This window comes from Luteococcus sediminum (assembly GCF_054783495.1).
Window position 1 is genome coordinate 502,211 of the sequence record NZ_BAAGQL010000013.1, and the last position, 40,687, is coordinate 542,897.

Sequence of the window (40,687 nt, forward strand, 5' to 3'; positions counted from 1 at the left end):
GTCCGGGGCCGGTCACCAGGGCCTTGAGCGCCAGGCCCAGGCCGGAGGCCGAGCCCTTGGCGGTGGCCACCAGCGGGCTGCGGGAGTGCAGCAGCTGGCGCTTGCCGCCGCGCATCAGGATCTCCCAGCTCTCGGCCGGGGTGCGCACGATCCAGCGCGCCAGGTCGGCGCGGCCCAGGTGGCGGCTGGCGAACAGCAGCCGGTTGCGGGCATTCCAGTAGTAGTAGGTGTCGGACAGCGCACGGCTGTCGGTGCGCTCCTGGGTGCCGCCCTCGTCGTGCACGGCCACCAGGTCCTGGCGCAGCACCAGGTGCAGGCCCGCCTCGGCGGCCCGACGGGTGAGGTCGACGTCCTCCCAGTACAGGAAGTAGCCCTCGCTGAAGCCGCCGATGCGCTCCCAGGCACTCAGATGGATGGCCAGGCAGGCAGCAGTGAGCCACGGCTTCCAGCGGCCCTCGGCGTCCTCGGTGCCGTCGTCGGCCCAGCCGCCCTTGAGGTGTCCGGTGGTGTAGTCCAGGCGGGAGCCGCGGAAGTAGTGGCGGCCGTCGGAGCGGTTCATCCGCGGGCAGACCAGGGCGGCGGGGTCGGCCTCGACGCTGCGGTGCAGCTCCTGCAGCACCGGGATGGTGACCACGGCGTCGGGGTTGAGCAGCACGACGCTGGTGCAGCCCAGCTCGCGGGCCCGTGCGACGCCCAGGTTCACGCCGTCGCCGAAGCCGACATTGGTGGGGCTGGCCACCAGCTCCCAGCCGCGGTCGGCGGCCAGCTCGCGCACGGCCTGCTGCTCGGCGTCGCTGGAGAAGTTGTCGACCATGACCACGCTGATGCCGTGCTCGCCGAGCGAGGGGTCGAGGTTGCGCTCCAGCAGGGCATGCGAGGCGTAGTTGACCAGCACGACGGCCAGGTGGCCGGTGCTGGGCTTCGTGTGGGTGTGCATGTCAACGGCTCCAGCGGCTCGGGTGGCGGCGGCCACTGGGTCGCTTCTTCGGGTAGTTGCGCTCGGCGAGGTCGCGGCACAGCGTCTCGTAGTCGCGCGCAACCTGGTCCCAGTCATAGCGGTGCATCGAGGCCTGCAGCTCCAGGCCACGCTGACGGGTGCGCTCCGGCTCGGCCTCCACCCGCTCCAGGATCGTGGCCAGCTGTGCGGGGGTGGAGAAGTACTCGCCGGTGCCGAGCACCACCTCGCGGTTGAAGTCGACGTCCCAGGCGATGGTGAAGGCACCCGCACCGCCGGCGCGCAGCAGCGACGGGTTGGTGCCGCCCACCGAGTGGCCGTGCAGGTAGGTCAGGGAGTGGGCGTAGAGCTGGTCCAGCTGGTCCTGGTCCCACAGGCCGCCGAGCAGCTTGACCCGCTCGTCGGCGGCAGCGGTGATCCGTGCGGTGTACTCGTCGGAGTAGGGGGCCGAGCCGACCACCACCAGCGGGTGCTTCGCCTTGCTGGCCACATAGCCCTGGACGATCTCGAGGATGTGGTTCTCGGGCTCGAAGCGGGCCACGGCCAAATGGAACTGCTGCGGTTCCAGGCCCAGCGGCTCGAGCTTGGCGGTGGGCAGGTCGTGCAGGATCGGCGCACCGTAGGCGATCAGGCGCGTGGGCGCGTGGAATTCCTCGGTGTAGTAGTCGGCGATGCCCTGGGCGTCGGCGATCAGGGCATCGCTCCAGCGCACCGCCAGCTGCTCGCTGAAGCGGTAGTACTGCTGGCCGGTGCCCGACCACTTGCCGCGGCGCCACTCCAGGCCGTCGACGTGCGTGGCGACGGGGATGCGACGCGCCCGGATGACGGGCAGGAAGGGGGCATTGGCGGCATTGAAGACGATCGCCGCGTCGACGCCCTTGAGGTGGGAGTCGACCACGCTCAACGCGGTGTGCGACAGGGTCTCCAGGGAGCGCTTCTGCAGCGCGGGCAGGTGCACCAGGTGCATGCCCTTGTGCGTCTCGAGCTGCTCGACGCCCTCGGGGGTGCGGCAGAAGACGGTGATGTGGTGCCCGGCATCGGCCAGTCGGGCACCGATCTCCTCGATGGCGGTCTCGAAACCCCCGTAGCGGGCGGGGACGCCGCGGGTTCCGACGAGTGCGATGCGCATTTCTTGGGGCCTTTCGTGGGTCAGCGATCGGCGATGATCGCGCGCAGGGCGGTGCTGGAGGTGTGTGCGGTGTAGGGGAAGTAGTGGACGCGCACGCCCACACTGGCCATGTCCTTCTCGAGCTTGTCGCCCTTCGGGGTGCCCAGCCAGTCGTCACCCTTGAACAGGACGTCGAAGGGGTGCCGGTGCCAGACCTCGACCTTGCTGCCCTCGTCGATGACGACCTCGTCGACGATGCCAATGGCCTGGAGGATCTCGATGCGTTCGCTGAGCGTGACGATCGGGCGCTTGCCCTTGGTGCGCTCCAGCGCCTCGTCGGAGACGCAGCCGACGATCAGGTGGTCACAGTGCGGCCGGGAGCGGCGCAGGATGTTGAGATGACCGATGTGGAACATGTCCCAGGCGCCGGGTACGTAGCCGATGACGCCCTTGGTGGGGTCCACCAGGTGCTGCGGCGCGACGGCGTCGGGGATGCGTCCCACCTCGGGGACGATGGGGTTGACCGGCTTGCTCATCGCAGGCCCGCTTGGCGGTCGGCGCGGGTGCGCGCGTCGAGGGCGTTGATCCGCTGGCCCCAGCGCACCAGCACCATCACGGTGTAGAGCGTGGTGCACACGAACATGAAGGTGTAGAGCACCTTGAAGCCCAGCGGCCAGGCGATCAGGAAGAAGCTCAGCGCCAGCAGGCCGAAGTCGGTGGGCACCTTGGCCAGCGACATGACGGTGGAGCCCTTGCCCTTGGGGGGCAGCTTCTCGCCGCGGCCGGCGTGGTGCACGCGGGTCAGCAGGTCGGTGAGCAGCATGCCGAAGAAGTGGATGGTGTAGACCGCGCCGAAGGCCAACGGCACCAGCAGCCACTCGTGCGAGTGGTAGTGGCGGAAGGCCATCACGAGCACGGCCAGGTGCAGGGTGGCGATCTTGAAGGAGTCGATGGTGTGGTCCAGCCACTCCCCCAGCAGGCTGCCGCCGCCGCGCAGGCGGGCGAGCTGGCCGTCGGCGGCGTCCAGGCCGTAGCCGACCACCAGGCACAGGCCCACGGCGATGGCGACGGGCCAGGTGGGGGCACAGAAGAAGAGCAGGCCGACCCCGGTGAAGGTGAACAGGGCGCTGACGGCCGTCACCTGGTTGGGGTCCATGTTGAGCTGGTGGGCCAGGGCGGCGAAGACACGGCCCATCGGCCGGTTCACCAGCACCGAGTAGAGCGGGGCGCCGGTATTGCTCTTCTGGGCCTGCTTGAGCTGGCGTAGGGAATTGCCGAAACTCTTGTCACTCATGCAGAGAGGTCCTCGTCGTTGGAGCGGCTGGTGGTGTGGGCCTGGTGGTTCAGGGCCTGGTGGTTCAGGGCCTGGTGGTTCAGGGCCTGGTGGTTCAGGGCCTGATGGTTCAGGGCATTGCGCAGCTGGCTGCTGGCGGAGCGTCGGGTGGGAGTGAGCACCACATCGACCTTCCCGACCAGGGCCTGCTCGTCACTGTAGAGGGTGGCGTCCGGTCCACCACGGCGGGGCAGCTGGTCCTCCTGCTGGCACAGGACCACCTCGTCGGTGGAGCGCAGTGCCGACACCAGCCCGTGCCGCTCGTCCTCGGGGATCACTGGAGCGCGGCCGTGCAGTCGCTGGGCGTAGTCGTCGCCGAGCACCACGACGGTCACCTCGTCGCAGGCCTGCTGGACCTGGTCGAGCAGGTCCAGGTCGGCGACATTGACCATGTCGAAGGTGGAGATCACATATCCCTTGCGCACTGCTGAATTCCCCCGTTGTCGTGAAGCACCTGCCGGCTCCCACTGTGAGCCAGCCCATCGACGATAGCCCCCCTCAAGGGTGCGCGTCGCCCCGGCTTCAGCTGGGTCCAAGGATGGCGATTCCTTCAATGCAAGCAATCGCCAGCAGATCACCAAAAATCGCGAGTTCCTGAGGTATCCTTGGGAAAGACTCAGCAAATTCACAACCTGATGAGATCGCGGGCCCTTCCACCCCACACGAAAGTGACCATCCATGACGGCTGTACGCCTGACCCGGGGCGCCCTCGGCGCTGCCCTCGCCACCACGGTGGCACTACCCACCATGTACTGCCTCCCCCAGACCGCACACGCGACGGGCACCACCCTGGCCAGCGACTCCTTCGACCGCACCACCAGCGGCCTGGGCTCCGGCAGCACCGGGGCATGGAATGTCGTGAAGGGTCCGGAGACGGTGCGCGTGGCCGACGGCCAGGCCACCTTCGCCGGCCAGCCCGGCCAGGTGCTCGACGCCAGCCTGCCTGCCCCCGGCTCCGCGGACGTCGTGGTGGAGCAGACCATCACCGTGCCGCAGCTGGACAAGGACGCCAGCACCATGGTGGCGCTGACCGCCCGTGAGGAGGTCGGCACCAACCGCAGCTACCGGATGTGGTTCCGCATCCACGGCAATGGCCGCATCGGACTCAGCGCCGACCGCACCGGCGGCGGCGACACTGCCATCGCCGGCAGCGCCGTGGTCAATGACCTGGCCCGCCCCGGCGCCACCCTGCGCCTGCACATGGTGGTCAGCGGCAGCAACCCGGTGCGCATCCAGGGCACCGTCTGGGCCGACGGCACCGAGCAGCCCGGCTCGCAGGTGACCTCCGTGGACAGCTCGGAGCGTCGCATCACCACCGCAGGCCAGGCCGGCATGGCCGTCGTTGCCGCCGCCGGCACCGTTCCCGTACAGGTGAAGCAGTTCACCGCCACCTCGCTGGAGCGCATCGACGTGCCCGACCGCACCGGCGTGCCCGCCCCGGCACCCACCGCCACCACCAGCCCCAAGCCCACGCCCACCGCCACCGCGACGGCCACGAAGAGTCCCGCCCCGGCACCGGCACCCGCCCCGACCGTCGCGGCCAATGGCTCGCGGGGCTCGGTGCCGGTCGGCCAGGCCAGCTACCCCAACCCGGCCGGCGCCATCTTCGTCGCCACCAACGGCAGCGACTCCAACCCCGGCACCCAGGCGGCCCCGAAGCGCACCGTCTCGGCCGCCGTCGTCGCGGCCCCGGCCGGCGGCACCGTCGTGATCCGCGGCGGCGTCTACAACCAGCCCGAGGTGGAGATCTACAAGAAGGTCACCATCCAGAACCAGGCCGGCGAGGCCGTCTGGCTGGACGGTTCGGTGCCGGTCACCGGCTGGAGCCAGTCCGGCACCACCTGGCGCGCCCCGTGGACCACCTTCTGGGACCACTCCGCCTCGCACACCAAGGGCCACAACGACGCCTCCTTCATCGACCCCGCCAACCCGCTGGCCGCCTGGCCCGACCAGGTCTTCCTGGACGGCAAGCAGCTCAAGCAGGTCTCGCTGGGCTCGGGCGTCAAGGAGGGCCAGTTCGCCGTCGACCCCGGCAACAAGCAGCTGGTGATCGGCTCCAACCCCTCGGGCCACGAGCTGCGCGCCAGCAACCGCGACCGCCAGTTCACCATCGGCTCGCCCGACGTCACCCTGCGTGGCTTCGGCATCCGTCGCCACGCCAACGCCATCTGGCGCCTGGGCGTGGTCTTCAACGCCCGTGAGCGCGTCAAGGTGGAGAACGTCACCATCGAGGACGTCGCCGGCGTCGGCATCACGATGACCTCGGACGGCAAGAACGGCTCGGGCCACATCGACCACGTGACCATCCGTCGCACCGGCCTGGCCGGCATCGGCGGCAACATGTTCGACAACGGCAAGGTGACCAACTCGGTCATCACCCAGAACAACACCCAGGGCTTCAACGCCTTGCCGGCCTCGGCCGGCATCAAGGTGGTCTCCTCGCGCAATGTGCTGTTCGACAACAACGACATCTCCGAGAACTACCGCAGCACCGGCATCTGGACCGACGAGTCCTGCGTGGGCATCACCGTCACCCGCAACCGGATCGTCAACTCCGACCAGTCCGGCTGGGCCGGCGTGCTGCTCGAGCTGAGCAGCTCGGCCGTCGTGGCCGACAACGTCGTCTCCGGCACCCGCCGCGGCATCGCCCTGTTCGACGCGGAGAAGGTGCGCGTGGTGAACAACACCATCTGGAACTCCGAGATCGGTGACGTCACGGTCGGACAGGACGCACGCCGCCAGCACATCGACCAGGGGCTGGGCCAGCAGGACCCGCGCTACCCGCTGGGCGATCCGACCAACACGTGGGTGGCCAAGGAGAACGTGATCAACAACAACGTCCTCGGCCGCGACTCCAAGTTCTCGAACTTCCAGCTCTACTCGCTGGACAAGAACAAGGTCTTCACGGCGGGCCAGATGATCAGGCAGGCCACCGGCAATGCCTTCGAGGCGCAGGGCAGCGACGTCCCGGTGGCCGTCGGCTGGGGCCGCGCCGATGGCCAGGCCACGCAGTACAAGGACATCGACGAGTGGAGCCGCGCAGTGGGCCGCGGCTGGGTGAACAAGTACTACCCGTCCCATGCCACTCCCGCCGAGGCCAACAAGGCCGCCGCGGGCATGACGCACGGCGCACCGCTGGATGCCGACATCGCCAGCAAGATCGGCCAGGGCGCCGGCAGCAAGCACATCGGCAGCTTCCAGCAGCCGTGATCCGCTGAGGCGGGCGGCCGTCACCACGGCCGCCCGCAGGATGGAGCCGCTCAGGCCCCCATCACGGTTCAGGCCCCCATCACGGTCCAGGCCCCCATCACGGTTCAGGCCCGATCACATGCGCTCGGGCGCGTCGATCCCCAGCAGGTAGAGGCCCTTGGCGAGCACGCCGCGGGTGGCCTGGCACAGCGCCAGGCGCGAGCCGCGCACCTCGCCCTCGCTCTTCATCACCGGGCACTGCTCGTAGAAGGTGGAGTAGGCACCGGCCAGCTCGTACAGGTAGGTGCACAGCTTGTGCGGCTGCAGGCTCTCGGCCACCTCGGCCACCACCTCGCCGAAGCGGCTCAGCAGCAAGGCCAGCTGCTGCTCGGCCGGCTCGTCGAGCACGGTGACGGCCGACGGCACCTCCACCTGCTCCGCCTCGGCCTTGCGCATGATCTGGCAGATGCGGGCGTGGGCGTACTGCAGGTAGGGCCCGGTGTCGCCGGTGGTGGCCGTCATCCGCTCCGCGTCGAAGGTGTAGTCCTTCTGCAGGCTGTTGGACAGGTCGGCGTACTTGATCGCGGCCAGCGCGATGTTCGGGGCCGCGTGCTGGTTGGCCTCGTCGAGCAGGTCGTCCAGGTGGACGGCGGTGCCCTCACGGGTGGAGAACTTCTTGCCGTCGGTGCCCAGCACCATGCCGTAGCCGACGTGCTGGGCGCGCACGTCCTCGGGCAGGTAGCCGGCCTTGCGGCAGACGCCGAAGATCAGGTTGAAGTGGTGGGTCTGCTCGCTGCCCACCACGTAGACCAGGCGGTCGGCCTCGAGCTCGCCGACGCGATAGCGCAGCGCCGCCACGTCGGTCACGTCGTAGCCGTAGCCACCCTGCGAGTTGCGCATGATCGCCGGGGCCTCGTAGCCGTCGACGAAGACCACCAGCGCACCCTGGTCCAGCTTGGCGATGCCGCGGGCCTCCAGGTCCTCGCAGACCTTGGGCAGCATGTTGTTGTACATGCTCTCGCCCGCGTAGTCCTTGGGTTCCAGCAGCACACCGAGGCGACGATAGGTGCTCTCGAAGCCGGCCTTGGAGATGGCGATCAGCTTCTCCCACATCGCCAGGGTCTCGGGGTCGCCGGCCTGCAGCTTGACCACCCGATCACGCGAGCGGGTGGCGAAGGCCTCGTCGCTCTTGAGGTGGGCATTGGCGCGCTTGTAGAGCGCCTCGGCGCCGGCCAGGTCGAGGCTGTCCAGGTCGAGGCCCTCCTCGAGGGTCTGCTCGACGAGCATGCCGAACTGGCGGCCCCAGTCACCGATGTGGTTCTGCGGGATCACGGTGTTGCCCTGGGCAGTGAGCACCCGGTTGAAGCAGTCGCCGATGATCGTGGAGCGCAGGTGGCCCACGTGCATCTGCTTGGCCGCATTCGGTGCCGAGTAGTCGATCACCACACGCTGCGGCTCGTCGGCCTGCACGATGCCGGCGTGCTCGTCGGCCATCAGGTCGGTGGCTGTGGCCGCCAGCACCTGGGACTTGATGCGGAAGTTGATGAATCCCGGCCCGGCGATCTCCAGTGGCTCGCACAGGTCGTCGAGCTGCAGCTTCTCGACGATCGAGGCGGCGACCTCTCGCGGCGGCCGGCCCTCGCTCTTGGCCAGGCGCAGTGCCACATTGGACTGGAAGTGGCCGAACTGTGGCTTGGTGGCGGGACGCATCTCGGGGTCGATCCCCGTGACGGACTGGACCCGCTCGGTGAGCTGTGAGGGCAGTGAAGACATGGCAGTCATTCTTCCACGCGCCGCGCCCACGCCGCTGCGGACGCACGGACCGCTTCCAGCACACGAGATTCCACCCCTTGAGGGGGAATTATGACCACCCAGTCAGGGTTGGATGGAAGAAGGCCTACCGCACGCCAGGCACCAGCCCGCCGTCGGTCGACGGCAGCGAAGGGAGCAGGATGGGTATCGAGTTCGAGCACGTCACCAAGCAGTACGGCGAGGCCCCGCCCGCCGTCGGCGACTTCAGCCTCGTCGTCCCCACCGGCCAGACCACCGTGCTGGTGGGCTCCTCCGGCTCGGGCAAGACCACCCTGCTGCGCATGGTCAACCGCATGGTCGCCCCCAGCAGCGGCCGGGTGCTGATCGACGACGAGGACATCGCCGGCCAGGACCCGGTGAAGCTGCGCCGACGAATCGGCTACGTGATGCAGAACTCGGGCCTGCTGCCCCACCGTCGCGTCATCGACAACATCGCCACCGTGCCCCGCCTCAACGGCGTCGCCAAGAAACAGGCCCACGAGCGGGCCGTGGAGCTGATGGACCTGGTGGGTCTCGACGAGAACCTCGCCCGGCGCTGGCCCGCCCAGCTCTCGGGCGGCCAACAGCAGCGCGTCGGCGTGGCGCGCGCCCTGGCCAGCAATCCCAACATCCTGCTGATGGACGAGCCCTTCGGTGCCGTCGACCCGCTGGTGCGCTCCGAGCTGCAGCACTGGATGGGCAGGATCCAGGCCGAGCTGCACAAGACCATCCTGTTCGTCACCCACGACATTGCCGAGGCCATCGCGCTGGGCGACCAGATCGTGCTGCTCAAGAACGGCGGCGCCATCGCCCAGGTGGGCACTCCCGCCGACCTCGTCGCCAATCCCGCCGACGACTTCGTCTCGTCCTTCCTGGGCCTGGACCGCGGCGAGCTCGACCTGCACCTGCAGCAGACCGCGCACGGCACCCTGGTGCTCGACTCCCGGGGGCGGCCGGCAGGACGGCTGGCCGCAGGGCAGGAGCTGCCGTGAGCTGGCTCGCCGCCAACCTCGACCTGGTCTGGGGCCTGGCCTGGTCACACCTGCTGATGACGCTGCCCGCGGTGGCGATCAGCCTGCTGCTGGCGCTCCCGGTGGCCTGGCTGGCCAACCGCTGGCGGCCGGGCCGCGCGGCGCTGGTGGCGCTGAGCGGGCTGGTCTACGCCATCCCCTCGCTGCCGCTGTTCATCGTGCTGCCGATGGTGATCGGCACCACGGTGCGCGACCGGTGGAATGTGGTGGCAGCCCTGTCGCTCTACGGCTTCGCGCTGATGGTGCGCTCGGCCACCGACGGGCTCGATGCTGTCGGTGAGGGGCCGCGGCTGTCGGCCACCGCCCTGGGCTATGGCGGCCTGCGACGATTCCTCACCGTCGAGCTGCCCCTGGCCGGGCCGGCCCTGCTGGCCGGCCTGCGGGTGGTGGCGGTGAGCACCGTGAGCCTGGTGACGGTCAGCGCGCTGCTGGGCGTCGGCAGCCTGGGATCGCTGTTCACCGACGGCTTCCAGCGCGGAATCCTGGCCGAGGTGATCACCGGCATCCTGGCCACCGCCCTGCTGGCACTGCTGCTGGACGCGGCGCTGATGGCGATCGGGGCGCTGCTGATGCCCTGGACCCGTGCCGCCGGCAAGGCCCGGACGGGAGGGCGGCGATGAACTTCGTCCGCGAGGCCCTCGCCTGGATCGGCGATCCTGCCCACCTGCACGGCCCGCAGGGATGGCCCTCCCACCTGGCCGAGCACCTCTGGTACACCGTCCTGGCCGTCCTGCTGGCCAGCCTGGTGGCGATCCCGCTGGGCTGGCTCGTGGGCCACACCGGCCGGGGCCGCAACCTGGCGGTGCAGCTGTCCGGCATTGCCCGGGCCCTGCCCAGCCTGGGCCTGGTCACCCTCTTCGGCCTGTGGCTGGGGGTGGGCCTGCAGGCGCCGATGATCGCGCTGGTACTGCTGGCCATCCCCTCGGTGCTGGCCGGGGCCTATGCCGGCATCGAGTCGGTCGACCCCCGCGCCGTCGACGCGGCCCGCGCCCAGGGCATGACCGAGTGGCAGGTGCTGGGCCTGGTCGAGATCCCCCTGGGCCTGCCGCTGCTGGTCGGAGGCATCCGCTCGGCCACCCTGCAGGTGGTCTCGACGGCCACCCTGGCGGCCTATGTCGGCGCCGGAGGCCTGGGCCGCGACCTCTTCCTGGGCCTCAAGACCCAGGACTACCCGCAGATGCTGGCGGCCTCGCTGCTCGTGCTGGGCCTGGCCGTCGCGCTGGAGCTCCTCTTCGAGCTGGCCGAACGCCTGCTGCGCCGAAGCGTCCCCACCCTCCAGACCCGGGAGTCATCGTGAACCGCAATCCCCTGCGCCTGCTCGCCGTCCTCGTCTGCCTGCTGCTGGCGGCCGGCTGCGCCAGCTCCGACCCGCTGGGCACACAGAAGTCCAGTCAGACCGCAGGTGCCTCGAAGACGCTCGTGGTGGGTTCGCAGCAGTACTATTCCAACGAGATCATCGCCGAGCTCTTCGCCCAGGCGCTGGAGTCGCGCGGCTGGAAGATCACCCGGAACTACCAGATCGGGCAGCGCGAGATCTACCTTCCCGAGATGCAGGCCGGCCGCATCGACCTGATGCCCGAGTACGGCGGTGCGATGCTGCAGTACTACGACAAGGAGTCCACCGCCTCGGCCACCGGCCAGATCCTCACCGACCTGCGCAGCGCCCTGCCCGACGGCCTGATGGCGCTGGAACCGGCCGAGGCCACCGACCAGGACTCCTTCAATGTCACCCGCGGGACCGCGCAGAAGTACGGCCTGCAGACGATCGCGGACCTCAGGAAGCTGCCGGAGGTGACACTGGCCGCCAACTCCGAGATCGCCAAGCGCCCCTACGGACCCGCGGGCCTCAAGCGGGTCTATGGGGTGGACGCCACGGTGCTGCCGGTGGAGGACTCCGGTGGCCCGCTGACGGTCAAGGCGCTCACCGACGGCAAGGTGCAGGTGGCCGACATCTACTCAGCCAGCCCGTCCATCAAGGCCCGCGACCTGGTCACCCTCACGGACCCCAAGAACCTGGTGCTGCCGCAGAACGTGGTCCCGGTCGCCAGCTCCAAGGTGGGGGCCGACGCCGCCTCCGTCGTGGCGCTCGTCACGGCGCAGCTGACCACCGACGAACTCACCGAGCTCAATGCCCGCAGCGTGGAGAAGCAGGAAAGCTCGGCGACGATCGCGAAGGCCTGGCTCACCCGCAAGGGGATCATCGCCCAAGGCTGAACCGGCCCGCCACGGCTGGCTCGGCGTGGTACGGCGCGGCACAGTGGAGAGACCCATCCCCTAGGTACAAGGAGAAGCATGAACACCATTCCCGAGGTCACCCTCAGCGACGGCAAGAAGATCCCCCAGCTCGGCTTCGGCGTCTGGCAGGTGGAGGACGAGCAGGCCACCCCCGCCGTCGCCAAGGCGCTGGAGACCGGCTACCGCCACATCGACACCGCTGTCATCTATGGCAACGAGGCCGGCGTCGGCCGTGCGCTGAAGAGCTCCGGAATCGCCCGCGACGAGCTCTTCGTCACCACCAAGCTGTGGAATGACATGCACCGCAAGGCCGATGCCCGCAAGGCGATCGAGACCAGCCTGGAGAAGCTTGGCCTCGACCACGTCGACCTCTACCTGATCCACTGGCCCTCGACCGTCAAGCACGGCGATGCCTACATCGAGGCCTGGAATGCCATGCAGGAGTTCAAGGCCGAGGGCTTGGTGACCAGCATCGGCGTCAGCAACTTCCATGAGATGCACCTGGACAGGCTCGAGGGCGAGAGCCCCGTGATCGACCAGGTGGAGCTGCACCCCACCTTCCAGCAGACCGAGCTGCGCCGCGTCCTGGACGACCGCGACATCCGCACCGAGGCGTGGAGCCCGCTGGGCCAGAGCAAGGACCTGGGCAATGACACGATCGCGAAGATCGCCGAGAAGCACGTCCGCACCCCTGCCCAGGTGATCATTCGCTGGCACCTGCAGCTGGGCAATGTGGTGATCCCCAAGTCGGTCACGCCGGAGCGCATCGAGCAGAACTTCGACGTGCTGGGCTTCGAGCTGGACCAGGCCGACATGGAGGCCATCGCGAAGCTTGACGAGGGCAACCGCCTGGGCGCCAACCCGGAGGATGCCGACTTCTGAGTCGATCGCGCTTCCGAGTCCGTCGCGCGGTCCGGAACGCCACACCGACTCTGAGCAGTGACGGCCATGAGCAGCAGGGCCCCGACCTCGGTCGGGGCCCTGCTGCCGTCGCGGATCTTCATCTGCCCTTCATCTTGGGTGACTAGGCTCATCCCATGCGTCTGTCCACGATTGGTTGCGGATACCTGGGTGCCGTGCACGCTGCGTGCATGGCCGAACTCGGCCACGAGATGGTCGGCCTCGACGTCGACCAGGCCAGGGTCGACAAACTCTCCCGAGGCGAGAGCCCCTTCCACGAGCCGGGCTTCCCGGAACTGCTGCGGCGCAATGTGGAGTCCGGCCGCCTGCGCTTCACCACCGACCCGGCCGAGATCACCGATGCAGAGATCCACTTCATCGGCGTCGGAACGCCCCAGATGAAGGGGCGCTATGCCGCCGACCTGAGCCAGGTTGATGCCGCGGTGTCCACGGTGCTGGAGCACTCCCGCCCGCGGGGCGAGCGCCCGGTGCTGATCGCCGGCAAGTCGACGGTCCCGGTGGGCACCGCCGAGGGGATCGCCGAGCGCGCCGCGGCCAGCGGCAAGGACATCGCGGTGGTCTGGAATCCGGAATTCCTGCGCGAGGGCTTCGCGGTGAAGGACACCCTGCACCCGGACCGGATCGTCTACGGCCTGCCTGAGGATCGCGTCCGAGGCACCGTGATCCGCGAGATCCTTGACGAGTGCTATGCCCAGCTGCTCGAGGAGCAGATCCCGCGCCTGCTCACCAACTACCCCACCAGCGAGCTGGTGAAGGTGGCCGCGAACTCCTTCCTGGCCACGAAGATCAGCTTCATCAACGCGATGGCCGAGCTGTGCGAGGCCACGGGCGGCGATGTCACCAAGCTGGCCGAGGCGATCGGACACGATGACCGGATCGGCAAGAAGTTCCTGCGGGCCGGCATCGGCTTCGGCGGTGGCTGCCTGCCCAAGGACATCCGCGCCTTCATGGCCCGCGCCGGCGAGCTGGGCGTCGACCAGACCCTCACCTTCCTGCGGGAGGTGGATGCCATCAACCTGCGTCGCCGCGAGGGCACCGTGGAGCTGGCGGCGGGACTCTTCGGGGGCCGCCTGGTTGGCCGCAAGGTGGCCGTGCTGGGTGCCGCCTTCAAGCCAGATTCCGACGACCTGCGAGACTCCCCCGCCCTGGACATCGCGACACGGCTGTGGGCACGGGGGGCCGATGTGGTGATCACCGATCCTGCCGCCGGCGACGGCCTGCGACGTGCGCGTCCCGACCTGTACGTGGTCGACACCGTCGAGCAGGCGGTCAAGAATGCCGACCTGGTGATGGTGCTCACTGAGTGGAAGCAGTTCACGGAGCTGGATCCCGCGGAGCTGCTGCCCAGGGTGCGCGGGCCGCGCATCATCGACGGCCGCAATGTGCTCGATCCACACCGTTGGCACGAGGCCGGCTGGGACTACCACGGCATCGGCCGGGGGGTGTCCACCTGGTGACCGTTTCGTGTCCACGAAAGGATTCCGCTGGCCATGATCCGGACAGAACCGTCCGGGACCCAGACACGACCCCCGTTCAGGGAGACAGGGGCACCGATTCTGACGGAATGCTGAGTCGACGTGAAGAAGGTTGGTGCAGAATTCTTCAGCATGACACCTGACATATGAGATTCTGGCTAGGTCGTCGACCCCTACATGGCCGCGTGAAGCACTCCTGGAAGCCCGCCGGAGCCCCTGCAGACAGAGGTTCGTCCCGATAGACTCCGAACCGTAGTTCGGGGGAGCACACACACGTCGATCGTGGCAATCCCGCACACCGCCCAGGGACTCTGGGCGGAACGCGAATTTGAACTCGGGGGAGTCAGTGTCATCCCGGCCAGCGCGTCGGGCCGGATCTGGCCGCCCGCCTCCAGGGGTGGAGCAATGCTTTTGAAGAACAACGTGAGCCCAAGCCGGCTGAGGATTCCACGGCGCGTCACGCACCGCTCACGCAGCGTCGCACCATGGCTGCTCGCCGCGAGCGACGCACTGACCGTGCTGCTCGCGACCCTGGTGGCCCTCGCCTTCCGCAATGTCATGCCCGGCTTCCAGGACCCCATCCAGGTCAACTACAGCGTCTCGCTGCTGTGGCCGCTGGCCGTGGTCATCTGGATCGCGTGCCTGTTCAGCGCCGGCGCCTATTCCGACAAGAACCTCGGGGCCGGCACCGACGAGTACGCCCGGGTGATGCACTCCAGCCTGATGGCGGCCGCCTTCATCGGCATCTGCTGCTACCTGACGCGCTTCGACCTCTCGCGCGGCTTCTACATCCTGCTCTTCGCCTTCGGCACGCCCCTGCTGGTGCTCACCCGCTGGATGGTGCGCCGCGGCATCCACATCCTGCGCCGCCGCAACTGGCTGACCCGTCGCGTGGTGCTGGCCGGCAACCCGCAGAACATCCAGGAGATCCTGACGGTCGCGCGTCGCGAGACCTGGCTGGGCTACTACATCGTCGGCGCGATCCTGCCCGAGGGCACCCAGCGCGGCGAACTCGACCTGCCGGTGCTCGGCACCATCGGCGAGACCATCGACATCGTCGGCCAGCGCGACATCGACATCGTGATCTTCGCCGACGGCTCCTTCCCGTCCTCACGCGGCTTCCGCCGGATGGCCTGGGCCCTGGAGTCACACCGCGCCCAGATGGTCGTCGCCCCCGCCCTGACCGACATCGCCAGCCAGCGCATCCAGGTGCGTCCCGTCGCCGGCATCCCGCTGGTGCTCGTCGAGCCGCCCACCACGCAGCAGGCAGGCCGCTGGGCCAAGCGCACCTTCGACATCGTGGTCGCCTCCCTGATCCTGCTGGCCATCAGTCCGATCATGATCGGCACCGCCGTGGCCATCTGGCTGGACGACCACGGACCCGTGATCTTCAAGCAGGTGCGCGTGGGCAAGAACGGTGAGCACTTCGAGTGTCTCAAGTTCCGCTCCATGGTGACCAATGCCGAGGAGATCCTGAAGTCGCTGCAGAACCAGGGCCCCAATGCGGTCATGTTCAAGATGGAGAACGACCCCCGCATCACCAAGGTGGGCCACTTCATCCGTCGCTTCTCGATCGACGAGCTCCCCCAGCTGTGGAATGTGGTGCGCGGCGACATGTCGCTGGTCGGCCCCCGCCCCGCACTGCCCAAGGAGGTCGCGCAGTATGCCCCGCACGTGAACCGTCGCCTCGAGGTGCGCCCCGGCCTGACCGGTCTCTGGCAGGTCTCCGGCCGCTCCAACCTGAGCTGGGACGACACCGTGCGCCTCGACCTCTACTACGTCGACAACTGGTCCATGACGCAGGACCTCACCATCCTGGCGATGACCCTCAAGGCCGTGCTGGCCTCCGACGGCGCCTACTGATCCCCCACTCAGAACCAGCTCCACCCGCCTGGACGCGCACAGTGGACTGTGCACGCCCACCCGACAACGGCACCCGCTGCAGCACGTGCCCCGGTGATCAGCAAATGCCGTGTCGGCTCTGCACGTCGATGCCGCGGCGCTCATCAGGCCGCCGGACGACGGGATCCAGCCAACGCCTGCTGGATCCGTCCACACAACACCTTGGGTCTTGCAAGGTCTGGGTCCATCCACCGGACCTGCCGCCATCCACGGTCTGCCAAGGCATTGTCCCGGTGCTTCTCCGCCATCAGCACCTGTCGCGCCGTCTGTCCCGGCGCCAGCAACTCGTCGTACTTCACGGCTCCGTCGCACTCCCCGTAGACCTTCTCCTCCAACCAGGCGAAGTCCAGGCGGGCAATCACGTGCCCGTGATCATCGACGACCACGTGCTGCAGCACCGGCCTCGGAAGGCCATGCCGCCACATGATGATCCGGCTGCGGCTCTCCAGGGGACTGCCAGAGCGCCCGTCGGCAAAGGCCAGCGCATCACGGGCCATCTTGACCCCGGGCACTCGCCGACTGCGCGCGATCTCACCCTCGAGTTCTGCCCTGAACATCGCAGATTCCTCTCCAGGATGGTCGGGGCTGCGCAGGGCGGCATCCAACAGGACCACGGCATCGTCGAAGCTCATCCCCCGAGCCACATCGACCAGTGTCCTCGCCCGTGCGGTCACCCTGAAGCCCTCCGCCGTGACGATGTCATCCGCGGCCAGCCAACCACCATGCGTGTGGACCACCTGGTTCCGCTGACCACCACCCGGTGTTCGTCTGGTGCGCGTGACCTGGACGAGTTCCCCGGGCCCGTGCGGAAGGTGGAGACCGTGCAGCACCGCGGCCGACTCATGACTGAGGACAACATCACCCAGGCATGGGGCAGTCGCCTCAATCAGCAGCCGGTGTCGCTCCACCGGCGTGTCCGGTTCCTCGTCGCTATAGACGCCACGTCGGATGCGGACCAGGTGGCCATTGCCAACGGCTCGTCGCAGGTCCCGGTCCGTCCGCCCCTCAGCCAGCAGGTCCTTCGTGGTGCGAAGTGTCATGCTCCCATTCCACGGCCCCTGCTCGGAGTGCACCATGGCTGGGAGCGGACGGACAACATTGGGACAACACCTCGCTGCTGTCGGGCCGACGTGCGCAATGGACTGCGCACGCCCACCCGACAACGGCCCCCGCTGCAGCGCGTGCCCCCGGCGGTCAGCACGGGCGGGGTCAACTCCGCACGCGAAAGCAACAACCGGGTCAGCGACCCAGGGCGTCGTGCACCCCGGGCTCAGGGTCGCCCATCGTGGGCCTTCGACGAGAACCCACGTCCCACAGCATCTTGAGGTTGGCGGGCAGCTCCCGCACCGCGAAACGGGCCCAGCCCAGACGCCACAGCACCGGGACGTCGTGCAACGAACCCAGGCCCTGCACGCTCCAGTCCCCCACGCCGACCGCGTCGACGCCGACCAGCCGGCAGGTGGTGACCGCCCGGGGCAGGTGGTAGCCCTGGCTGACCACCACCAGCTCCTCGACCCCGAAGATGCGGCGGGCCCGCACGCACGAGTCATAGGTGTCGAAACCGGCGAAGTCCACCACCACGTCCTCGGGTGGGATACCGGCCTCGACGAGGTAGCGCTTCATCGCGGTGGGTTCGTCGTAGTGGTCGATGCCGTTGTCACCACTGACCAGCAGCACATCCACCAGGCCGGCCCGGTGCAGCTCGACCGCCCGGTCCAGCCGCCCGCGCAGGAAGCGCGAGGGGCGGCCGTCGGGATGGACCTGGGCGCCCAGGACGAGGGCCACGCGGGGCCCCTGGACGGTGGCCGTCGCGGTGCGATGCTCCTCCACGGTGCGCACCCGCCCCGTGGAGCTGGCGACGGTCAACAGCCAGGGCAGCCCCAGGACCAGGGTCCCGCAGGCCGCCGCTGTGCCCACCACCCGCCGCCAGCGCATCCTCAGACCTCCTGGCCGTCAGCGGTGATCGTGAAGCTCCTGCTGGCCAGGTCGGCCTTCAGCACGGCCTCGTGCCCGTCCTTGGACCAGCTCACCTGCAACTCGTGGGCGGGGGTCTCGGCGACGATGCACTCGGCATCCCAGCCGAAGGCCGCGAAGCTGTTGCGGAAGCGCAGCAGCTCCAGCTGGCGCTGGGCCAGCGGGGTCCCCAGGGCCTCGCGCACCTGCTCACGGGTCAGGTTGGTGCGGTTGATCTCCTTGTGACCGCCCGCTCCGGCACGCTCCACCGCGGCATGGTCATTGCGTCCACCGAACAGGTCGAGGTACCAGACCTGGGGCTTGCCCGGCATGAAGAGCTGGATCGCGCGGGCCAGCAGCATCGCCTCGTCGCTCTCGCCCAGTGCCGAGTAGTAGGTGGCATTGACCTGGTAGTACATCTTCTTCTGGCCGTGCAGGTCCTTGACGTGGCCGCCCCGGTCCACGACGGTGGCGATCAGCTGGTCGATCTCGTCGTCGGTGAGCAGGCCCTTGAGATCGAGCAGCGGGATGCCGTCGTGGCAGCCCAGCATGTTGACGGTGTGGATCTTCTTGTCGACCAGCTCACCGATCCAGCGCTCGAGGTGGCGGGCATCGGCCTTGGCCAGGGCGTCGATCACCAGGCCGGGCAGGAAGAAGTCGTAGGTGAGGTAGCCCTTGGAGCTGAGCAGCTCGTGAATGCCCTCCTCGTAGCGGGAGTGGATCTCGGGCAGCAGCTTGAGGCCCCGGTCACGCGCCAGGGTGTTGACGCGGTCCAGCAGCTGCCAGGTGCCGGGATCGTTGAGGAAGTTCTTCTCCCCCGGCTCCTTGGGGGCGTAGGCAAAGGCGTCCAGCCGCACGATCTCAGCCCCGTAGCCCGACAGCTTGTCCAGCACGTCGGCGTAGAAGTCCCAGACCTTGGAGCTCTTGATGTTGAGGTCCATCTGGCCCAGGTAGCTGCGGGTGGAGTCCAGCAGCTCGACGACCTGGTCGCGGGCCTGCTCCATCTCGCCCAGCTCGAGCTCGGCCGGGGTGCGCCCGGCCTCCAGCTGCTCGGCGATCGAGGGCGCCAGCGCCACTGCCTGCTGGTACTGCAGGCCGGTGGCACGCATCAGCTGCTGCGCGTCGGGAGCGGAGTAGCGCACCTCCTGGTAGAAGGTGTTCCAGTAGGGCTTCTCGGTGCCGTCGGGCATGCGGACCATGAGGATCGGCAGGCCGGGCTTGCGGAAGAACATGTCCTTGATCAGCTCCGGATCGGGCTGCACATAGCCCTCGGGCGTCATGGTGCCGTGGCCGGCCCAGAACTTGTTCCAGTCGATGAAGAAGTCCGCGAACTCGCTGCGCGCGCCCCTGGCCAGCAGGTCCTGGAACTGCGGCGAGAGCACCGAGGCGTGGTTCAGGATGAAATCGAACTTCAGCCGGATGCCGGCAGCCTGCAGCGCCGGAAGGTCCTGCGGCTGGGTGTAGAGCTTGCTCAGCTCGTAGTCGATCACCGAGAAGCCGCGGTCCAGGTCGGTGTTGAAGACGCTCGGCAGCAGGTAGGCCGAGGTGAAGGCCCCCGCCACCGCCGGGTCGGTGAGGAAGTCGACCTCGTCGCCCACCGTGCCGCCCAGGCTGTCGGGGTAGACGTTGAGCATGGCGCCGTGCTCGGGCAGGTGGCGGCCCATGGAGCGCAGATAGGTGTCGTACGAGATCACCTCACCGGCCTTGGTCACGATGATCCGCGCCCGGTGGGCCTGGTCGTGCAGGTGCTCCTGCTCGATCGCCAGCACCAGCGAGGTGAAGGGGCTGTCGGTGGCGCCATCGCGGGCCCGGGAGCGGCGATGCGCCAGGGTCTCGGCCGGGGTGGAGTTCAGCAGGACCGGGATGTCGACGCCCTCGACGTGCTGGGAGTTGCCGTGGGTCCACTCGACCACGAGCACCTGAACCTCACGCAGGTCCATCCGGTCGTACCAGAGCTCACCGGGTTCGCGCCCCATCCGCTTGAGCAGCAGGCTCTCCGCACCGCCCTTGAAGGCGGTGATGATGGCGTTGACCTCGTCGAAGTCGATCTCGTCCTGGCTGCCCAGGTAGTCGTCGAGGGCGCGGGCACCGGCGGCACGGTAGGTGGTCAGCCACGGGTCCTCGTGGGCCTGGTCGACGGCCGCGTCTCGGTCGGCGACCTGCAGCTGGGCCAGGCGGGCGCGCACCTGGTCGTCGTAGAGTCCGGCGGCCACCAGGCCCTTCACGCCGGCGGCGCGGAAGGTGCGCAGCCGCTCGGCGTCGTTCTCGCGGGGGATGCGGTGCGGGTAGTTGTCGCCGCTCATCACATGGGCGCCGATGCCGTTGTGGCGCATCACGTGGGCCAGCACCGAGCCGATCTCCGACTTGCCGACGCCCGAGCCGCCGTGGACGGCAATCACTGCCCGGTGTGCCGGGCTCTGCTCCAGTGCCTGCTGCAGCATGGGCCACAGCTCGGTCAGGATCGCCTCGGCCCGCTGCAGGTGGTCCTGGCCGATCTCCACCTTGTCACCGGGCATGTCCCCGGTGGGGATCTGTGCGGTGTCGTCGATGGTGGGCAGCCGATAGGCGTCGCTCATGGTGTGGTCCCCGTGGTTCGTGGTGGTGCAGCGCGACTGCGCTCCACCCAGCCTACCGAGGGCGCCGGTGCCCGGCGGTGGATGGTCATCCACGATCTCGTGGGCATTTCCGGTGGGTACTCCAACAGGAGATGCCCACGGCATGGGCCCCGACACGCGACGAGCCCCGCCCCCGTTACCTTTTTGGTGACCCCGTAAGGGAGGGAGGGCGGGGCTCGTGGTGCTCAGCGGATCACTCCGGGCGTCGAACCGGAGGTTCGCTCACTTCTCGCGCTTGGCCAGGTAGTAGTCGATCAGCGCCTGGGTGGAGGAGTCCTGCTCCAGCTTGGCGGCCTCGTCGCCCTGGACGGCGGGGGCGATCTTCATGGCGAGCTGCTTGCCCAGCTCCACACCCCACTGGTCGAAGGAGTCGATGCCCCACACGATCCCCTCGACGAAGGTGATGTGCTCGTAGAGGGCGATCAGCTGGCCGACCACCGAGGGGGTCAGGGCAGGCGCCATGATCGAGGTGGTGGGACGGTTGCCCTCGAAGACGCGGGCCGGGACGACCTCCTCCCTGGTGCCCTCGGCGCGCACCTCGCCGGCGGTCTTGCCGAAGGCCAGCGCCGCGGTCTGGGCGAAGAAGTTGGACAGGAAGAGCTCGTGGACGTCGGTCTCGCCGTCCTTGAGCGGGTTGGCCGGGGTGGCCACGGCAATGAAGTCGGCCGGGATCAGGCGGGTGCCCTGGTGGATCAGCTGGTAGAAGGCGTGCTGGCCGTTGGTGCCGGGCTCGCCCCAGAAGATCTCGCCGGTGTCGGTGGTCACCGGGGTGCCGTCCCAGCGCACGGACTTGCCATTGGACTCCATGGTGAGCTGCTGCAGGTAGGCCGGGAAGCGGTGCAGGTACTGCGCATAGGGCAGCACGGCATGGCTGGCGGCCTTGAAGAAGTTGACGTACCAGACATTGAGCAGGCCCATCAGCAGCGGCACGTTCTTCTCCGGCGCGGCGGTGCGGAAGTGCTCGTCGATGGCGTGGAAGCCGGCGAGGAAGTCACGGAAGTTCTTCGGTCCGATGGCGATGGCCAGCACGGTGCCGACGGCGGAGTCGACCGAATAGCGCCCGCCGACCCAGTTCCAGAAGCCGAAGGCATTGGCGGGGTCGATGCCGAAGGCCTCCACCTTGTCCAGGGCGGTGGAGACCGCGACGAAGTGCTTGGCGACGGCCTCCTTCTGGCCCGCCTCCTCATCGATGGCACCGGCCTCGGCCAGGCGCTCCAGCAGCCAGGCTCGGGCCAGGCGTGCATTGGTGAGCGTCTCCAGGGTGGTGAAGGTCTTGGAGGCGACGATGAACAACGTGGTCTCGGGGTCCAGGTCGCGGGTCTTCTCGGCGATGTCGGTGGGGTCGATGTTGGAGACGAAACGGCACTCCAGGTCCTGCTGCACATAGGGCTTGAGGGCCTCGTAGACCATGACGGGGCCCAGGTCGGAGCCGCCGATGCCGATGTTGACGACGGTCTCGATGCGCTTGCCGGTCACGCCGGTCCAGGCGCCGGAGCGGACCTTCTCGGCGAAGGCGTCGATGCGGTCGAGGACCTCGTGGACGTCCTTGGCGACGTCCTGGCCGTCGACGATGAGCCCGGCGGAGGGATCGGGCAGGCGCAGTGCGGTGTGCAGCACGGCGCGGTCCTCGGTGACATTGATGTGCTCGCCGCGGTACATGGCCTCGCGGCGCTCGGCGATGCCCACCTCGTCGGCCAGCTGCAGCAGCGCGGGCAGGATCTCGTCGTCGAGGAAGTTCTTGGACAGGTCGACGTGCAGGTCGGCGGCGTCGAAGGTGTAGCGACGGGCCCGCTCGGGATCGTCGGCGAAGGCCGCCTTCAGGTCGGGCGTGTAGCCCTCGTGGAGGGTGGTCAGTTCGGCCCAGGTGGCCGTGGACGTGGGATCAACCGGAGTCTGCATGGCACCCAGCCTATGACCACGGCCGTGCCACCGGCAGGGCTTGAACGACACCCGGCCGCCGTTGCCGGGGGCCGGGTGTCGTCGTGCCAGTGGGTCAGCGCACGGTGACGTGCACGTGGTCGTAGTGGTTGGCGGTGGCCGAGCCACGGTCGGACATGGAGCGCCAGCCCTCGCTGGAGCGCTGCGTGGTCCAGATCTGCTGGGAGTAGATCACCTCGGTGATGCCCAGGCGGGAGGCATTGGCACGGGCCCAGCGCGCCACCTCCCAGCCCGTCTGGCCGCTCACCATGATGTCGATGGCGTGGCCGCTGCCGTGTGCGTCGGCCGAGCCCCGCACTCCGCCGAAGCTCGTGATGGAGGGGAAGTTGGCGCAGACGCCGCGGTGCACGGCCACGGCATTGGCCACCAGGCCGCGCTCGACGGCATAGGAGCTGCAGGTGCCGCCTGCGGCGCTGCGGGCCTTGGTGGCGCTGGGCCTGGTGCTGATCCGGGTGCCGGTGCTCGGCTTCGGGGCGGCGCTCGGCTTCGGGGCGGCGCTGGCGCGGCTCGTCGACGTGGCGCCGCTCGTCGCCACGGAACGGGGAGCCGGCTTGTCGTCGGTCAGGTAGGCCGAACGGACCCAGCCGGGCTTCCCGTCGAGGGAGACCTGGCGCCAGCCGTCCTGGCGCAGGCTGGTGACCTTGACCGACTCGCCCTGGTCGAGACTGCCGATCTTGCGGGCCTCGGTGCTGGGCAGCGAGCGCACGTTCACGACGGTCGTGCTCCAGCGGGTGCCGATGACCTCGGCGAGCGGGGCGGGCCGCGCCGCGACCTTCGACGAGGGAGCCTTCGTGGCCGTCCGCTTGGTGGCCTTCGGTGTGCTGGCCCGGGTGGCCTTGGCACTGGACCGGGCAGTCCTCGGGGTGGCCTTGGCGCTCGGGGTGGCCTTGGCGCTCGGGGTGGCCTTGGCGCTCGGGGTGGCCTTGGCGCTCGGGGTGGCCTTCGCGCTCGGGGTGGCCTTCGCGCTCGGGGTGGCCTTCGCGCTCGGGCTCACGCTGGCGCTGGCACTGGGCGTGGCACTGGCGCTGGGCGTGATGACCGGGCGCTGCTGGGAACGGCTCACCGCGGCCTGCTCCTGGCGTCCCAGGGCGGGCGAGGTGGCCTCGGCAGCCTCGTCGTTGACCGATCCCGGCAGCAGCCAGGCGCCGGTGCCGACGGTGGCCAACCCGACCACCAGGGCCAGCGGAGCCAGCCCACGGCGGCGGGGGCGGGGGTCGTCCTCGATCTGTTCGGCGGCATCCGTCGCGGGTCCGACGACCACGCTGTCCACGACACCGGCTTCGTCGATGGGTGCGGTGTGCTCGCCGGTGGTCTGCGGCAGGCCGGAGGGTTCGTTGCTGGTGGTCACCGTGGGAGGTCCTGTTCGTGGCTGTGGGGCTGGCACCCGGTTCGCTCTCAGCGTGATCGGGCCTCCCGAGCCTAACCCAAGCCTGAGAAAAACCCCAAGATCCCCTCAGTTTCACCCCAGGAGGGCAAGCCAGACATCCATTGCCCGGCGGGAGGCCTCTTCGTCACGGTGCACCAGGTAGTCCTGCAGCAGGCCGTCGGCCATCACCACCAGGGCGGCGGTGAACTGCCCCAGGTGCTGCCCCTGGAGCCCCTCGACGCCCTCGGCTGCCATTGCGACCTTGTGCCCCAGGCAGTCCAGACGGGCCTGGCGCCAGCGCGGCGCCAGTTCCTGCATGCCCTCGGTGCGCATGGCGTGGTCGAGCAGCTCCAGACGGCTCCAGTGCTGGTTGGTGCGCGCGACGATGTCGTCCAGCATCGAGCCCGTCAGGGAGCGGGCGATCTCCTGCCGAGAGTCGCCGGCCACCTCCAGGGACTTGCAGGCTGCGAGCTCCAGCGACTGAAGGCGCTCGATGGCCGCGCCCATCAGGGCCTGGTGGGAATCGAAGGCATAGTGGAAGCTCGCCAGGGGCATCCCTGCCTGCGCGGCGATGGCGCGCGTGGTGGCCGAGGCCACGCCGTTGCGGGCCACCACCTCCAGCGCGGCATCCAGCAGCTTCTCGCGCCTGTCGGCCAAGCTCATCCTCGTCATTGACATCACTCCCCCCCGTTTCGCCTGGTTCCCAACCGTCACAGGCATTTTCTCGATGACCCCGACGCCCCCGCGCCGCGAACCACATCTTGACAAGTGTGGCATCCCGGCGTGTGCCGCAACGACTTCCCGGGGCGATCCGTAGGGTGACCGGCGATGACCTGCCCACTTCCCGGCCCTGTTGGCCGCACTCCCAGCCCCCCGGCCACCCGCCCCATGACCATCTTCGCCCTCGGCCTGGCACTGGCCCTCGGCCCCGCTGCCGGCCTCGCCTGGGCCGACGAACCCGACGCCGTGCGCACCGTGCAGGCAGAGGTGCTGCCCCGCGCGCTGCGCTGGGCGATGGCCCTGCTCGCCGCCCTGGGCGTGGTCGTCGGTTTCGGGGCGGCCAGCCTCAGCCTGCGCGAGCCCGAGCGCCACCACGGACGCCTCATCGACTGAGTTCGCCCGCCGCGCGCCGGGCGTGCCGCCGTGCACGGGCCATTTAGGCTGGGGGCATGCCCAGCTCCTCCCCCCAGCAGCAGCAGCCCGACGCCTACCTGCCGCCCGACGGCGACGCCACCACTCCCGGCGGCCCCGACGAGGCCCCCGGGGGAACCGGTGGGTTGCGCCCGGGTCAGGGGTGGGCACCGGGCAGTGACCGCACCGACCGGTCTCGTACCCGCTCGGCCGCCCGTCTGCCGTGGGTGATCGTCGCCATGCTGGCAACGCTCAGCCTGGTGCTCGGCAGCCTGCTGGTGGCTCAGAACGGTGAGCTGCAGGACCTGCGCCGCATGGCCGAACAGGCCCCCGCCCCAGCCGCGACGGCCGCACAGCAGGCGCCCCAGCAGACCCAGGCCACGCCGGCACCGGAGGCGGTCGCCGCGATGAAGAAGCTGCCGCGCCGCGTCAAGGACGACCCCACCGCACTCGGCAAGGTCGACGCGCCGGTCACGATGATCGTCTGGTCCGACTACCGCTGCCCCTTCTGCTCGGTCTGGGCGCGCGACACCTTCCCCCAGCTCAAGCCCTATGTGGATTCGGGAAGCCTGCGCATCGAGCACCGCGACCTGGTGCTCTTCGGTGAGCAGTCCATGGCCACCGCCATCGCCGCGCGCGCCGCCGGCCAGCAGGGCAAGTACTGGGAGTTCTCGCACGCCGTGCACGCCGCAGCCCCCACCAGCGGCCACCCGGAGATCACCGCCGCCGACCTCAAGGTCTTCGCCCAGCAGGCCGGAGTGCCCGACCTGGTGAAGTTCAGCGCCGACTCCACCAGTGCCGGCCTGAAGGCCTCGGTGGAGAAGGACGTCACCGAGGCACGCCAACTGGGACTGACCGGCACGCCCTTCTTCGTCATCAACACCACTCCCCTGTCGGGGGCCCAGCCGCTGCGGGTCTTCACCCAGACCCTCGAGGCCAACGGGGCCCACAAGTAGGCCGGCCGGCAAGCGCCCGGGCCCGGGCCTCAGCCCTCGTCGACGGCGGTGCGGAAGGTCTGGCAGCGCTCGCGCAGGCTGCCCAGGGATCCGCCGCCGAAGGCATCGCCCAGCAGCGCATCGTCGAGCCAGACCGCCGTCGCGCCCGCTTCGGCCCAGCGACGGGCCGAGTAGGCGCCCAGGCCGCCGCGGGCACACAGGTCGACGCCCGGCGCGAGCTCCACCAGCGCCTCGGGATAGCCCGAGCCCATCACCTCGGCGGGCACGACGAGCACGGCCGAGACCCCGCTGCGCCATGCTGCCTGCACCTCGGTGGGGGTCAGCGCCGAGACCAGGAAGGGAACCCCGGCCTCGCGGATGCGCGCGGCCAGGGATTCGTCGGGACCCGCCAGGGCCAGGAAGTTGACGCCCGCCTCCAGCGCCTCGTCCAGCTGCTGCCCGCTCGAGATGTCGTGGACTCCAAGGGTGGCCCGGGGCCCGAAGACCGCACGCAGCCGCGCGGCCTGCTCCACCTTGCCCGCCGGCAGACTGACCACGCCGATGCCCTCCTGCACCATCACCTCGACGGCGGCCACCAGCGAGGGCATCGCCCGGTCGGGCAGGGTGCCCACCAGGCGCTGCTGCAGGAGCCGTTCGGGTAGCTGGACGGGGCTGGCGTCGTTCCCGGGAGTGCTCATGTCAGTCATTGTCCCGCACCCGGTCGCGCTCGCCCAGCCAGATCCAGGTGAGCACCCCCACCAGGGCGATGACCAGCACCAGCACGGGCCAGTCCCCCAGCGCCTGGCCGATGCCGTGCAGGCGGTTCTCCAGCCGGTACTGGCCCTGGGCGTCCAGCACCGAACCCGCCTGGCCGCCGCTGACGAGCAGGAATACCCCCAGTGCGACGAAGACCAGCCCAGTGACGAGCTGACCCACAGTGGTGCGCGCCCGGCCGAGCTGCACCGGCCGCGGACGCAGCCAGCCGCGCGCCGACGGCCCGACCTGCTGCCACAGCAGGCTCAGCACCATCAGCGGCAGCGTCATCCCCAGGCTGTAGGTGGCCATCAACAGGGCGGCCAGCACCGGGCTGGCCCCCATCGCCGCCAGGGTCAGCACCGATCCCAGGATGGGGCCGGTGCAGCCGCTGGCCAGCCCGTAGCTGGCGCCCAGGGCCAGGATCGCCAGCGGGTGGGCGGGGTCCTTGGCCTGACCCCGCAGACCCGGCAGGGACAGGCTGGCGCCCGAGGCCGTCACCAGTCCCAGGAGCACCAGGACCACGGCCCCGACCTTCAGCAGGCGGGCCGGGTCGACGGGCAGGGCGCTGCCCAGTGCACCGGCAGCCATGCCGAGCGGCACCATGGTGGCCAGCAGCCCGGCCAGGAAGAGCAGCAGGCGGCCGACCATGGTCAGGGTGCGGGAGAAGGCGAAGGCGAAGAAGCTGGGCAGCAGCAGTGCCGCGCACGGGCTGAACAGCGCGGCCAGGCCGCCCAGGAAGGTCACGGCGAAGGAGGTCTGCATGGTGGTGCTCCGGTCCGGGCTCAGTCGCGCAGGGGACGGCCCTGGCGGTCGAGCGGGCGGCCAGTGAGCATCAGGATGCCGTCGATGAAGGGCCACAGCGCCCCGATGCCGAAGGTCACCAGGGTGACGACCACCTGCGCGATGCCGATGCCTACGTCGCCCTTGTAGAAGCGGCCCACTCCCAGCCCGCCGACCAGCAGCTGCAGCACGCCGGCCACCACCTTGCTCTTGTCCGAATAGGGCAGGCCGGTGGTCGGCTCGTAGCCATAGGGCGCGGCCGGGTTGGGGCCGGGCCAGGGAGTCATCTGCCATCCCTGCGCCTGCTGGCCGAACTGGGCCTGGCCCGGCTGGACCTGGCCGAACTGGATCTGCCCAGGTGCCGGCTGGGGAGGCGGCGCGAAGCCGGCTTCCTGGGGCTGTCGGGGCGCGGCCGGCTGCGGGGCCGGCTGCCCGACCTGCGACCAGGCCGGCTCGGCACAGGGATCGAAGTCGGGCAGCGAGCCCTGCGAGGACCACGGGGACGGCCCACTCGGCCACGAGGAGTGGTCCTGTGAGGACGAAGGGTTCTGGGACGAAGTGCCCCGGGTGCCCTCGGGCATCGGGATGGTCGGCTCGCTCGTGCGCCCCAGACTAGGACCCCCGCGGTCCCGAGCCCCGGCGCCGGCACGGCCACGGCAGCGGATCGTCAGAGGACCAGGGCTCGCCTCGTGGGACGATGGAGGCACCATGCGCCTCATCGACCAGCTCCCTGCCCTGGGCACCAACCCCGGCCCCGACGCCATCCACGACGCCTTCACGGCGTGGACCACCAGCAATGGCGTGACCCTGTACCCGCACCAGGAGGAGGCGATCCTCGAGATCCTCAGCGGGAACAATGCCGTGGTCATGACGCCCACCGGCTCCGGCAAGAGCCTGATCGCCATCGCCGCCCACTTCGCCGCGCTGGCCACCGACGGCGTCAGCTTCTACACCGCCCCGATCAAGGCGCTGGTGAGCGAGAAGTTCTTCGCCCTGTGCGAGGTCTTCGGCGCCACCAATGTGGGCATGGTCACCGGCGACGCCTCGGTCAACGCCGACGCCCCCATCATCTGCTGCACCGCCGAGATCCTGGCCAACATCGCCCTGCGCGAGGGGCGCGAGGCCGACGTCACCCAGGTGGTGATGGACGAGTACCACTTCGTCGCCGAGCCCGAGCGCGGATGGGCCTGGCAGGTGGGCATCACCGAGCTGCCGCAGGCCCAGCAGGTGCTGATGAGCGCCACCCTGGGCGACGTCAGCCAGCTCACCAAGGACCTCACCCGCCGCACCGGCCGCGAGACCGCCGTCATCGACGACGCGGTGCGCCCGGTGCCGCTGACCTACCGCTGGTCACTCACGCCGGTGCACGAGACGGTCGAGGAGATCGTCGCCACCGGCCAGGCGCCGGTCTACATCGTCCACTCCACCCAGGCCGCCGCACTGGAGCGGGCGCAGGCGCTGCTGAGCATCAAGCTGGTCAGCACCGAGGAACGCCACCAGATCGTCGAGGCGATGGGCCACTTCCGCTTCGCCGGCGGTTTCGGCCAGACCCTGTCCAAACTGGTGCGCGCCGGCATCGGCGTCCACCACGCCGGCATGCTGCCCCGCTACCGGCGCCTGGTGGAGACACTGGCCCAGCAGGGGCTGCTCAAGGTGATCTGCGGCACCGACACCCTGGGCGTCGGCATCAACGTGCCCATCCGCACCGTGCTGTTCACCTCGCTGAGCAAGTTCGACGGCCGACGCTCCCGGATCCTGCGCAGCCGCGAGTTCCACCAGATCGCCGGCCGTGCCGGGCGCGCCGGTTTCGACACCATCGGCTACGTCGTGGCCCAGGCACCCGACCACGTCATCGAGAACGAGAAGGCACTGGCCAAGGCCGGTGACGACCCGAAGAAGCGCCGCAAGGTGCAGCGCAAGAAGGCCCCCGAGGGCTTCGTGAACTACTCCGAGGAGACCTTCCAGAAGCTGGTCGACTCCACCCCGGAGACCCTGCACGCCCGCATGAAGATCACCCATGCGATGCTGCTGAACATCCTGGAGCGCGAGACCGACACCGCGGCTGCGGTGGTGGCGCTGATCGACGAGTCGGTGCCGGACGAGGCGACCCGTCGCAAGCTGAAGCGACGCGCCGTCGCCCTGGCCCGCTCGCTGCTGCAGGCCGGCGTGATCACCCGCCTGGACCGGCCCGAACAGTCGGGGCGCCGCTACGAGCTGGCGGTGGACCTGCAGGACAACTTCGCCCTCAACCAGCCGCTGAGTGCCTTCGCGATGGCGGCGATGGACCTGCTGGACCCCGATGCCGATGGCTTCGAGCTGGATCTGGTGAGCATCATCGAGGCCACCCTCGAGGACCCGATGTTCATCCTGGTTCAGCAGCAGTACAAGGCCCGGGGCGAGGCCGTCGCGGAGATGAAGGCCGACGGCTACGACTACGAGGAGCGGATGGAGGCGCTGGAGGACGTCGAGTGGCCCAAGCCGCTGGCCGAGCTGCTGGAGCAGGCCTACGAGGCCTACCGGCTGACCCATCCGTGGATCGCCGAGAACCAGCTCTCGCCCAAGTCGATCGTGCGCGACATGTACGAGCGCGCCATGGGCTTCGGTGAGTACGTCGCCCACTACAAGGTGCAGCGCAGCGAGGGCCTGCTGCTGCGCTACCTGTCCGATGCCTACCGGGCGCTGCGCCAGAGCGTCCCGGAACGCTATGTCACCGAGGACTTCACCGACCTGGTGGAGTGGCTCGGCGAGGTGATCCGCCAGACCGACTCCTCGCTGCTGGACGAGTGGGAGGCGCTCACCGATCCCGACGCCGACCCCGAGGACCGCCTCAAGGCGCTCACCCACCCGGCCGAGAAGCGCCACCCGGTCACCGGCAATGAGCGCGCCTTCATGGTGATGGTACGCAACCTGATGTGGCGCCACGTGGAGCTGATGGCCTACGACAAGGTGGACGAGCTGGCCGAGCTCGATGCCCGCGACCCCGCCGCGGTGATGGATGCCGATGCCTGGGACGAGGCCTTGGGTGCCTACTGGGACGAGCACGACGACATGGGCCTGGACGGCGATGCGCGTGGGCCCAGGATGCTGCGCATCGAGAAGTTCGGCGGCAAGGGTGGCGAGCCGCGCACCTGGCGGGTCGCGCAGGTGGTCGACGACCCCGAGCATGACCACGACTGGCAGCTGCAGGCCTCCATCGACCTGGACGCCTGTGACGAGGCCGGGGAGCTGGTGCTGCACGTGCTGGGCTTCAGCAGGATCGACTGATCGGTGCCGAGGCCCTGCCCCTTCAGGCATCGGAGCACTAGGCTCGAGGCATCCACGCGGTGCACTGCAGGCGCAGTGCCATCCCCGAGCGGAGGGCCCACTCGGCCCCCTGGACGAAGGAGCAGCCATGGAACTGACCAGCACGTCGATCACCGAGGGCGCCGAGATCGCCCGGAAGTACGCCACCGAGGACGCCGGCGGGCAGAACGTCAGCCCGCAGCTGTCCTGGAGCAATCCCCCGGAGGGCACCAAGAGCTTCGCCATCACCATCTACGACCCCGACGCCCCCACCGGCTCGGGCTTCTGGCACTGGGTGATGGCCGACATCCCCGCCGAGGTCACCGAGATCGCCGAGGGCGGCCCGGTGCCCGAGGGCGCCCGCGAATGGGTCATCGACTACGGCTTCGCCGGCTACGGCGGCCCCTGCCCGCCGCCCGGGCCGGCGCACCGCTACATCCACACGGTGCACGCACTGGGCTGCGAGGAGCTGCCGGTGCCGCTGGAGGCAACCAACACCCAGGCCCGCTTCGCCATCCACGCCCATGAGCTGGGCCGGGCGCAGGTCACCGGCCTGTTCGCCGTCGACGAGAGCTGACCCCAAGACGCACTGGTGCCCGCCACCCCTCGGGGCGGCGGGCACCAGTCGTGTCCGGGGGACGCTCAGTCGGTGCGCGACAGGTCCGCGGTCTCCAGCCGCACGCTGGGAGCGCGGGTGACCAGCTTGTGGCCGGCCCACAGGGCCAGGAAGACCGGCAGGCCCAGGTAGCTGGCGAACAGGCCCTCGACGTCGACGTCCCCGACGAAGGCCTGGTAGTTCTGTCCAGCCACCACCACGGCGCACATGGCCAGGGCCACCAGTGGGCCCAGCGGGAACCACTGGGCGCGGAAGGGCAGCTCGGACAGCGAGTGGCCCTGCGCGACGAAGGCGCGCCGGAAGCGGTAGTGGCACCAGGCGATGCCCATCCACGTGATGAAGCCGGCCAGGCCCGAGGCATTGACCAGCCACAGGTAGGCGCCGCCGTCGCCGATCAGGCTGGCGATGAAGCAGAAGGCACCGACGAGGGTGGTGGCCAGCAGCGCCGCCATCGGCACGCCCCGCTTGGTGGTGGTGCCGAAGACCTTGGGCGCCTTCCCGGAGCGCGCCATGCCGTACAGCATCCGGGTGGAGACGTACATGCCGGAGTTGCCGGCGCTGAGGATGGAGGTCAGGATCACCGCATTCATCAGCGATGCGGCACCGGCGATGCCGGCCCGCTCGAAGATCAGGGTGAAGGGGCTGACGGCAATGTTGTCGACGTCTGCGGACAGCAGCCGCTTGTCGGTGTAGCTGATCAGGAAACCGACCACCGCGATGGCACCGATGTAGAAGAGCATGATGCGGTAGAAGACGGCCTTGATGGCGCGCGGGATGGACTTCTCCGGGTGCTCGGCCTCGCCGGCTGCCACACCGATCATCTCCGTGCCCTGGAAGGAGAATCCAGCGATCATGAAGATGCCCAGCATACCCTGCCAACCGTTGACGAAGGGGGCCTCGCCCTGGGTCCAGTTGCTGAAGCCTGCCGAGCGGCCGCCCATGATGCCCAGGATCATTGCCAGGCCCACGACGAGGAAGATGATGACGGTGACCACCTTGATGGAGGCGAACCAGAACTCGCTCTCACCGAAGGTGCCGACGCTGGCCGCATTCAGCAGGAAGAGGATGGCCAGGAAGATGGCGCTCCAGACCCAGGCCTGCACGTCGGGCAGCCAGTACTTCATCACCAGGGATGCGGCCACCAGTTCGGCCGCGACGGTGATGGCCCAGTTGAACCAGTAGTTCCAGCCCGTCGCGAAGCCGAAGGACGGGCTTACGAAGCGGGTGCCGAAGGCCTCGAAGGAGCCGGCGACGGGAAGCCAGGTGGACATCTCCCCCAAGGACTGCATCAGCAGGTAGACCATGAAGCCGATGGCGGCATAGGCCAGCAGTGCGCCGCCCGGACCGGCCTCGTTGATGGTCTGACCGGAGGCGACGAACAGGCCAGTGCCGATGGCACCGCCGATCGCGATCATGTTGAGGTGGCGCGCCCGCAGTCCGCGGTGGAGCTGGTGCTCGTCGCGTGCAGGTGTCTGGGTCTGGGCCATGGGCCGTCCTTCGTGAAGTGTTCAAGCATCACACGGGTGACCCCGGGACGTTACCAAGAACCCGGCCGAAGACCGAGGCGGGTCCACGGGACGGTGCCGACCTTCAGGACCCCGAGGTGGTCTCCTGCTCCATCTGGGCGACGAAGTCCTGCTTGCTGGCCTGCCAGTGGTCCTCGTCGAGACCGGGGCGCCAGTAGCCGGACAGGGACAGGTGTTCGCGGGGCATGGCACGCTCGCCCAGCAGGTGACGCCGCAACAGCCTGACCATGTCCGCCGAGCCGTGCACGAAGGCCTCCAGCCCATCCCAGGGCAGTTCGAGCCGCTCGACGGCGGCCAGGACGGGTTCGGCACCGGGCTGCTCGTCGCGGTGCAGCCAGATCACGTCCAGCCCCGGCAGGGAACGCAGGGGCAGGTGCACCGAGGCATCGGCCACCTGCAGGACCGCCGTCGCGGAGGCGCCGTGCGGGAGGTCGTCCAGTGCGGCACCGATGGCAGGCAGGGCCGTCTCGTCCCCCACCAGGAGGTGGTGTGGCGCGTCGGGCCGCGGGGCCCAGCCACCGCCCGGCCCGCGGAAGACGACGGACTCCCCCGGCTCCGCCCTCATGGCCCATGGGCCAGCGATCCCGGCGTCGCCGTGGACGAGGAAGTCGATGCTCATCCGCCCGGCGTCCAGGTCATGGTGGCGCACGGTGTAGGTGCGGCTGACCGGCCACTGCTCCCGCGGGTGTTCGTCCTGCACCCGGTCCGGGTCGAAGGGCAGCGTGTAGCCGGCACCCGATGGTGGGAAGAGCAGCTTGACGTAGCTGTCGGTCTTCTCCAGGGGGCCGATCTGGCGCAGGTCCGCCCCCTCGAAGTGGACGCGCACCATGTCCCGGGTGAGGACCTCCTTGCCGGTGACGGTGGCGTGGCGGGCAGGGCGGGGCTGGCGTGGGGCGTTCATGTCATCCTCCAGACATTTAGGTGAGGCAATCCTAACTTAAATGCCTTGCGGCTTCGATCCTTCGTCGACCTTTTGAAGTCCAGGGCCAGCCCGCCTAGCATCCAAGTCAGAACCCTTCCAACATTGGAATGGTTCCATCTTCCAGGAGGCTTACATGGCTGACACGACCGATCCGATGGCGAAGAACGGCGTGGGAGACCACCTGCCGAGCCGCAACAATGTGGTGGGCGAAGGCCCGATGACCATGGCCAATGGGTCGCCCGTGGTCGACAACCAGGACACGGCCACGGCCGGCGTGCGCGGGCCCGTCGTCCTGCAGGACGCCTGGAACATCGAGAAGCAGGCCCACTTCAACCGTGAGGTGATCCCCGAGCGGCGGATGCACGCCAAGGGCTGGGGCGCCTTTGGCGACTTCACCGTCACCCAGGACATCACCGACGTCTCCCACGCCAAGATCTTCTCCGAGGTGGGCAAGAAGTGCGAGATCTTCATGCGCTTCTCGACGGTCGCCGGCGAGCGGGGCGCCGCCGATGCCGAGCGTGACATCCGCGGCTTCGCGGCACGCTTCTACACCGAGGACGGCAACTGGGACGTGGTGGGCAACAACACCCCCGTCTTCTTCTTCCGCGACCCCAAGAAGTTCATCGACCTGAACCACGCCGTCAAGCGCGACCCCCGGACGAACCTGCGCAGCCCCAACACCAACTTCGACTTCTGGACCTCGCTGCCGGAATCCCTGTTGCAGACCACGATCATCATGTCCGACCGCGGCATCCCGTCGTCCTTCCGGTTCATGCACGGCTTCAGCTCCCACGCCTACTCGATGGTCAACGCCGCCGGAGTACGCACCTGGGTGAAATTCCACTTCCGTTCCCAACAGGGCATCCAGAACCTGACGGACCAGGAGGCTGCGACGGTCGTCGGACAGGACCGCGAGTCCAATGGGCGCGACCTCTACGAGGCCATCGAGAAGGGCCAGTTCCCCCAGTGGAAGCTCTACATCCAGACCATGACGGTCGAGCAGGCCGATGCGATGGAGACCAACCCCTTCGACCTCACCAAGATGTGGCCGAAGAAGGACTTCCCGCTGCGCGAGGTCGGCATCCTGGAGCTCAACCGCAATGCCGAGAACTACTTCGCCGACGTCGAGCAGGCGGCCTTCACGCCGCAGAACATCGTGCCCGGCATCGGCTACTCCCCTGACCGGATGCTGCAGACCAGGCTCTTCGCCTACGGGGACGCGGCCCGCTACCGCACGGGCATCAACCACCACCAGATTCCGGTGAACCAGCCCAAGGGCGTCGGCTGCCCGCACTCCTTCCACCGCGATGGCCAGATGCGCGTCGACGGCAACCGCGGCTCGGAACTGCACTACGAGCCCAACTCCTATGGCAACTGGGCGGACTCGCCGCAGCTGGCGGAGCCGACGCAGGCCGGCGGTGACATTGCGATGTACGACTACCGCGCCGACGACCACGACTACTACACCCAGCCCGGGATGCTGTGGCGTGCCATGACACCGGAACAGCAGCTGGTGACCTGTGAGAACACGGCACGGGCCATGGGCGACGCCACGCTGCAGGTGAAACATCGCTACATCTACAATTGCTTCCACGCAGACCCCGCCTATGGCGAGGGCGTCGCGAAGGCCCTGGGCATCGACATCTCCACCGTCGACCTGACCGGCACGCCGGCCAACTCCCGCGCGGAATGGCTGGCGCGCAATGCGGTGGGCAAGGAGCTGGACCAGCCCACCAAGCCCACCGAGCCGGCCACCGCCGCGGACCTGCCACCAGCCGGTCGCGACACGAATGCGGCCGATCCGAAGAGCCTGTCCAGCTGGGAGGACGACCCCTACCTGCTCTGATCCACCTGCCCTGAGCCAGCGATCAGCACGTCGCCGGCCCCTGACCGATTCGGGGGCCGGCGGCCTTTTCCTGTCCTCAGCATGGAGTGACTAGGCTTGCCCCCGTGCCGAATTCCATGAATTTTCACTCGCGCAAGTGGGTCAAGCCCGAGGACCTCAACGCCAACCACTCCCTGTTCGGGGGGAGCCTGCTGCGCTGGATCGACGAGGAAGCAGCGATCTACGCCATCATCCAGCTCGGCAACGAACGCACCGTCACCAAGTACATGAGCGAGATCAACTTCGTCTCCTCGGCCCGGCAGGGTGACATCATCGAGATGGGCCTCAGCGTCGTGCGTTGGGGCCGCACCAGCCTGACCCTCAAGGCGGTGGTGCGCAATGTCTTCACCGGCGAGGTGATCATCTCCATCGACAAGATCGTCATGGTCGCCCTGGACGATGACGGGAATCCCAAGCCGCACGGCTATTCCACGGTGTCCTACAATCGAGACCGGGTGCCGCACCGCCTGGTGACCCGCCGCGCGAGCGATGCGCAGCTGCGCGCCACGATGGACGAGGACGCCTTCGCCGCCCCGGACGAAGCCTTCCGAGTAGAGCCTCGCCCGGCGTGACCGGTGGAGCTGTGCGCGTGCCCGCCCCCCCGACGCACAGGAGACCTGGATGAGCACGCACACCCCGATCGAGGACTACGCCCTGCTGAGCGACCGCCGCACGGCGGCGCTGGTGAGCAGACAGGGCTCGATCGACTGGCTGTGCCTGCCCCGCTTCGACGACGAGGCCGTCTTCTGCGCCATCCTGGGCGACCGCGAGAACGGCCGCTGGCTGATGGCACCGGTCGACGGGGAAGTGGTGGAGCGGCGCTACCGCGACGACACCTTCGTCCTCGAGACCCGCTGGCGCACCCCCAGCGGCGAGTGCCTGGTCACCGAGTTCATGCCGCAGGCCAATGACCGCGCCGACCTCGTGCGCCACGTGACCTGCACCAGCGGCACCGTCACCATCGAGCACGAGCTGACGCTGCGATTCCGCTACGGCCAAAGCCTCCCGTGGATGCGGCGGGCCCCCGACGAGCAGGGCGAGCAGGCGCTGGTGGCCATCTCCGGGCCCAATGCCCTGGTGCTGCACGGACCCGACCTGCACCCGGACGACGCCCACCACGCCGGCCGTTTCGAGCTGGACTCGGGCGAATCCGCCTGCTGGACCCTGACCTGGTTCGAGTCGCACCTGACCCCACCGGCCGCCCCCGACGTGGCCGCGGAGCTGGACAAGACCGTGGGCGACTGGCAGAAGTGGGCCGACGACATCCTCTCCGACGACCACTGCCGTGAGGCCCGGCGCTCCCTGCTGGTGCTGCGCGCCCTGACCCACCACGAGACGGGCGGGATCGTCGCGGCCCCCACCACCTCGCTGCCGGAGGACTTCGGGGGCGAGCGCAACTGGGACTACCGCTATGTGTGGCTGCGCGACTCTGCGCTGACCATGGAGGTGATGCTGGACCACGGCCTGACCGAGAAGAGCTGGCGTGACTGGCTGCTGAGGGCGGTGGCCAGTGACCACCACGACCTGCAGATCATGTACGGCGTCGGGGCCGAGCGCCTCGGCCAGGAGCAGGAGCTGGACCACCTGGCGGGCCATGCCGACTCGCGCCCGGTACGCATTGGCAATGGTGCCGCCGGCCAGTACCAGGCCGACGTGATCGGCGAGGTGATGCTGGCGCTGCAGAAGATGCGCGAGCACGGCATCGCCGAGGACCGCTTCAGCTGGACACTGCAGGCCGTCCTGCTCGACGAGACGCTGGAACGCCTGGACGAACCGGACCACGGCATCTGGGAGATGCGCGGCGACCTGCACCACTTCACCCACAGCCGGGCCATGATGTGGGCGGCCTTCGACTGCGGCGTCCGCGCCGTCGAGCAGTACGGCTTCAAGGGCAATGTGGAGGCCTGGCGAGAGGCGCGTGACCGCCTCCACGACGAGATCTGGGACCAGGGCTTCAACACCGAGCTCAACAGCTTCACCCAGTCCTATGGCAGCACCGAGGTGGACGCCTCGCTGCTGGTGCTGCCCGGCACCGGCCTGGTCAGTGCCGACGACGAGCGGATGCTGGGCACCGTGGCCCGCATCGAGCAGGACCTGGTGGACGAGGACGGTTTCGTGCACCGCTACCGCACCGAGGCCAAGCTCGATGGCCTGGAGGGCGACGAGCACCCCTTCCTGCTGTGCACCTTCTGGCTGGTGACGCAGTATGCGCGCAGTGGCCGGCTCGACGAGGCCCAGGCCCGCTTCGAGAAGCTGGTGGCGCTGGGCGGTGAGCTGGGGCTGCTGGCCGAGGAGTACGACCCCGCCACCGGGCGCCACGCGGGGAACTACCCGCAGGCCTTCAGCCACCTGGGGCTGGCCCAGGCCGCCGCGGCGCTGCGCAAGCACGACCGTCGCTGACGGACATCCCCCTGCAGTCAGGCCCCGTCGGGCGTGCTGAGGGCGGTCATGGTCCTGCCCTGACCCCGACTCCCGCGGCCATCAAAGGATGATTTCAGCACGGAGCGGCGACCTTTGAATATCTCAGGGACTGCGCCTAGTGTTGCGTACATCACGACGGAGGTATGAGTATGCGTACGCGCGAAGAGTCCGACATCCGGGCTCCCTTCGACGTCGCCTCCCCCGTCATTCCTCTCGCTGGCGCCTGCTGCGCCTGTCGCGAGCACTGAGACCCGCACCTGCACGTCGCCCAGCACGGTCCAAGGACTATTTCATCAGTCGTGTCCCACAACTCGACCGCAAGGACACTCCTGCGCACCACTAGCCGTGCTGGCCCTCCATTGCTCATCGCTAGACCAACAGACAGGCACGATCCTTGATCGAACTCGACCATGTCTCCCGCCGCTTCTCCGGACGCCGTTCGGTAGTGGCCTTGGACGACGTGAGCCTCCACATCCCTGAAGGGGTCATCTACGGGCTCATCGGCAGTTCAGGTGCTGGGAAGTCAACGCTCCTGCGATGTATCAACCTGTTGGAGAGTCCTGACCGTGGCACCGTCTTGGTGGAAGGCGTCAATATCGCCGAACTGTCGGGGCGAGAACTCGCCAAGCAAAGACGTCGGATCGGCATGGTCTTTCAACAGTTCAACCTGCTGGAAAGCTCCACGGTCTTCGAGAACGTGGCGATGCCGATGAAGCTGGCCGGAGCAAGCAAGAGTGAGATCCGTGCCAGGGTGGACGAACTGCTGGGTTTTGTCGAACTCACGGACAAGGCCGACGCTCGCCCAGCGACGCTGTCCGGCGGTCAGAAGCAGCGCGTGGGAATTGCGCGCGCGCTGGCCAATGCTCCTTCGATCCTGCTTTGCGACGAGGCAACATCTGCCCTCGATCCTGAGACGACCGATTCGATCCTCGCGCTGCTGCGCCGGATCAATCGGGAACTCGGAGTTACCAGCGTGGTGGTCACCCACGAAATGAATGTGATTGCAAAGGTGTGCCACCAAGTGGCCGTCATGAGCCAAGGACGCATCGTCGAGCAGGGCCCTGTCCTGTCGGTCTTCTCACACCCGCAGGCGGCGATCACACGCCGCTTCGTGCGGACCATCATCGACGACCGCGTCCCCATGCGCTGGTGGCCGGCGTCCAGGCCACCACTGAGCCCAATGAGCTGTGGCGCCTCACCTACACGGGTGGGGCCTCCACAGGGCAATGGCTCTCGGAGATCAACTCGCGTTTCGAACTGCGAACGGCGCTGCTCTACGCCACCGTTCACGAGATCGACGAGCAGGTCCTCGGAGTCCTGGTGGTTCAGGCGATCGGCGACGAGGCGCAACGAGCGGCAGCACGTCGCCTCCTCGAAGACGCTGGTGTCGATGTCGCCCACCAACCCTTGGCGGAGCTGACCGCGGCTCCGGAGCTCAACGACGGGAGACCGCTGTGACCGATTTCATTGCATCCTACTTCGGCATCGGTCCAGATCAGCTCGCAAGGGCAGCGGTCGACACCCTCTACATGGTCGGATGGTCCCTGGCCCTCGGCACCATCGTGGCCATTCCCTTGGCACTTGCCCTAGTGCTGTGGCGGCCCGGCGGGATCAAGTCCAATCCTTTGGCGCATGGCTTCATCAACGCGATGGTCAACATCGTGCGATCACTGCCATTCATCATCCTGATGGTCGTCCTGATGCCCTTCACCAAACAGGTGGTGGGCACGCGAATCGGGACCACGGCAGCCTTGGTACCCCTCACAGTGGGGTTTTCTCACCAGACCTAGTCGTTGGATAGTCGTCGTTGACCATGTGACAAGGGGTGATGGCGTTCGGGGAATGGGTGCATGCGGGTCGGGTGGTGCAGGATCGGTTTCGACGAAGATCCCAAGCCCGACCAGAACCGAGCCCGCATGCTGTCCTATCGTGCCATCCTCGACCTGCCCGAAACCATCGTGCGTCGTATCGCGGCGTGGCTTCGTGCCCATCGCCGAGTCCATGACCGACGCCCATGGCAACGTGCCGCGACCTGCTGGACCCAAGCGATGATGTTCTGCCGATGGATGCTGGACGCGACACCCATCCACCGCCTGGCCCGTGACCACGGCCTGTCCCAGGCCAGCGCCTACCGCTACCTCCACGAAGCACTCGACGTGGTCGCTGATCACGCGCCAGACCTGCCCAACGTCCTGGAGCAGCAACACCACAGCGGGGCGGGCTTCGTCTGCCTGGACGGCACACTGATCGCCACCAACGCAGTCCAGATCCCTTCCCCACAAGGAAACGGCAACGACTGGTGGTACTTCGGCAAACACCATCGTCACGGCGGCAACGTCCAGGTCCTTACCGACTCGACCGGCTTCCCCATCTGGGCCTCGCCGGTCACTCCCGGATCGACCCACGACATCACCGCCGCCCGGGAACACGCCCTGCCGGCGCTCTATCCGGCCGCGGCCAAGGGCCTGCCGACGCTGACCGACAAGGGCTACCACGGCGCCGGGATCGGGATCCAACACGCGGTCAAGGGCCACCATTTGGACCCCGACAACCGCTGCCGCAACCGTCTCTTGACCGGCCTGCGAGCACCCGCCGAACGAGCCAACGCCATCCTCAAACAC

General features: G+C 68.7%; 35 protein-coding genes and 2 pseudogenes (1 of these 37 only partly in view). 19 read left to right on the top strand and 18 right to left on the bottom strand.

Features of this window, described 5'->3' with window-relative positions; all coding sequences use genetic code 11:
- The 5 genes in view from ACYVKA_RS09255 to ACYVKA_RS09275 are tightly spaced (at most 20 nt apart) and all read right to left on the bottom strand, a layout consistent with a single transcriptional unit that may run on beyond the window.
- Window positions 1–937 carry the start of a glycosyltransferase gene (locus tag ACYVKA_RS09255; protein WP_460704809.1) on the bottom strand. Its footprint begins 1,208 nt before the window's first position, so only the first 937 of its 2,145 coding nucleotides appear in the window; its start codon is at window positions 935–937; its stop codon lies off the left edge, out of view.
- Between the two features lies 1 nt (window position 938).
- A complete protein-coding gene (locus tag ACYVKA_RS09260; RefSeq protein WP_460704811.1) occupies window positions 939–2,084 on the bottom strand; it encodes a DUF1972 domain-containing protein in 1,146 nt (381 codons plus the stop codon).
- A gap of 20 nt (window positions 2,085–2,104) precedes the next feature.
- The gene (locus ACYVKA_RS09265) at window positions 2,105–2,599 is read right to left on the bottom strand and encodes an adenylyltransferase/cytidyltransferase family protein (protein ID WP_460704813.1); all 495 of its coding nucleotides are present in this window, start codon (window positions 2,597–2,599) and stop codon (window positions 2,105–2,107) included.
- Complete coding sequence (locus ACYVKA_RS09270) at window positions 2,596–3,357, bottom strand: CDP-alcohol phosphatidyltransferase family protein (protein ID WP_460704815.1); 762 nt, start codon at window positions 3,355–3,357, stop codon at window positions 2,596–2,598. The genes ACYVKA_RS09265 and ACYVKA_RS09270 overlap by 4 nt, the downstream gene beginning before the upstream one ends.
- Complete coding sequence (locus ACYVKA_RS09275; RefSeq protein WP_460704817.1) at window positions 3,354–3,821, bottom strand: hypothetical protein; 468 nt, start codon at window positions 3,819–3,821, stop codon at window positions 3,354–3,356. The genes ACYVKA_RS09270 and ACYVKA_RS09275 overlap by 4 nt, the downstream gene beginning before the upstream one ends.
- A gap of 253 nt (window positions 3,822–4,074) precedes the next feature.
- On the opposite strand from ACYVKA_RS09275, the gene ACYVKA_RS09280 reads away from it, so the two are divergent.
- Complete coding sequence (locus ACYVKA_RS09280) at window positions 4,075–6,606, top strand: right-handed parallel beta-helix repeat-containing protein (protein WP_460704819.1); 2,532 nt, start codon at window positions 4,075–4,077, stop codon at window positions 6,604–6,606.
- Between the two features lie 114 nt (window positions 6,607–6,720).
- Here ACYVKA_RS09280 and argS read toward each other — a convergent pair whose 3' ends face one another.
- Window positions 6,721–8,358 carry an arginine--tRNA ligase gene (argS, locus tag ACYVKA_RS09285; RefSeq protein WP_460704821.1) on the bottom strand — a complete coding sequence of 546 codons (1,638 nt, stop codon included), beginning with the start codon at window positions 8,356–8,358 and terminating at the stop codon, window positions 6,721–6,723.
- Between the two features lie 179 nt (window positions 8,359–8,537).
- On the opposite strand from argS, the gene ACYVKA_RS09290 reads away from it, so the two are divergent.
- From ACYVKA_RS09290 to ACYVKA_RS09320, 7 genes are all read left to right on the top strand, one after another.
- Window positions 8,538–9,368, top strand: coding sequence for an ABC transporter ATP-binding protein (locus tag ACYVKA_RS09290; RefSeq protein WP_460704823.1), 831 nt, complete (start codon window positions 8,538–8,540; stop codon window positions 9,366–9,368).
- Window positions 9,365–10,027: an ABC transporter permease gene (locus ACYVKA_RS09295; RefSeq protein WP_460704825.1), complete on the top strand. Its 663-nt coding sequence runs from the start codon at window positions 9,365–9,367 to the stop codon at window positions 10,025–10,027. Before ACYVKA_RS09290 ends, ACYVKA_RS09295 begins: the two co-directional genes overlap by 4 nt.
- Window positions 10,024–10,704 (top strand): ABC transporter permease, encoded by a 681-nt coding sequence (locus ACYVKA_RS09300; protein ID WP_460704827.1) that lies wholly within the window; start codon window positions 10,024–10,026, stop codon window positions 10,702–10,704. Before ACYVKA_RS09295 ends, ACYVKA_RS09300 begins: the two co-directional genes overlap by 4 nt.
- Window positions 10,701–11,621 (top strand): ABC transporter substrate-binding protein, encoded by a 921-nt coding sequence (locus ACYVKA_RS09305; protein ID WP_460704828.1) that lies wholly within the window; start codon window positions 10,701–10,703, stop codon window positions 11,619–11,621. The genes ACYVKA_RS09300 and ACYVKA_RS09305 overlap by 4 nt, the downstream gene beginning before the upstream one ends.
- 78 nt (window positions 11,622–11,699) lie before the next feature.
- Window positions 11,700–12,524 (top strand): aldo/keto reductase, encoded by an 825-nt coding sequence (locus tag ACYVKA_RS09310; protein WP_460704830.1) that lies wholly within the window; start codon window positions 11,700–11,702, stop codon window positions 12,522–12,524.
- A 155-nt stretch (window positions 12,525–12,679) separates the two neighbouring features.
- Window positions 12,680–14,020, top strand: coding sequence for a UDP-glucose dehydrogenase family protein (locus ACYVKA_RS09315; protein WP_460704832.1), 1,341 nt, complete (start codon window positions 12,680–12,682; stop codon window positions 14,018–14,020).
- Window positions 14,021–14,461: 441 nt separating this feature from the next.
- Window positions 14,462–15,901: a sugar transferase gene (locus ACYVKA_RS09320; RefSeq protein WP_460704834.1), complete on the top strand. Its 1,440-nt coding sequence runs from the start codon at window positions 14,462–14,464 to the stop codon at window positions 15,899–15,901.
- A gap of 143 nt (window positions 15,902–16,044) precedes the next feature.
- On the opposite strand, the gene ACYVKA_RS09325 is transcribed toward ACYVKA_RS09320, so the two are convergent.
- The 7 genes and pseudogenes from ACYVKA_RS09325 to ACYVKA_RS09355 all read right to left on the bottom strand — a co-directional run bounded on the left by ACYVKA_RS09325 (window position 16,045) and on the right by ACYVKA_RS09355 (window position 24,475).
- On the bottom strand, window positions 16,045–16,572 hold the full coding sequence (locus tag ACYVKA_RS09325; protein ID WP_460704919.1) for a hypothetical protein: 528 nt from the start codon (window positions 16,570–16,572) through the stop codon (window positions 16,045–16,047).
- A 312-nt stretch (window positions 16,573–16,884) separates the two neighbouring features.
- Window positions 16,885–17,016 (bottom strand): annotated as a pseudogene (locus tag ACYVKA_RS09330) (hypothetical protein); the annotation flags it as partial.
- Window positions 17,017–17,179: 163 nt separating this feature from the next.
- Window positions 17,180–17,875 (bottom strand): SanA/YdcF family protein, encoded by a 696-nt coding sequence (locus ACYVKA_RS09335; RefSeq protein WP_460704836.1) that lies wholly within the window; start codon window positions 17,873–17,875, stop codon window positions 17,180–17,182.
- 2 nt (window positions 17,876–17,877) lie between these two features.
- On the bottom strand, window positions 17,878–20,469 hold the full coding sequence (locus ACYVKA_RS09340; RefSeq protein WP_460704838.1) for an alpha-amylase family protein: 2,592 nt from the start codon (window positions 20,467–20,469) through the stop codon (window positions 17,878–17,880).
- 261 nt (window positions 20,470–20,730) lie between these two features.
- Window positions 20,731–22,407, bottom strand: a complete 1,677-nt coding sequence (pgi, locus tag ACYVKA_RS09345; RefSeq protein ID WP_460704840.1) for a glucose-6-phosphate isomerase — start codon at window positions 22,405–22,407, stop codon at window positions 20,731–20,733.
- Window positions 22,408–22,501: 94 nt separating this feature from the next.
- Window positions 22,502–23,794, bottom strand: coding sequence for an SH3 domain-containing protein (locus ACYVKA_RS09350; RefSeq protein WP_460704842.1), 1,293 nt, complete (start codon window positions 23,792–23,794; stop codon window positions 22,502–22,504).
- Between the two features lie 111 nt (window positions 23,795–23,905).
- Window positions 23,906–24,475, bottom strand: a complete 570-nt coding sequence (locus ACYVKA_RS09355) for a TetR/AcrR family transcriptional regulator (RefSeq protein ID WP_460704844.1) — start codon at window positions 24,473–24,475, stop codon at window positions 23,906–23,908.
- 225 nt (window positions 24,476–24,700) lie between these two features.
- On the opposite strand from ACYVKA_RS09355, the gene ACYVKA_RS09360 reads away from it, so the two are divergent.
- The gene (locus tag ACYVKA_RS09360) at window positions 24,701–24,925 is read left to right on the top strand and encodes a hypothetical protein (protein WP_460704846.1); all 225 of its coding nucleotides are present in this window, start codon (window positions 24,701–24,703) and stop codon (window positions 24,923–24,925) included.
- Window positions 24,926–24,981: 56 nt separating this feature from the next.
- Window positions 24,982–25,899: a DsbA family protein gene (locus ACYVKA_RS09365; RefSeq protein ID WP_460704848.1), complete on the top strand. Its 918-nt coding sequence runs from the start codon at window positions 24,982–24,984 to the stop codon at window positions 25,897–25,899.
- Between the two features lie 29 nt (window positions 25,900–25,928).
- On the opposite strand, the gene ACYVKA_RS09370 is transcribed toward ACYVKA_RS09365, so the two are convergent.
- Genes ACYVKA_RS09370 through ACYVKA_RS09380 form a run of 3 tightly spaced genes read right to left on the bottom strand, consistent with a single transcriptional unit; the run spans window position 25,929 to window position 27,701 of the window.
- Window positions 25,929–26,576 (bottom strand): bifunctional 4-hydroxy-2-oxoglutarate aldolase/2-dehydro-3-deoxy-phosphogluconate aldolase, encoded by a 648-nt coding sequence (locus ACYVKA_RS09370; RefSeq protein ID WP_460704850.1) that lies wholly within the window; start codon window positions 26,574–26,576, stop codon window positions 25,929–25,931.
- 1 nt (window position 26,577) lies between these two features.
- Window positions 26,578–27,396 (bottom strand): cytochrome c biogenesis CcdA family protein, encoded by an 819-nt coding sequence (locus ACYVKA_RS09375; protein WP_460704852.1) that lies wholly within the window; start codon window positions 27,394–27,396, stop codon window positions 26,578–26,580.
- Between the two features lie 20 nt (window positions 27,397–27,416).
- A complete protein-coding gene (locus tag ACYVKA_RS09380; protein WP_460704854.1) occupies window positions 27,417–27,701 on the bottom strand; it encodes a TM2 domain-containing protein in 285 nt (94 codons plus the stop codon).
- 421 nt (window positions 27,702–28,122) lie between these two features.
- Between ACYVKA_RS09380 and ACYVKA_RS09385 the strand changes: the two genes are divergently transcribed.
- Window positions 28,123–30,678 (top strand): DEAD/DEAH box helicase, encoded by a 2,556-nt coding sequence (locus tag ACYVKA_RS09385; RefSeq protein ID WP_460704856.1) that lies wholly within the window; start codon window positions 28,123–28,125, stop codon window positions 30,676–30,678.
- Between the two features lie 127 nt (window positions 30,679–30,805).
- Window positions 30,806–31,273 (top strand): YbhB/YbcL family Raf kinase inhibitor-like protein, encoded by a 468-nt coding sequence (locus ACYVKA_RS09390; RefSeq protein WP_394275505.1) that lies wholly within the window; start codon window positions 30,806–30,808, stop codon window positions 31,271–31,273.
- 65 nt (window positions 31,274–31,338) lie between these two features.
- On the opposite strand, the gene ACYVKA_RS09395 is transcribed toward ACYVKA_RS09390, so the two are convergent.
- A complete protein-coding gene (locus ACYVKA_RS09395) occupies window positions 31,339–32,799 on the bottom strand; it encodes an amino acid permease (protein ID WP_460704858.1) in 1,461 nt (486 codons plus the stop codon).
- Window positions 32,800–32,902: 103 nt separating this feature from the next.
- The gene (locus ACYVKA_RS09400) at window positions 32,903–33,739 is read right to left on the bottom strand and encodes a siderophore-interacting protein (protein WP_301408076.1); all 837 of its coding nucleotides are present in this window, start codon (window positions 33,737–33,739) and stop codon (window positions 32,903–32,905) included.
- A gap of 154 nt (window positions 33,740–33,893) precedes the next feature.
- Between ACYVKA_RS09400 and ACYVKA_RS09405 the strand changes: the two genes are divergently transcribed.
- The 7 genes and pseudogenes from ACYVKA_RS09405 to ACYVKA_RS09435 form a co-directional block, all read left to right on the top strand.
- Window positions 33,894–35,606, top strand: a complete 1,713-nt coding sequence (locus ACYVKA_RS09405) for a catalase (protein WP_460704860.1) — start codon at window positions 33,894–33,896, stop codon at window positions 35,604–35,606.
- Between the two features lie 104 nt (window positions 35,607–35,710).
- On the top strand, window positions 35,711–36,217 hold the full coding sequence (locus ACYVKA_RS09410; protein WP_460704862.1) for an acyl-CoA thioesterase: 507 nt from the start codon (window positions 35,711–35,713) through the stop codon (window positions 36,215–36,217).
- A 49-nt stretch (window positions 36,218–36,266) separates the two neighbouring features.
- A complete protein-coding gene (locus ACYVKA_RS09415) occupies window positions 36,267–38,045 on the top strand; it encodes a glycoside hydrolase family 15 protein (RefSeq protein ID WP_460704864.1) in 1,779 nt (592 codons plus the stop codon).
- A 481-nt stretch (window positions 38,046–38,526) separates the two neighbouring features.
- Window positions 38,527–38,952: pseudogene (locus ACYVKA_RS09420) on the top strand (ATP-binding cassette domain-containing protein); the annotation flags it as partial.
- A gap of 263 nt (window positions 38,953–39,215) precedes the next feature.
- Window positions 39,216–39,524: an NIL domain-containing protein gene (locus tag ACYVKA_RS09425; protein WP_460704915.1), complete on the top strand. Its 309-nt coding sequence runs from the start codon at window positions 39,216–39,218 to the stop codon at window positions 39,522–39,524.
- Entirely contained in the window at window positions 39,521–39,856 is a 336-nt protein-coding gene (locus ACYVKA_RS09430; RefSeq protein WP_460704867.1) for a hypothetical protein, read from the top strand. The genes ACYVKA_RS09425 and ACYVKA_RS09430 overlap by 4 nt, the downstream gene beginning before the upstream one ends.
- A 126-nt stretch (window positions 39,857–39,982) precedes the next feature.
- Window positions 39,983–40,687: transposase family protein (locus tag ACYVKA_RS09435; RefSeq protein WP_460704869.1), on the top strand; the 705-nt coding region annotated here is incomplete at its 3' end.

Excerpts from the sequence above, each read along its gene's own strand:
- argS (WP_460704821.1), bottom strand. The coding sequence starts at position 8,358 with ATGTCTTCACTGCCCTCACAGCTCACCGAGCGGGTCCAGTCCGTCACG.
- ACYVKA_RS09390 (WP_394275505.1), top strand. The coding sequence starts at position 30,806 with ATGGAACTGACCAGCACGTCGATCACCGAGGGCGCCGAGATCGCCCGG.
- ACYVKA_RS09300 (WP_460704827.1), top strand. The coding sequence starts at position 10,024 with ATGAACTTCGTCCGCGAGGCCCTCGCCTGGATCGGCGATCCTGCCCAC.
- ACYVKA_RS09340 (WP_460704838.1), bottom strand. The coding sequence starts at position 20,469 with ATGAGCGACGCCTATCGGCTGCCCACCATCGACGACACCGCACAGATC.
- ACYVKA_RS09370 (WP_460704850.1), bottom strand. The coding sequence starts at position 26,576 with ATGAGCACTCCCGGGAACGACGCCAGCCCCGTCCAGCTACCCGAACGG.
- ACYVKA_RS09380 (WP_460704854.1), bottom strand. The coding sequence starts at position 27,701 with ATGACTCCCTGGCCCGGCCCCAACCCGGCCGCGCCCTATGGCTACGAG.
- ACYVKA_RS09315 (WP_460704832.1), top strand. The coding sequence starts at position 12,680 with ATGCGTCTGTCCACGATTGGTTGCGGATACCTGGGTGCCGTGCACGCT.
- ACYVKA_RS09310 (WP_460704830.1), top strand. The coding sequence starts at position 11,700 with ATGAACACCATTCCCGAGGTCACCCTCAGCGACGGCAAGAAGATCCCC.
- ACYVKA_RS09325 (WP_460704919.1), bottom strand. The coding sequence starts at position 16,572 with ATGAGCTTCGACGATGCCGTGGTCCTGTTGGATGCCGCCCTGCGCAGC.
- ACYVKA_RS09265 (WP_460704813.1), bottom strand. The coding sequence starts at position 2,599 with ATGAGCAAGCCGGTCAACCCCATCGTCCCCGAGGTGGGACGCATCCCC.
- ACYVKA_RS09360 (WP_460704846.1), top strand. The coding sequence starts at position 24,701 with ATGACCATCTTCGCCCTCGGCCTGGCACTGGCCCTCGGCCCCGCTGCC.
- ACYVKA_RS09290 (WP_460704823.1), top strand. The coding sequence starts at position 8,538 with ATGGGTATCGAGTTCGAGCACGTCACCAAGCAGTACGGCGAGGCCCCG.
- ACYVKA_RS09400 (WP_301408076.1), bottom strand. The coding sequence starts at position 33,739 with ATGAACGCCCCACGCCAGCCCCGCCCTGCCCGCCACGCCACCGTCACC.
- ACYVKA_RS09395 (WP_460704858.1), bottom strand. The coding sequence starts at position 32,799 with ATGGCCCAGACCCAGACACCTGCACGCGACGAGCACCAGCTCCACCGC.
- ACYVKA_RS09415 (WP_460704864.1), top strand. The coding sequence starts at position 36,267 with ATGAGCACGCACACCCCGATCGAGGACTACGCCCTGCTGAGCGACCGC.
- pgi (WP_460704840.1), bottom strand. The coding sequence starts at position 22,407 with ATGCAGACTCCGGTTGATCCCACGTCCACGGCCACCTGGGCCGAACTG.
- ACYVKA_RS09365 (WP_460704848.1), top strand. The coding sequence starts at position 24,982 with ATGCCCAGCTCCTCCCCCCAGCAGCAGCAGCCCGACGCCTACCTGCCG.
- ACYVKA_RS09260 (WP_460704811.1), bottom strand. The coding sequence starts at position 2,084 with ATGCGCATCGCACTCGTCGGAACCCGCGGCGTCCCCGCCCGCTACGGG.
- ACYVKA_RS09385 (WP_460704856.1), top strand. The coding sequence starts at position 28,123 with ATGCGCCTCATCGACCAGCTCCCTGCCCTGGGCACCAACCCCGGCCCC.
- ACYVKA_RS09405 (WP_460704860.1), top strand. The coding sequence starts at position 33,894 with ATGGCTGACACGACCGATCCGATGGCGAAGAACGGCGTGGGAGACCAC.
- ACYVKA_RS09270 (WP_460704815.1), bottom strand. The coding sequence starts at position 3,357 with ATGAGTGACAAGAGTTTCGGCAATTCCCTACGCCAGCTCAAGCAGGCC.
- ACYVKA_RS09355 (WP_460704844.1), bottom strand. The coding sequence starts at position 24,475 with ATGAGCTTGGCCGACAGGCGCGAGAAGCTGCTGGATGCCGCGCTGGAG.
- ACYVKA_RS09335 (WP_460704836.1), bottom strand. The coding sequence starts at position 17,875 with ATGCGCTGGCGGCGGGTGGTGGGCACAGCGGCGGCCTGCGGGACCCTG.
- ACYVKA_RS09280 (WP_460704819.1), top strand. The coding sequence starts at position 4,075 with ATGACGGCTGTACGCCTGACCCGGGGCGCCCTCGGCGCTGCCCTCGCC.
- ACYVKA_RS09375 (WP_460704852.1), bottom strand. The coding sequence starts at position 27,396 with ATGCAGACCTCCTTCGCCGTGACCTTCCTGGGCGGCCTGGCCGCGCTG.